Annotated in this window: 52 protein-coding genes; 24 read left to right on the plus strand and 28 right to left on the minus strand. The window is 42.3% G+C overall.

Annotated features, from left to right (window positions below):
• Positions 1-1,118: 1,118 nt before the first annotated feature.
• The 3 genes from MJ764_RS09535 to MJ764_RS09545 all read left to right on the plus strand — a co-directional run bounded on the left by MJ764_RS09535 (position 1,119) and on the right by MJ764_RS09545 (position 2,809).
• On the plus strand, positions 1,119-1,517 hold the full coding sequence (locus tag MJ764_RS09535) for a cupin domain-containing protein (protein ID WP_239326462.1): 399 nt from the start codon (positions 1,119-1,121) through the stop codon (positions 1,515-1,517).
• A gap of 30 nt (positions 1,518-1,547) precedes the next feature.
• Complete coding sequence (locus MJ764_RS09540) at positions 1,548-1,874, plus strand: carboxymuconolactone decarboxylase family protein (RefSeq protein ID WP_239326464.1); 327 nt, start codon at positions 1,548-1,550, stop codon at positions 1,872-1,874.
• A 191-nt stretch (positions 1,875-2,065) separates the two neighbouring features.
• Complete coding sequence (locus MJ764_RS09545) at positions 2,066-2,809, plus strand: SDR family oxidoreductase (RefSeq protein WP_239326466.1); 744 nt, start codon at positions 2,066-2,068, stop codon at positions 2,807-2,809.
• A gap of 437 nt (positions 2,810-3,246) precedes the next feature.
• On the opposite strand, the gene MJ764_RS09550 is transcribed toward MJ764_RS09545, so the two are convergent.
• From MJ764_RS09550 to MJ764_RS09620, 15 genes are all read right to left on the minus strand, one after another.
• Positions 3,247-3,669, minus strand: a complete 423-nt coding sequence (locus MJ764_RS09550; RefSeq protein WP_239326468.1) for a F0F1 ATP synthase subunit epsilon — start codon at positions 3,667-3,669, stop codon at positions 3,247-3,249.
• Positions 3,670-3,679: 10 nt separating this feature from the next.
• Positions 3,680-5,077, minus strand: a complete 1,398-nt coding sequence (gene atpD / locus MJ764_RS09555; protein WP_239326470.1) for a F0F1 ATP synthase subunit beta — start codon at positions 5,075-5,077, stop codon at positions 3,680-3,682.
• A 33-nt stretch (positions 5,078-5,110) separates the two neighbouring features.
• On the minus strand, positions 5,111-5,986 hold the full coding sequence (gene atpG, locus MJ764_RS09560) for a F0F1 ATP synthase subunit gamma (protein ID WP_239326472.1): 876 nt from the start codon (positions 5,984-5,986) through the stop codon (positions 5,111-5,113).
• A gap of 24 nt (positions 5,987-6,010) precedes the next feature.
• Complete coding sequence (gene atpA, locus MJ764_RS09565; RefSeq protein ID WP_239326474.1) at positions 6,011-7,558, minus strand: F0F1 ATP synthase subunit alpha; 1,548 nt, start codon at positions 7,556-7,558, stop codon at positions 6,011-6,013.
• 10 nt (positions 7,559-7,568) lie between these two features.
• Positions 7,569-8,105 carry a F0F1 ATP synthase subunit delta gene (locus MJ764_RS09570; protein WP_239326476.1) on the minus strand — a complete coding sequence of 179 codons (537 nt, stop codon included), beginning with the start codon at positions 8,103-8,105 and terminating at the stop codon, positions 7,569-7,571.
• 4 nt (positions 8,106-8,109) lie between these two features.
• Positions 8,110-8,580, minus strand: a complete 471-nt coding sequence (locus tag MJ764_RS09575; RefSeq protein WP_239326478.1) for a F0F1 ATP synthase subunit B — start codon at positions 8,578-8,580, stop codon at positions 8,110-8,112.
• A 64-nt stretch (positions 8,581-8,644) separates the two neighbouring features.
• Entirely contained in the window at positions 8,645-8,875 is a 231-nt protein-coding gene (gene atpE / locus MJ764_RS09580; RefSeq protein ID WP_025331627.1) for a F0F1 ATP synthase subunit C, read from the minus strand.
• A 52-nt stretch (positions 8,876-8,927) separates the two neighbouring features.
• Positions 8,928-9,788, minus strand: coding sequence for a F0F1 ATP synthase subunit A (atpB, locus tag MJ764_RS09585; protein WP_239326480.1), 861 nt, complete (start codon positions 9,786-9,788; stop codon positions 8,928-8,930).
• Positions 9,785-10,117 carry an ATP synthase subunit I gene (locus MJ764_RS09590; RefSeq protein WP_239326482.1) on the minus strand — a complete coding sequence of 111 codons (333 nt, stop codon included), beginning with the start codon at positions 10,115-10,117 and terminating at the stop codon, positions 9,785-9,787. Before MJ764_RS09590 ends, atpB begins: the two co-directional genes overlap by 4 nt.
• Positions 10,118-10,329: 212 nt before the next feature.
• Complete coding sequence (locus tag MJ764_RS09595) at positions 10,330-11,184, minus strand: ParB/RepB/Spo0J family partition protein (RefSeq protein ID WP_239326484.1); 855 nt, start codon at positions 11,182-11,184, stop codon at positions 10,330-10,332.
• 74 nt (positions 11,185-11,258) lie between these two features.
• On the minus strand, positions 11,259-12,038 hold the full coding sequence (locus MJ764_RS09600) for a ParA family protein (protein ID WP_239326486.1): 780 nt from the start codon (positions 12,036-12,038) through the stop codon (positions 11,259-11,261).
• Positions 12,035-12,670 (minus strand): 16S rRNA (guanine(527)-N(7))-methyltransferase RsmG, encoded by a 636-nt coding sequence (gene rsmG, locus MJ764_RS09605; protein ID WP_239326488.1) that lies wholly within the window; start codon positions 12,668-12,670, stop codon positions 12,035-12,037. The genes MJ764_RS09600 and rsmG overlap by 4 nt, the downstream gene beginning before the upstream one ends.
• Positions 12,667-14,556: a tRNA uridine-5-carboxymethylaminomethyl(34) synthesis enzyme MnmG gene (gene mnmG / locus MJ764_RS09610; protein WP_239326490.1), complete on the minus strand. Its 1,890-nt coding sequence runs from the start codon at positions 14,554-14,556 to the stop codon at positions 12,667-12,669. The genes rsmG and mnmG overlap by 4 nt, the downstream gene beginning before the upstream one ends.
• Before the next feature lie 151 nt (positions 14,557-14,707).
• Positions 14,708-15,031: a hypothetical protein gene (locus tag MJ764_RS09615; protein WP_239326492.1), complete on the minus strand. Its 324-nt coding sequence runs from the start codon at positions 15,029-15,031 to the stop codon at positions 14,708-14,710.
• A gap of 24 nt (positions 15,032-15,055) precedes the next feature.
• Complete coding sequence (locus tag MJ764_RS09620) at positions 15,056-15,496, minus strand: surface-adhesin E family protein (protein ID WP_239326494.1); 441 nt, start codon at positions 15,494-15,496, stop codon at positions 15,056-15,058.
• A gap of 93 nt (positions 15,497-15,589) precedes the next feature.
• Here MJ764_RS09620 and recQ point away from each other — a divergent pair, with 93 nt between their 5' ends.
• The 5 genes from recQ to MJ764_RS09645 all read left to right on the plus strand — a co-directional run bounded on the left by recQ (position 15,590) and on the right by MJ764_RS09645 (position 22,114).
• Complete coding sequence (gene recQ, locus MJ764_RS09625; RefSeq protein WP_338053848.1) at positions 15,590-17,380, plus strand: DNA helicase RecQ; 1,791 nt, start codon at positions 15,590-15,592, stop codon at positions 17,378-17,380.
• A 62-nt stretch (positions 17,381-17,442) separates the two neighbouring features.
• Positions 17,443-18,177 (plus strand): DUF4184 family protein, encoded by a 735-nt coding sequence (locus tag MJ764_RS09630; RefSeq protein WP_239326496.1) that lies wholly within the window; start codon positions 17,443-17,445, stop codon positions 18,175-18,177.
• A gap of 382 nt (positions 18,178-18,559) precedes the next feature.
• The gene (nrdD, locus tag MJ764_RS09635) at positions 18,560-20,701 is read left to right on the plus strand and encodes an anaerobic ribonucleoside-triphosphate reductase (RefSeq protein ID WP_239326498.1); all 2,142 of its coding nucleotides are present in this window, start codon (positions 18,560-18,562) and stop codon (positions 20,699-20,701) included.
• Positions 20,702-20,703: 2 nt separating this feature from the next.
• Positions 20,704-21,174: an anaerobic ribonucleoside-triphosphate reductase-activating protein gene (nrdG, locus tag MJ764_RS09640; protein WP_239326500.1), complete on the plus strand. Its 471-nt coding sequence runs from the start codon at positions 20,704-20,706 to the stop codon at positions 21,172-21,174.
• 376 nt (positions 21,175-21,550) lie between these two features.
• On the plus strand, positions 21,551-22,114 hold the full coding sequence (locus MJ764_RS09645; RefSeq protein ID WP_239326502.1) for a hypoxanthine-guanine phosphoribosyltransferase: 564 nt from the start codon (positions 21,551-21,553) through the stop codon (positions 22,112-22,114).
• A gap of 1,934 nt (positions 22,115-24,048) precedes the next feature.
• On the opposite strand, the gene MJ764_RS09650 is transcribed toward MJ764_RS09645, so the two are convergent.
• From MJ764_RS09650 to argE, 3 genes are all read right to left on the minus strand, one after another.
• The gene (locus MJ764_RS09650) at positions 24,049-24,204 is read right to left on the minus strand and encodes a hypothetical protein (protein ID WP_239326504.1); all 156 of its coding nucleotides are present in this window, start codon (positions 24,202-24,204) and stop codon (positions 24,049-24,051) included.
• A 499-nt stretch (positions 24,205-24,703) separates the two neighbouring features.
• Positions 24,704-25,102, minus strand: a complete 399-nt coding sequence (locus tag MJ764_RS09655; protein WP_239326506.1) for a cytochrome b562 — start codon at positions 25,100-25,102, stop codon at positions 24,704-24,706.
• Positions 25,103-25,281: 179 nt separating this feature from the next.
• Positions 25,282-26,439, minus strand: coding sequence for an acetylornithine deacetylase (argE, locus tag MJ764_RS09660; RefSeq protein ID WP_239326508.1), 1,158 nt, complete (start codon positions 26,437-26,439; stop codon positions 25,282-25,284).
• 129 nt (positions 26,440-26,568) lie between these two features.
• Here argE and MJ764_RS09665 point away from each other — a divergent pair, with 129 nt between their 5' ends.
• The 5 genes from MJ764_RS09665 (at position 26,569) to fghA (ending at position 30,519) form a co-directional block, all read left to right on the plus strand.
• On the plus strand, positions 26,569-26,793 hold the full coding sequence (locus MJ764_RS09665) for an RNA-binding S4 domain-containing protein (RefSeq protein WP_239326510.1): 225 nt from the start codon (positions 26,569-26,571) through the stop codon (positions 26,791-26,793).
• Positions 26,790-26,963 (plus strand): oxidoreductase-like domain-containing protein, encoded by a 174-nt coding sequence (locus MJ764_RS09670; RefSeq protein WP_239326512.1) that lies wholly within the window; start codon positions 26,790-26,792, stop codon positions 26,961-26,963. The genes MJ764_RS09665 and MJ764_RS09670 overlap by 4 nt, the downstream gene beginning before the upstream one ends.
• On the plus strand, positions 26,960-27,793 hold the full coding sequence (locus tag MJ764_RS09675) for a PHP domain-containing protein (protein ID WP_239326514.1): 834 nt from the start codon (positions 26,960-26,962) through the stop codon (positions 27,791-27,793). Before MJ764_RS09670 ends, MJ764_RS09675 begins: the two co-directional genes overlap by 4 nt.
• A gap of 720 nt (positions 27,794-28,513) precedes the next feature.
• Positions 28,514-29,623, plus strand: a complete 1,110-nt coding sequence (locus tag MJ764_RS09680; protein WP_239326516.1) for an S-(hydroxymethyl)glutathione dehydrogenase/class III alcohol dehydrogenase — start codon at positions 28,514-28,516, stop codon at positions 29,621-29,623.
• A 62-nt stretch (positions 29,624-29,685) separates the two neighbouring features.
• Entirely contained in the window at positions 29,686-30,519 is an 834-nt protein-coding gene (gene fghA, locus MJ764_RS09685) for an S-formylglutathione hydrolase (protein ID WP_239326554.1), read from the plus strand.
• A 24-nt stretch (positions 30,520-30,543) separates the two neighbouring features.
• Here fghA and pyrI read toward each other — a convergent pair whose 3' ends face one another.
• Positions 30,544-31,002: an aspartate carbamoyltransferase regulatory subunit gene (pyrI, locus tag MJ764_RS09690; RefSeq protein ID WP_239326556.1), complete on the minus strand. Its 459-nt coding sequence runs from the start codon at positions 31,000-31,002 to the stop codon at positions 30,544-30,546.
• A 7-nt stretch (positions 31,003-31,009) separates the two neighbouring features.
• Positions 31,010-31,951 (minus strand): aspartate carbamoyltransferase, encoded by a 942-nt coding sequence (gene pyrB / locus MJ764_RS09695; RefSeq protein WP_239326518.1) that lies wholly within the window; start codon positions 31,949-31,951, stop codon positions 31,010-31,012.
• Positions 31,952-32,196: 245 nt separating this feature from the next.
• On the opposite strand from pyrB, the gene MJ764_RS09700 reads away from it, so the two are divergent.
• The gene (locus tag MJ764_RS09700; protein ID WP_239326558.1) at positions 32,197-34,377 is read left to right on the plus strand and encodes a primosomal protein N'; all 2,181 of its coding nucleotides are present in this window, start codon (positions 32,197-32,199) and stop codon (positions 34,375-34,377) included.
• Between the two features lie 219 nt (positions 34,378-34,596).
• Here the strand turns inward: MJ764_RS09700 and MJ764_RS09705 are convergent, their stop codons facing one another.
• Together MJ764_RS09705 and sstT are read right to left on the minus strand one after the other, a co-directional pair.
• Positions 34,597-35,493, minus strand: a complete 897-nt coding sequence (locus MJ764_RS09705) for a glycosyltransferase family protein (RefSeq protein WP_239326520.1) — start codon at positions 35,491-35,493, stop codon at positions 34,597-34,599.
• A gap of 454 nt (positions 35,494-35,947) precedes the next feature.
• On the minus strand, positions 35,948-37,183 hold the full coding sequence (gene sstT, locus MJ764_RS09710; RefSeq protein ID WP_239326522.1) for a serine/threonine transporter SstT: 1,236 nt from the start codon (positions 37,181-37,183) through the stop codon (positions 35,948-35,950).
• 373 nt (positions 37,184-37,556) lie between these two features.
• Between sstT and MJ764_RS09715 the strand changes: the two genes are divergently transcribed.
• Positions 37,557-38,270 carry a hypothetical protein gene (locus MJ764_RS09715; protein WP_239326524.1) on the plus strand — a complete coding sequence of 238 codons (714 nt, stop codon included), beginning with the start codon at positions 37,557-37,559 and terminating at the stop codon, positions 38,268-38,270.
• A gap of 13 nt (positions 38,271-38,283) precedes the next feature.
• Complete coding sequence (locus MJ764_RS09720; RefSeq protein WP_239326526.1) at positions 38,284-38,856, plus strand: hypothetical protein; 573 nt, start codon at positions 38,284-38,286, stop codon at positions 38,854-38,856.
• A 23-nt stretch (positions 38,857-38,879) separates the two neighbouring features.
• Here the strand turns inward: MJ764_RS09720 and MJ764_RS09725 are convergent, their stop codons facing one another.
• Genes MJ764_RS09725 through MJ764_RS09740 form a run of 4 tightly spaced genes read right to left on the minus strand, consistent with a single transcriptional unit; the run spans position 38,880 to position 42,409 of the window.
• On the minus strand, positions 38,880-39,902 hold the full coding sequence (locus tag MJ764_RS09725) for a glycosyltransferase (RefSeq protein ID WP_239326528.1): 1,023 nt from the start codon (positions 39,900-39,902) through the stop codon (positions 38,880-38,882).
• Positions 39,903-39,906: 4 nt separating this feature from the next.
• Positions 39,907-40,710 carry a glycosyltransferase family 25 protein gene (locus MJ764_RS09730; RefSeq protein WP_239326530.1) on the minus strand — a complete coding sequence of 268 codons (804 nt, stop codon included), beginning with the start codon at positions 40,708-40,710 and terminating at the stop codon, positions 39,907-39,909.
• Between the two features lie 21 nt (positions 40,711-40,731).
• Positions 40,732-41,526: a putative nucleotide-diphospho-sugar transferase gene (locus MJ764_RS09735; protein ID WP_239326532.1), complete on the minus strand. Its 795-nt coding sequence runs from the start codon at positions 41,524-41,526 to the stop codon at positions 40,732-40,734.
• Positions 41,527-41,557: 31 nt separating this feature from the next.
• The gene (locus tag MJ764_RS09740; RefSeq protein WP_239326534.1) at positions 41,558-42,409 is read right to left on the minus strand and encodes a glycosyltransferase family 25 protein; all 852 of its coding nucleotides are present in this window, start codon (positions 42,407-42,409) and stop codon (positions 41,558-41,560) included.
• Between the two features lie 201 nt (positions 42,410-42,610).
• Between MJ764_RS09740 and MJ764_RS09745 the strand changes: the two genes are divergently transcribed.
• On the plus strand, positions 42,611-43,684 hold the full coding sequence (locus MJ764_RS09745) for a WaaS/CpsH family glycosyltransferase (protein ID WP_239326536.1): 1,074 nt from the start codon (positions 42,611-42,613) through the stop codon (positions 43,682-43,684).
• Between the two features lie 452 nt (positions 43,685-44,136).
• On the opposite strand, the gene msbA is transcribed toward MJ764_RS09745, so the two are convergent.
• Positions 44,137-45,924, minus strand: coding sequence for a lipid A export permease/ATP-binding protein MsbA (msbA, locus tag MJ764_RS09750; protein ID WP_239326538.1), 1,788 nt, complete (start codon positions 45,922-45,924; stop codon positions 44,137-44,139).
• A gap of 544 nt (positions 45,925-46,468) precedes the next feature.
• Here msbA and MJ764_RS09755 point away from each other — a divergent pair.
• The 3 genes from MJ764_RS09755 (at position 46,469) to MJ764_RS09765 (ending at position 50,981) form a co-directional block, all read left to right on the plus strand.
• Positions 46,469-47,476 (plus strand): WaaS/CpsH family glycosyltransferase, encoded by a 1,008-nt coding sequence (locus MJ764_RS09755; RefSeq protein ID WP_239326540.1) that lies wholly within the window; start codon positions 46,469-46,471, stop codon positions 47,474-47,476.
• A gap of 351 nt (positions 47,477-47,827) precedes the next feature.
• Complete coding sequence (locus MJ764_RS09760; RefSeq protein WP_239326542.1) at positions 47,828-49,957, plus strand: hypothetical protein; 2,130 nt, start codon at positions 47,828-47,830, stop codon at positions 49,955-49,957.
• Position 49,958: 1 nt separating this feature from the next.
• Positions 49,959-50,981, plus strand: coding sequence for a glycosyltransferase family 2 protein (locus MJ764_RS09765; protein ID WP_239326544.1), 1,023 nt, complete (start codon positions 49,959-49,961; stop codon positions 50,979-50,981).
• Positions 50,982-50,984: 3 nt separating this feature from the next.
• On the opposite strand, the gene MJ764_RS11720 is transcribed toward MJ764_RS09765, so the two are convergent.
• A complete protein-coding gene (locus MJ764_RS11720; protein ID WP_239326546.1) occupies positions 50,985-52,031 on the minus strand; it encodes a WaaS/CpsH family glycosyltransferase in 1,047 nt (348 codons plus the stop codon).
• Positions 52,032-52,300: 269 nt separating this feature from the next.
• Between MJ764_RS11720 and rfbB the strand changes: the two genes are divergently transcribed.
• From rfbB to MJ764_RS09790, 4 genes are all read left to right on the plus strand, one after another.
• Entirely contained in the window at positions 52,301-53,389 is a 1,089-nt protein-coding gene (rfbB, locus tag MJ764_RS09775) for a dTDP-glucose 4,6-dehydratase (RefSeq protein WP_420853949.1), read from the plus strand.
• Positions 53,390-53,465: 76 nt separating this feature from the next.
• A complete protein-coding gene (rfbA, locus tag MJ764_RS09780) occupies positions 53,466-54,356 on the plus strand; it encodes a glucose-1-phosphate thymidylyltransferase RfbA (RefSeq protein ID WP_239326550.1) in 891 nt (296 codons plus the stop codon).
• A gap of 2 nt (positions 54,357-54,358) precedes the next feature.
• On the plus strand, positions 54,359-54,937 hold the full coding sequence (gene rfbC, locus MJ764_RS09785; RefSeq protein ID WP_239326552.1) for a dTDP-4-dehydrorhamnose 3,5-epimerase: 579 nt from the start codon (positions 54,359-54,361) through the stop codon (positions 54,935-54,937).
• Between the two features lie 170 nt (positions 54,938-55,107).
• On the plus strand, positions 55,108-55,249 hold a 142-nt coding region (locus MJ764_RS09790), incomplete at its 3' end, for a transposase (RefSeq protein ID WP_239326560.1).

The following is a 55,249-nucleotide window of genomic DNA, read 5'->3' on the forward strand; positions in this document are numbered from 1 at the left end:
ATTTCATCATATGACTGTTTTTTAAGATTTTATTTTTGACACGCTTTGACTCGCTTTGCTTTACCCCCTCGCGCTTTTTCTTTTGACTACTCTCTCTTCGCCTGCTTTTGGTTCTATTCTGTATTGGTTTTGGGCTTTTTTGTATCGGCTATTCTCTAAACAATGCCTTGTACTTGGTATTGTTGTTTCTGTAATCTGTTTAGTTGTCACTTTAGTATAGTTATGATTTATCCAAAGCTATTTCAGTTGATATTAGGTGTTTATATTTTAGCGATGCTATATTCTTAGTGTCTTATAGGGTTTCTCTGTGTTATAAATTTTAGCCATTTCTCAGTTATTTCCCTTGATTGTTTTAGTTGGCACTAGAATTTTTTATGTTCTCTTTCTGAAACTGTGATTTTAAACTTAACTCGGCAAGCATCGGGTTTATTTTATTAGTTTCAGCTTTCTTCGTTTGATATTAGACATTTCCATACTACTTTCTTCATCTTGGCATTTATAAAAAATTGAGTTACCCAAAAGTTATATTTGCTGCAAAGGTTTTTACATATTGCCTAGATATCACTACAGTAAAAAATATCATCTATAGATACAATCAATTGATATTATTAATCTCTATTGATAACAATTCAGTATCAGCCGGATATTTATTAGTAGAGCACAATTATATTTATCAGCCTTTCAGCATAAGATGGCCAATACTGTTCAGATATCAAGCAAAGTTTATCAGTGCTTAAACTGCATTTCCTGCTGATGCTGCACCATACGCATACCAGTATTTTTCAGATACAACACAAAACGCATTCAGTCACATCCTTTGTGTCAAATGGTGGCTCTAGCTAGATGTTTGTTGCAGCGCAATTAGCCTCAGAATTTCACAATAGCGCACTATAGCTGGTGTTAACCCAAATATATTGGTAAACGCACAAATACTGTTTTGTTTGAAATTGTTAGTAGCCGTATTCATGTTTAAAACAAAGCTTCAATAGCAAAAATCAATATTTTAAAGAGAATGCAATAAATAATGTAACGGTCAGCAAAACTGCCCAAGATAATGCTTGAGTTAAAGTTAACTTTAGGTTTTATAATCAAATTCAGATTACAACAGGAGCAAGCACATGTCATCAGTATTCAAACAGATTTTTCCGCAAGGTATGGTTAACAGTAATTATGCACAATATTTTATTGGCCAGAGCTATTTATGCAATCTGGCCGCTATAGATGACAATGTCGATGTTGACGTTAGTAATGTTACGTTTGAGCCCGGCTGCTATAACCACTGGCACAAACACTTGCATGGATATCAGATTCTGCTGGCCACTGCCGGACAAGGCTGGTATCAGGAAGCTGGTAAGCCAGCACGTTTGCTTAACCCGGGTGATGTAGTGGTCATCCATGCTGGTGTAAAACATTGGCACGGTGCTACCAAAGAGAGCTGGTTTAGTCATGTAGCCATTACAAAAGGACAAAGTGAATGGCTCGAACCTGTAGCCAGCAGTGATTACAGCATGCTGTAATCACTCTATTTACAGGACAGGAGAAAAACAATGAAAAAGCAGACAGCAGGTCATGATCTATTAGGTGAATTTGCGCCTCAGTTTGCTCATTTGAATGATGAGATATTGTTTGGTGAAGTATGGTCACGCGAACAACAATTACCGGCACATCAGCGCAGCATGATTACCATTGCGGCTTTAATCAGTGCTGATAATTTCGAGCAGCTAAGTGCGCATTTAAATCTTGGTAAACAAAACGGTATTAGCAAAGCTGAAATCGTTGAAATTATTACCCATTTACCTTTTTATGTCGGCTGGCCAAAAGCTTGGTCTGCATTTAATCTGGCGAAAGAAATTTATTGCAGCAACGAAAAATAATTTGCGCTAGACTACGGATGGTATTCAGAAAAATTTATCTGTGTGCATTTTATTCATAGGTAGAAATCCATCTTGACAGTGATGTCTAAATTTCTTCAGCCAACATTTCAGTAAATCAGTGTAGGCATATCTGGCAAGAAAGCAAACGAATCCTTGCTCAAACAATCAGAATTCAACCAAAGGAGTAAATTATGGGCGTTCAGAATAAAGTAGTCATTATTACGGGTGCGTCGTCTGGTATTGGTGCAGCAACAGCCCGTTTGCTGACTAAAAATGGGGCCAAGGTCGTTCTGGCAGCACGCCGTGAACAGCAATTACAACAACTGCAACAGGAAATTACCCAGTCTGGCGGGCAGGCCATATATCAGGTTACTGATGTACGCCAGCCTGAACAACTACAAATGCTGGTTGAACTGGCACAACAACATTTTCAGGGTGTTGATGTGATATTCAACAATGCCGGAATCATGCCTAACTCCTACATTAGTGCGCTGCATACACAACAGTGGAATGATATGATTGATATTAATCTGAAAGGGGTACTTAATGGTATAGCGGCGGTAATGCCGATTTTTATCAAGCAGAAAGCTGGTCATATCATTACTACATCCTCTATTGCCGGTATCAAAAGCTTTATGGGCTGTGGGGTTTATGGTGCCACTAAATTTGCGGTACGCAATCTGATGGAGGTTATTCGGCAGGAAAGCGCTACCGAACAAACTAACATCCGCACCACCACTTTGTATCCGGCAGCGATTAATACTGAACTGTTGCAGAGCATCACTGATACTACAGTCTTACAAAGTATGACCGAACTCTATAAACAGGTAGGTATTAGCCCTGATGCTATTGCTCGTGTTGTAAACTTTGCGATAGAACAGCCAGAAGATACCAATATCTCTGAGCTGACTATCTACCCAACCAAACAGGCGTAAGCAGGCAAGGGATAAGTAAATGGTAGTCGCATATCCAACCTGGATGAACGGATATAGTTCTTGCTTTGTGAAAATGTGAAATTTAAAAGTCTGTTGGGCTATTAATTCCAGAAATGTACTTAATAGTCCATTAAATTTTAATTAACCCGTATATTGAAATATATTCAGATGATTGAATTCTGCAATATATTTAATCTCATATCAGCTGAAATTTCTGATAGATTGGTCAGCACTGAATTTTGGTTTTAATCGCTGTAGTGCAACATCACTCACGGAAATTGAAGCTTGATTCTTGGATTGGTCATCGTTGATATCAAACATTCATTTGTGCTGTGCCATATATTTTTCTACAAGTAGAAAAGCCCGGACAATCTGCCGGGCTTTTAAACATTTCCTTATAGTAACCAAGCCAGTTTGGTGGCTACTATTATGGCTGTTTATTTTCGATGTGTGCGCAGGTAATCCAGCGTTTTCAGTTGGGCAATTGCCGCAGCTAAAGCCACATGTGCTTTGGCCAGAGAAACATCATCTTTGGCCTCATGGATACCGGATTCGGCTGCTTTTTTAGCTTCTTCGGCACGTTGCTGATCCATTTCTTCACTGCGAACGGCCACATCTGCCAAAAGTGTTAGCTTATTCGGTTGCACTTCCAGAACACCGCCTGATACTGCCACCAGAATTTCTTCTTTCTGGCCAGGAACTGTCAAACGCAGGGCACCGGGACGCACCAAGCTCATAATGGGTTCATGGCGAGGATAAATACCCAGCTCACCTTCCAGAGTTGGCACAACTATAAAGCAGGCCTCTCCAGAATAGATGTTCTCTTCATTACTCACCACTTCCACTTGCATGGTACTCATCAAGCGCTCCTTAGTTTAGGGTTTTCGCTTTTTCAGCAGCTTCTTCAATATTGCCTACCATGTAGAAAGCCTGTTCCGGCAGGTGGTCGTATTCACCATTCAGAATTGCTTTAAAGCCAGCAATGGTATCACGCAGGGATACGTATTTACCCGGGGCACCGGTAAACACTTCGGCCACGTGGAAAGGCTGTGATAAAAAGCGCTGAATTTTACGTGCGCGGTTTACGGTTAGCTTGTCTTCATCAGACAATTCGTCCATACCCAGAATTGCAATAATATCGTTCAGCTCTTTGTATTTTTGCAGGGTAGTCTGCACTCCGCGTGCAACGTCGTAGTGTTCCTGACCAATTACTGCTGGGTCAAGCTGACGTGAAGTGGAATCCAATGGGTCTACCGCCGGATAAATACCTAAAGAAGCAATATCACGGCTCAATACCACGGTCGCATCCAAGTGAGCAAACGTTGTTGCTGGAGACGGGTCAGTCAAGTCATCCGCAGGTACGTACACGGCCTGAATAGAAGTAATGGAACCTGTTTTGGTAGAAGCAATACGCTCCTGTAAACGACCCATTTCTTCGGCCAATGTTGGCTGATAACCCACAGCAGACGGCATGCGGCCTAACAGTGCTGATACTTCGGTACCGGCCAGTGTATAACGGTAAATATTGTCGATGAACAACAATACATCGCGGCCTCTACCATTTTCGTCTTTTTCATCACGGAAGTATTCCGCCATGGTCAGACCAGTCAATGCCACGCGTAAACGGTTACCCGGTGGTTCGTTCATCTGACCATACACCATTGCCACTTTGTCCAGTACGTTGGAGTCTTTCATCTCGTGATAGAAGTCGTTACCTTCACGAGTACGCTCACCTACACCGGCAAACACAGACAAACCGCTGTGCGCTTTGGCAATGTTGTTAATCAGTTCCATCATGTTCACGGTTTTACCTACACCGGCACCGCCAAACAGACCGACTTTACCACCTTTGGCAAACGGGCACAGCAGGTCAATTACCTTGATACCGGTTTCCAGCAATTCGGTAGAGCTGGAAAGCTCATCAAATTTTGGTGCCTGCTGGTGAATGGAACGGGTGGTGCTGGTTTTGATTTCACCAGCTTCATCAACTGGATGACCCAAAACGTCCATAATCCGACCCAGAGTAGCCGTACCTACTGGTACAGTAATCGGGGCGCCAGTATTGACTACGGCCATACCGCGTTTCAGACCATCGGAAGTACCCATGGGAATGGTACGCACGATACCATCACCCAGTAACTGTTCAACTTCGAGAGTTAAATCAGTATCAACCAGTTTAAGAGCGTCATACACATTGGGAATGGAATCATGTGGGAATTCAACGTCCACTACCGCACCAATGATTTGTACGATTTTGCCTTGGCTCATTATCGCATCCTAAGTTTATTTGACCTGCACTGCTTAAACAGCAGCAGCACCGGCCACAATTTCTGACAACTCTGTGGTAATCGCTGCCTGACGCGATTTGTTATACACCAGACGCAATTCTTTAATGGCGTTGCTCGCATTATCGGTAGCGGCTTTCATTGCTACCATACGCGCAGCCTGTTCGGCAGCCATGTTTTCAGATAAGGCCTGATAAACCACAGACTCTAAATAACGGCGGACTAAAAATTCCAGCACCTGCTGTGGTGAAGGTTCGTATACGTATTCCCAGCCGTATTCCTTGCTTTCAGGTACCTGATCCAGAACATTCTGCCCGATTGGCAGCAGTGTTTCCAGACGTGCTTCCTGACGCATGGTATTGATAAAGCCGGCATAAACCAGATAAATTGCATCCAGTTTACCTTCGGCATAACGCTGAAAAATTTCCGTTAACGGACCTAATAATGTAGCTACTCTGGGTGTATCACCCAAGCCCACAGCACTGGCAATGACATTCAAACCCACGCGGTTGCATGCCGCCAGCCCTTTGCTGCCCAGACACACAACTTCGGCATCCAGCCCCTGATGATTGCATTCTTGCACTTTACTGAAGAATGCTTTCAAAATATTGGCATTTAAACCGCCACACAAGCCCTTGTCGGTAGTAATAACGATGAAGCCAACACGCTTGCTATCATTAGTACTACGCAATAAAGGTATGTTATGACTGGAATGGGTTTGTGCCAGATGGCTCATTACCAGACGAATTTTATCGGCATACGGACGCGCCTGACGCATCCGTTCCTGAGTCTTCCGCATTTTAGAGGTTGACACCATTTGCATCGCTTTAGTGATCTTTTGGGTATTCTGAACACTGCGAATTCTGGTGAGAATCTCTTTTCCTACTGCCATTTCAGACTCCTTTCAATGACACGCTTACGCCTGAAAGCTGTAAGACGATTTGAAGGTCTTCATGGCGTTGTCCAATGCTTTGGCATTATCATCGCTCAAGGCACCGGTTGCATCAATGTCCTGCAATACGTTCGGACACTGGGTACGCACATAGCCTAAAAACTCTGCTTCAAAGCCCAATGCTTTTGACACTGGTACATCATCATAAGAACCGTTGTTTATCGCCCACAAGGTCAGCGCCATTTCTCCGGTACTCAGAGTGCTGAACTGTTTCTGTTTCATCAGTTCTGTCACAACTTCACCATGACGTAGCTGTTTGCGGGTTGCTTCATCCAAATCAGAAGCAAACTGTGAGAATGCAGCCAGTTCGCGGTACTGTGCCAGAGCCAGACGAATACCACCACCCAGTTTTTTGATGACTTTGGTCTGGGCTGCACCACCTACACGGGATACAGAGATACCGGCATTGATGGCAGGACGGATACCAGAGTTGAACAGGTCCGTTTCCAAAAATATCTGGCCGTCTGTAATGGAAATAACGTTGGTTGGTACGAATGCAGATACGTCACCAGCCTGAGTTTCAATAATCGGCAGGGCAGTTAATGAACCGGTTTTGCCTTTTACTGCACCCTTGGTCAGCTCTTCTACTTCATGTGCATTGATGCGGGAAGCGCGTTCCAGCAGACGTGAATGCAAATAAAATACGTCGCCCGGATAAGCTTCTCGGCCAGGTGGACGGCGCAACAACAGGGAAATCTGACGGTATGCTACTGCCTGTTTAGACAGATCATCATAAACAATCAGCGCATCTTCACCGTTATCTCGGAAAAATTCACCCATGCTGCAACCAGCATATGGGGCAATATATTGTAGAGCAGCTGCTTCAGAAGCAGTAGCAGCAACAATAATGGTGTGATCCATCGCACCATGCTCTTCCAATTTGCGCACTACGCTGGCAATGGAAGAAGCTTTCTGGCCGATAGCTACATAAATACAGATTACGCCGGTGTCTTTCTGGTTAACAATGGCATCCAGAGCCACGGCGGTTTTACCGGTCTGACGGTCACCAATAATCAATTCGCGCTGGCCACGACCAATAGGAACCATTGAGTCAATGGCTTTCAGACCAGTTTGCATGGGCTGATCCACAGACTGACGTGCAATCACACCCGGGGCAATTTTTTCTACTGGAGCAGTGTGCGTGGCGTTAATTGGACCCTTGCCATCAATCGGACGACCCAGTGCATCAACTACACGGCCTACCAGCTCACGGCCTACCGGTACTTCCAGAATACGACCGGTACAGGTAACTTCGTCACCTTCTTTAATATGTTCTGATTCACCCAGAATCACGGCACCTACAGAATCGCGCTCTAGGTTCATGGCGAGACCAAATGTATTACCGGGAAACTCGAGCATTTCACCTTGCATCACGTCTGACAAGCCGTGAACGCGCACAATCCCGTCAGTTACAGACATTACGGTACCACGGGTACGTAATTCTGTATCTACGTTCAGGTTTGCGATTTTAGCTTTAATCAAATCGCTAATTTCAGCAGGATTAAGCTGCATGAAAACTCTCCTAATTCATCAATGCCGCATGCAGGCTGTTTAATCTGCCTTGCACCGACAAATCCAATACTCGGTCACCAACTTCTACTTTTACGCCACCAATTAATTCCGGGGCAACCACCTGATGCGCTTTCAACCGGCTGTTGAAATGGGCTTCCAGATCCACAACGACTTGTGCAAACTGCACTTTATCAATGGGATAGGCCGTATATACGGTGGCTTCTTTTATATCGTTAAGGGACAAAGCATAGTCTTGGAATAACGTATAAATTTCTGGCAAAACTGTTAAGCGTTTGTTCTGCGCCAACACGAAGATGAAATTTTTCAGTTCATCAGCAGGCGTAAAATCGACTAATGACAGGATTTCTTTTGCCTTCTGTGCATATTCGCATTCCGGCTCGTCAATCAGTAACTGCACTTTTGGTTGCAGGATAACTTCAGCCAGTGTTTTCAGTTCGTCCAACCAAGACTCAATCTGATTCTGTTCTTGTGCCAAACTGAACAATGCCTTGGCATATGGTCTGGCTATGGTTGCGAACTCAGCCATGGGATTACAGCTCCTGTTTCAGGTTCGCCAGTAAATCAGCGTGATGTGAAGGGTTAACTTCGCTGCGCAGGATGGATTCGGCACCTTTAACAACCAAATCTGCTACCTGCTGACGCAGTGCTTCACGGGCCCGATTGGCTTCTTGCTCAACATCAGCTTTTGCCTGAGCCATGATACGGGCAGCTTCTTCCGATGCCTGTGTTTTGGCATCTTCAACAATCTGCGCGGCACGCTTTTCCGCATTGGCCACCATTTCGGAGACCTGACTGCGACCCTCGGCCAAGATATCAGCAACACGTTTTTCCGCCTGAGCAAAATCGTTTTTTCCACGTTCAGCAGCAGCTAAACCTTCGGCAATTTTGTCGGCACGGGCATCAAGTACTTTGACGATGGGTGGCCATACGAATTTCATCGTAAATAGCACAAACATAACAAAAACGAGTACTTGTGCAATTAGGGTTGCGTTGATATTCACGATTAAACCTTTAGAATTTGTGTTTATTAATTAAAACAGTTAACAACCAGCAAATCCAAGTTTATCAGCCGCCGATTTTGGCGAAGTACAAGAATGATACGCCCAGGGAGATAATGAACGCAGCATCAATCATACCCATGATAATGAAGAATTTACCCAGCAATGAGTTCATTAATTCAGGCTGACGGGCAGAAGATTCCATGTATTTTGCACCCAGCATACCAATACCGATAGAGGCACCCATGGCAGAAATACCGATCATCAAACCACAAGCGATAGCGATTAAACCACCCATTTACTTCACTCCTTAAATAAAAGAAAAGAATACTACAACAAATAAATTACCCTTAATGGGAATCGTGAGCCTGACCCAGATAAACAAAGGTCAGTACCATAAAGAGATACGCCTGCAAAGCAATCACCAAGATATGGAATATAGCCCAAGCCAGACCAGCAATGATTTGCAGGACGAAGAGAACCACATCGCTAACACCAGCAGCACCAGACATACCCCAGGCACCGCCCATCAAGGCAATAACCATAAACAGAATTTCACCCGCATACATGTTACCGAACAGTCGCATACCATGCGATAGGGTTTTGGAAAAGAATTCAATGATATTCATCAAAAAATTGGGAATAAACAGCCAAACCTTGTTACCAAATGGCGCACTGAACAATTCGTGAATCCAACCACCCAAACCTTTGATTTTGATATTGTAAACAATACACAAAAATAAAACGGAAATGGCCATGGCCATGGTGGTATTCAGGTCTGCAGTAGGCACAACGCGCAGATAAGCATGATGATCACCTGTGCTATGCTGCCAAGCCCATGGCAATAGATCAACTGGCAACAGATCCATGATATTCATGAACAGAATCCACATAAATACGGTCAACCCCAGCGGAGCAATGGTCTTACGGGATTTCTCATTGTGAACCATATCCTTGCAGATACCGCCTACAAATTCAATCAGCAATTCTATGGCCGCCTGAAAACGAGTGGGTACACCTACTTTCATGCGTCGCGCTGCCACAAACATGATGGCAGAAGCGATAACACCAGTTAGGATGGAAAAAAACAGGGTATCCAAATTGAGAAACGAGAAATCAACCATATTTGTCTGATAATCTGGTGATTTCTGGGTGTAATTGATTAAGTGATGGCTAATATATTCGCCCGGAGTCATCTCTGTGCCGCTCATAGTAACAATCTTTTTCTAAATGTGAACAATCCAGCCTGACTGACTAGTATCAGTCCTGTCAGGTAAGCAAACCAGTTAACAGCAGAATAGCATACATACACCAGCAACATCATCAGGCATATCATGAGGATTTTGCTGATTTCTGCCATTAACAGTGTTGCAGGTAATAGCGCCGGTAATTTTTTTGCAGCGATAATGGTTAATATCGCCAGTAATGTTGGTATCAGGTAACTCAGGCCACCCAATACTGCTGACCAGATAGCAGAATAATTCCACAACCATGCAGACACGCAAATTGCGGCAAACAACATGACTGTTTGCCAAAACATGATTGACTTCATTCTGTTACTCTGGAAAACACTACGGTAAGCTGCGCTAATATAATCAACTAATACAATATCGTCAAGTGATTTTGTGAAATTTCGTTAACCAATCTTTCGCTAATTGATTAATTTTTCTATATATTTCTATAACATTAACATTGTCAGAATTATTAACTAAACTGAAAAGTATTTGCGCAGTTAATCTCTGTTTCACAGGCTTATTCCAGCCCCAACCTTTGTAATATATGGCTTAATGTTTCAGGATTATCAAACTGCAAAATAATCCGGCCACTGCGCTGATTCCGGCTTTGTACCTGCACAGGTACGGAAAAACGCTGCTCTAGTGCGGCTTCAATTTGTTGTATTTCGCTGCTTTTTTCCGCCGGATGACGTGTGTCAGCCTCTGGTTTGGCCTGTGCCTGTTGGCAACGGCGTTCTACTTCCCGTACTGACCAGCCATTTTGTGCTGCTTTTTGTGCCAGATCAATTTGTTGGATAACCGACAGGGTTAATAAAGCACGTGCATGCCCCATTTCCAGTTGTCGACTGTACATCAGATCCTGAACTGGCTGGGGCAGATTAAGTAAGCGCAGGCTGTTGGAAATGCTGCTGCGGCTGCGTCCAACTGCTTTGGCAACTGTATCATGAGTGAGGCCGAATTCATCTACCAGACGTTTTAAACCTTGCGCCTCTTCAATGGGATTGAGGTTCTGGCGCTGGATATTTTCAATCAGCCCCATGGCTAGGGCAGCTTCATCGGAAATGCTTTTAACGACTACGGGAATTTCCTGCAACTGTGCCAATTGTGCAGCACGCCAACGGCGCTCACCGGCAATCAGCTCGTATTGCTGCAAACCCATTTCGCGCACGATTACCGGTTGAATAATGCCCTGAGCACGTATTGACTCGGCCAATTCCTGTAAGGATTCATCATCAATCTGAGTGCGCGGCTGGTAACGCCCGGGAATAATATCGGTAATCGCTACTCTGGTTAAACGATCTCCACCGGTGATGTCACTGCCGGAACCGAGTAAGGCATCCAAACCTGCGCCCAAACCTTTTGCTTTTACCATGTATCACTCTTTAAATTTGTTGGTTGACTCTATTATCTGCTACGTCGATGCTGTTGTTAGGTTGATAAGTGATTTTATGCCTGTTTCACTGCTGTACGCACCAAAATCTCATCGGCAAGTGCCAGATAGGCTTTGGTGCCGGTAGCTCGTGGGTCATATTGCAGTGCCGGCATGCCATGACTAGGTGCTTCGGCCAAACGGACATTACGCGGAATAGGCGTGCTGAACAGTTTATCCGGGAAATGGGCACTTAGCTGTTCATCTACCTGTTTGGCCAGCAGGCTGCGCGGGTCATACATTGTGCGGACAATGCCCAGAATGTCCAGTTGCGGATTGATTGCCTGACGGATTTTACGCACAGTGGCAATCAGGTCGGAAATACCTTCCAGAGCATAATATTCACACAACATGGGTACAATGATGTGTCGTGCCGCTACTAAGCCATTGATGGTTAGTAAGGTTAATGTTGGCGGGCAGTCGATAATAATATAGTCGTACTGGCTGACTACCTGTGCTAGGGCATTTTTTAGGCGCATTTCGCGAGCCAGTTCCTGCACCAACTCGACTTCGGCACCTGCCAGAGCCCGATTGGCCGGCAGGACATCAAAGCCACCATTTTGGGCAGGGATAATGGCGGTGTGAATTTCTTCATTGCCCAGCAATACGGCATAAACTCCGCTGGTTACGTTGCCTTTGTTAATACCGCTGCCGGTAGTGGCATTGCCCTGAGGGTCGAGGTCAACAATCAGAACTTTGGATTTTTTTTCTACCAGTGAAGCAGCCAGATTAACGACGGTGGTGGTTTTACCCACACCACCCTTCTGATTGGCTACGGCAATAATATGTGCGCTCATGGATGATCTTTCTTGCGTACCAACACCATATGGCGTTCTGCATCCAGATGGGGAACGCTGAGTTTGTCTACCCGAACCAATTCTACATTTTCTGGCAGGCGCTCAATTTCTTCATACGGATACACGCCTTTCATGGCCGCCCAGTAACCACCTTTTGCCATTAGCTGCTTGGTGATGGTGACAAAGTCGCTTAATTCGGCAAAAGCTCGGCTGGTAATGACATCAAACTGTTCACCCACCATAGCTTCTACCCGTGCGGTAATCACCTGTACGTTGCTTAAGCCCAGCTCGATAACTGCCTGTTGCAGAAATGAGGTTTTTTTGCTGTTGGCGTCTAGGAGGGCTACGGGTAAATCCGCACGGGCAATGGCCACGGGGATTCCGGGCATGCCGCCACCACTACCGACGTCAATCAGACCACGGGCGTGCTCTACATAGGGTAACAAGGTTAGGCTATCGAGAATATGATGGCTGATAACATCCTGATCGTTACGCAGTGCAGTCAGGTTGTAGGTGCTGTTCCATTTTTTTAACAGTTCTACAAATGCCAGCAACTGTAATTGCTGTGGTACTGTCAGGTTGATATTCATCTGCTGCAAACCTTGTTGCAGCATGGCTTTCATGTCACTCATGCTGTTTTTGCTCCTTCAAAACCCCGTCTCAGATGGACCATCAATAATGCTACCGCTGCTGGCGTGATGCCGGATATACGTGATGCCTGCCCTACAGTTTCGGGGCGGAACTGATTCAGTTTTTGTTGTACTTCAGCGGAAAGGCCTTTCACCAGTGTGTAATCGATACTGACTGGCAATTTTAGTTTTTCCAGATTCTGGCGGTGACTGATTTCATCGTTTTGCCGTTCGATATAGCCCTGATATTTTGCCTGAATTTCTACCTGTTCTGCGGCATCTGTACTGAGTATTTCCTGCTGCGCATTTGGCAAAGTCATTAAGGCGGCGTAGCTGACATTTGGCCGGCGTAACATGTCCAGCAGGCTTGATTCCTTACTTAATGGCTGCCCCAGTACGCGCTGCTGTTCACTCATGGGCAGATTCAGTGGGGTATACCAGGTATGGCTTAGGCGTTGCAGTTCACGCTCTACCGCTTCCTGTTTCTGCTGGAACATTTGCCACTGTTCATCACTCACCAGCCCTACTGCCCGCCCCAGCTCGGTTAGCCGCATATCGGCATTATCTTCGCGCAGTTGCAGGCGGTATTCGGCACGGCTGGTAAACATGCGATAGGGTTCGGTTACACCCTTGGTAATCAAATCGTCAACTAGTACGCCTAAATAAGCCTGATCACGCTGCAACACCAGTGCTTCGGCTTCACGGGTATAAAGCACTGCATTGGCTCCAGCCAGTAATCCTTGTGCGGCAGCCTCTTCATAACCGGTGGTACCATTAATTTGTCCGGCAAAAAACAGGCCGGCTACACTTTTGGTTTCCAGACTGGCCTTGAGGTTGCGCGGGTCGAAGTAATCATATTCGATGGCATATCCGGGGCGCAGGATATGTGCATTTTGTAATCCGGGCATGGAATGTACCAGCTGCAGCTGGATATCAAACGGCAGGCTGGTGGAAATACCGTTAGGGTAATACTCGTGAGTGGTTAGTCCTTCCGGTTCCAGAAAAATCTGATGACTGTCTTTATCGGCAAAACGGTTGATTTTGTCTTCGATAGAAGGACAGTAGCGTGGCCCAACCCCTTCAATCTTGCCGGTAAACATCGGGCTGCGGTCGAAGCCACTGCGAATAATGTCGTGGGTATGACTATTGGTATGGGTAATCCAGCAGGAAATCTGCTGCGGGTGCATGGCACGGCTGCCACGCACGGAAAATACCGGCGCCGGATTATCACCCGGCTGCTCTTTGAGCTGACTAAAATCAATGCTGCGGCCATCAATCCGTGGCGGGGTGCCGGTTTTCAGGCGCCCCTGCGGTAAATTCAGCTCTTTCAGGCAACCAGACAGACGCTGGGCGGCCGGGTCACCGGCACGGCCACCGGCATAGTTTTCTAGACCAATATGAATTTTACCGGCCAGAAAAGTACCAGCGGTCAGCACCACTGCTCGGCCTCGGAATGAAACACCCATTGATGTCATCACGCCAACGGCACGGCCATGTTCTACAATAATATCTTCGACCTGTTGCTGGAATAATTGCAGATTCGGCTGATTTTCCAACACGGAGCGGATAGCCGCTTTATATAAAATACGGTCAGCCTGCGCGCGCGTGGCGCGTACTGCTGGCCCTTTTGAGGCATTCAGACGCCGAAATTGAATACCACTGTGATCGGCTGCCAATGCCATTGCGCCACCCAGCGCATCCAGTTCGCGCACTAGATGGCCTTTGCCGATGCCGCCAATAGACGGATTGCATGACATTTGTCCCAGCGTTTCGATATTGTGGGTAAGCAATAATGTATTTGCGCCCATGCGTGCAGCGGCCAGAGCTGCCTCTGTACCGGCATGGCCACCACCTACCACAATTACATCGTATTCAATCGGATAATTCATTTTGACAACAGTTGATTCCATAACGTTGTTTTTTCACGAAACAACGTTTAAGCAAAAGGTAGCTATTTTACGCGAGCTGCTGCTGTTTGTCAGGCCGGTAAAAATACAAAGAGATTTTTAGTACAGATAGTTGCTGTTGTCATATGCTGTTTTAATGGCTGTGTACGGCCTGCCATGCGGCATCCAGTCTGGCTCCAGCAGCCTGCAATGCAGCTTCTGCCTGCTGACGCTGGACATCAGCCTGATTGAAATCACTTTGCAGACGAGTAACATTATCCTGTGCATTTTTTAGCTGCAACTGTGCCGATTGTAACTGAGTTTGCAGTTGCAAGGCTCTGCTCTGGCTGGCACTTTGCCCTGACAATGCTGCCTGATAGGCTTTCTGTGCACTAAGCAGCTCTACATCGGCAGGAGACTCAGCCCATGCCGTAACAGCCAAACCCCAAAATAACCACAAGCTATATTTTACTTTCATGCCTGATCACTTTCTCTATCAGATTTAATGACTACACACTTGCTGATATTGCTGCTCGGAGGCTGAACCACTGGTAATACTCATCGGGCGCAAATCAGTTTCGCCAAAATGATCCTGACGAATCAGTTCACCATGCGCATCTAGCAGCTCTACATCCAGTACTCGGAACAGTTTCCGGCCACAGTCAATCTGGATGGTGCTCAGTGCTGTTTTATAGGCCGGGGTATTGCTGTAATGCTGCTGTTTCGAGTCGATAACGGTTTTACGATCACGGAAAGTAACCAGATTACCCTGACGTCTGATGCTGTCGCTATCCAGTGCATGTTGAACATTACCGCTGGCAGATACGCCCAGCTCAATCCAGCTTCCATCTGCTTTTTTGGGCACACTGGTTGTTGTACATGCAGCCAGTATGGTACAAACAGTCAGACTGGTCATCAGGTGACGGAGATAAATGATTTTCATGCTAATTCCTTGCAACAACCGGTGAGTGGCTGTCGGAAATAAAGGTAAGTTGCAGTACAATGCCCGTTTCAGATTAAGTGTAACAGGTGTTATGTGACCCATGCTGAGCAAATTTTACACGATGTTTTCGGCTATCCGGAATTTCGCGGCCAACAATCCGAAATTATTAACACCGTGGCAAAGGGCAATAATGCATTGGTACTGATGCCCACCGGCGCGGGTAAGTCGTTATGTTATCAAATTCCGGCGTTAATGCGCGATGGTGTCGCCATCGTTGTATCCCCGCTGATTGCACTGATGCAGGATCAGGTTACGGCTTTAAATATCAATGGTATTGCCGCAGCTTGTGTACATGGTGGTACCAGTAGCGAGGAAGTACAGCGCATCGGCGATGAAATCGCTGCCGAACATTTGCAGCTATTGTACGTGGCTCCGGAACGGCTGGTGATGCCGCGTTTTTTACAGTTTTTACATAATACCCGCATCAGTCTGTTTGCGATTGATGAGGCTCATTGCGTTAGTCAATGGGGACATGACTTTCGTCCCGAGTATCAACAGTTATCTGTACTGGCGGATGAGTTTCCTAGCATACCGCGAATTGCACTAACTGCTACAGCCGATAATGCCACTCGTGCCGATATTCAACACTATCTGGATTTAACAGATGCACCGGTATTTATTTCCAGCTTTAACCGCCCGAATATTGATTATCAGGTTGTTGAAAAAAATAACGGTAAAAAACAGCTGCTGCAATTTATCCGCAGCCAGATGCATGGTGAGAACGGTATTGTCTACTGCCTGTCGCGCAAACGTGTGGAAGATATTGCTGCTTTTCTGGGGGAAAACGGGCTGACTGCCCTGCCCTACCATGCCGGACTAGACTGGGACACCCGCAGCCAGAACCAACGCCGTTTTACACAGGAAGACGGTATTATCGTAGTGGCCACGGTGGCGTTTGGCATGGGTATAGATAAGCCGGATGTGCGTTTTGTAGCCCATCTGGACATGCCGGCCAGTATTGAACATTTTTATCAGGAGTCGGGACGTGCCGGCCGTGATGGCCTACCGGCCACCAGCTGGCTATGTTATGGCCTGAATGACTGGGTATTGCTGCGCGAACGGATTCAGCTAGCCGAGCGGGATGAAACACAAAAACGCATAGATTTGCAAAAATTAGATGCCATGCTGGCATTTTGCGAAACTGCCGATTGCCGCCGCCAACTGCTGCTGCGCTATTTTGGAGAGGACAGCCAGCCCTGCGGGCATTGTGATAACTGCATTGACCCACCCAGCCGGTTTGACGGTACTGTACTGGCGCAAAAACTACTTTCCTGCGTGTATCGGGTGGGGCAGCGTTTTGCTACTGGCCATGTGATTGATGTTTTACGTGGCCGTGAATCGGAGTGGGTACTACGTTATGGTCATCAGCAATTATCCACCTTTGGCATCGGCCGTGAATTGAGTGTCAAGGAATGGCGCACAGTGGTACGACAATGTGTTGCTGCTGGCTACCTGAATGTTGATATGGCCAATCAGGCTTTACAACTGACTGAACAGGCGCGCGCAGTATTAAAAAACCAGCAGCAGGTTTGGTTGCGCCCACTGAAACATGACAAAACCCGCAGTAGCCGCAGTAATGATATCTGGCTGCGCACCGAACGCGAAGAACGCCTGTGGCAAACCTTGCGCCGCTGGCGTAAAGAGCGCGCCAGCGAGAATAATGTACCCGCCTATACCATTTTTGCCGACCGCACCTTGCAGGATTTGGTACAGCATCCACCTGCCACACTGGCTGATTTAAATCATATTTATGGACTGGGCGAAAGTAAAATCAGAAATTTTGGTGCAGATATTCTGGCTCTGTGCCGCGAATGGGCGCAATAGCAACCAGCCCACGCCATTCATACCGCTAACAGATTAACTTATTTTCTCAGAGTGCTTTCCTCATGCCTTTTACCCTTTCTCATCCGGCCATCATTCTGCCTTTGTATCGTTACAGCAAATGGTTTTCCATGACTGGGCTGATTATTGGCAGCATGTCACCAGATTTTGAATATTATATCCGCATGAGAATGTTTGGCGTATATGGACATGCCTGTACCGGTATCTGCCTACTCAATATCCTTACCGGCCTGACTGTGGCTTTTATTTTTCACCTCATCATCCGCAATCCATTAATTCGACACCTGCCGTCCAGTTTACAGCGGCGCTTTAATGTTTATCTGACATTCAACTGGACGCAATATTTCTGCCGGCACTACCTGATTGTTATCTTTTCACTGTTTCTCGGTAGTCTGTCGCATGTATTCTGGGATGCTTTCACTCATCCGTCTGGCTGGTTTGTCAGCCACAGCCTGTGGCTACAGCAGGAAATAACACTGCCATTTTTGCAACCACTGCCTGTCTACAAACTATTACAGCATGGCAGCTCAATCGGTGGTCTGCTGTGCATTGCTGCTTTTATTTTGTACATGCCCCAATCGAACCTGCCTGTTGTGCAGATTAACTATCGTTACTGGCTGCTGATTGCTGTGAATGCTTTGCTGATTGCAAGTATTCGCATCAGCTTCAACCCAGATTGCCTACGCAGTGGACATCTAATCGTGACGATTATTATGTCGTTGTTTATTAGCACGACCATCACTTCGCTCTACACACAGTACGCTAAGCGCCATATTTAAAGCATATTCATAGTTAACCGTACACGTTCTATTTAAATTGAGGCATCAGGCAACCTTTGCTACGGAAACCGGCATCTACGCCAGCCAGCAAGAAATGACTATTTTTTACACTTCCATTTCATTTATATAAATATATGATTTTTATAAATAAAATAACCATGTCAACCCTACTTGATGCGCTATGTCAAATAAAAGCGAAAAATGCCGCTTTATTCACCACACCAATCCCATATATAGTAAAAAAAAAGACCGCAACGGCACTTTGATACTAAATATAGTATCTACGACACATAAATACCCGGATCAGGCAAATTGTTATTAGTTAATAGCAAAGCAGTAACTGCTGCCTGTTATGGCAGGCAGTAGCAGAAGGATAATCAGCATGAAACCCATTGTAATTAAAAGAGACGGCTGTCACGTCCCCTTTGATGCAGCCCGAATTCAGGATGCCATACAGCGAGCCGCCAGCGCCGTACACATTGATGACAGTGCCTACTGTACACAGGTTGCTGCTCGCGTCACCAGCATCATTGCCAGCCGAGAGTATGTTGATATTCATGATATTCAGCAGGCTGTGGAAGACCAGTTAATGGCTGGCCAGTATAAAGAACTGGCACGTGCCTACATTGAGTACCGCCACTCCCGCGATGTAGCGCGCGAATCGCGCGGCCGTCTTAACCGTGAAATTCAGGGACTAGTAGAACAAACTAATTTCAACCTGCTCAATGAAAATGCCAATAAAGACAGCAAGGTTATTCCCACTCAGCGTGATTTACTTGCCGGTATCGTAGCCAAACACTATGCGCAGCAGCATCTGTTACCGCGCGATGTGGTACTGGCACATGAACGTGGCGAAATCCATTACCACGATTTGGACTACGCACCCTTTTTCCCGATGTTCAACTGCATGCTGATTGACCTGAATGGCATGCTTACTCACGGTTTCAAAATGGGCAATGCCGAAATCGAACCCCCGAAATCGATTGCCACCGCCACCGCCGTTACCGCACAGATTATTGCTCAGGTAGCCAGCCATATTTACGGTGGCAGCACCATCAACCGTATCGATGAAGTACTAGCACCCTTTGTCCGTGCCAGCTACAACAAACACCTTGCCGTCGCAGCAGAATGGCAGATTGCCGATATTGAGGCTTATGCCCGCAACCGTACCGAAAAAGAATGCTACGACGCATTCCAGTCACTGGAATATGAAGTTAATACTTTGCATACCGCTAATGGTCAGACCCCCTTTGTGACCTTCGGCTTTGGTCTGGGCACTAGCTGGGAAAGCCGGCTGATACAAACCGCTATTCTGCGCAATCGTCTGGCCGGCTTGGGTAAAAACGGCAAAACAGCAGTTTTTCCGAAGCTGGTATTTAGCATCAAAGACGGCATTAACCACAAGGCCGAAGACATTAACTACGATATCAAACAGCTAGCTTTGGAATGTGCTTCCAAACGCATGTATCCCGATATTCTCAACTATGATCAGGTAGTGGCGGTTACCGGTTCCTTCAAAACCCCAATGGGCTGCCGCAGCTTTTTGGGCGTCTACGAAGAAAATGGCGAACAAATTCATGAAGGGCGTAACAATCTGGGCGTTATCAGCCTCAACCTGCCGCGCATTGCCATCGAAGCCAAACATGATGAAGCACGTTTCTGGCAACTACTGGATGAGCGCCTGCAACTGTGTCGCACCGCACTGATGACGCGTATTGCCCGTTTTGAAAACGTCAAAGCACGAGTTGCACCGATTCTGTATATGGAAGGTGCCTGTGGCGTACGCCTGAATGCCGATGACTCAGTAGCGCAGATATTTAAAAATGGCCGCGCCTCTATTTCTCTGGGCTATATTGGCCTGCATGAAACCATCAACGCCCTATATGGTAGCGACACCCATGTCTTTGACAGCGAAACCTTACGCCAGAAAGCCATCGCCATCGTGCAGAAACTGCGCACCACTGCCGACCAGTGGAAAGCTGAAACCGGCTATGGTTTCAGCCTCTACAGCACCCCGAGTGAAAATCTGTGCAACCGCTTCTGCCGTCTTGACACCGCTAAATTCGGTGTGATTAGCGGCGTAACCGACAAAGGCTACTACACCAACAGCTTCCATCTGGACGTAGAGAAAAAAGTGAACCCGTACGACAAAATCGACTTCGAGACTCCCTATCCGAAAATGGCCAGTGGCGGCTTCATCTGCTACGGTGAATATCCCAACCTGCAACATAATCTCAAGGCGCTGGAAGACGTATGGGACTACAGCTATCGCCATGTACCTTATTACGGCACCAATACCCCCATCGATGAATGCTACGATTGCGGCTTCAGTGGTGAGTTTTCCTGTACCAGCAAAGGCTTTGTCTGCCCTAAATGTGGCAACCACGACCCGGCACGCGTATCTGTTACCCGTCGTGTCTGCGGCTATCTGGGCAGTCCGGATGCCAGACCATTTAACACAGGCAAACAGGAAGAAGTCAAACGGCGGGTCAAACACCTTAGCCAACAGTGTGGTGCACTGTAAGCATGAACTACCATCAGTATTATCCGGTTGACGTAGTCAACGGCCCCGGTACCCGTTGCACCCTGTTTGTAGCTGGCTGCGAACACAAATGCCGCGGCTGTTATAACGCTACCACATGGCGGGTAGATTCCGGCAAGCCGTTCGACCAGCAACTGGAAGACCGCATCATCAGCGACCTCAACGACAGCCGTATTATGCGTCAGGGTTTGTCACTAACCGGCGGGGATCCGTTACATCCACACAATCTGAGTACCATCCTGCATCTGGTTAAACGAGTACGGCATGAAACCGAGCATAAAGATATCTGGTTGTGGACCGGCTACACCCTATCAGAACTATCCGCAGCCCAAAGACGGGTCATTGATGAAATTAACACCCTGATTGACGGCAAATTTATACAGGAACTGAAAGACCCGTCACTACTCTGGCGCGGCAGCTGCAATCAGGAAATTCATTACCTGCGCCCCGCATAACCCAAAGCGTTCTGCACCATTGCGATTGACCGATTACTCCCGTCTAATCACAACGGTGCATTTTCTTATTTAGGCCAGAAAAATTACATTAACAAACCAGCCAGTTATCAACATGCTTCATCCGCAGATTGCCCGCAACCGCCAGAAATCGCATAAAATACGCGTCTTGCAAGTAAAATTTGGGAATAATTTATCTTTTATCTGCATAAAACCAATAAATCACATCAACCCTAGTGCAGCAACATCACCTCAACAGCACAAATTTACCCAATTAAACAGTAGCCAACGCCACCTGCTCCTATCCTGTGCATATTGCTGGCCAGCCGAAAGTGGCAAAAATGGTTTTACCTTACCCAGACAGACATGGAAAACGCCAATGAGCACAATTGATTTAACCGCCAAACGCGCCGAAACTCAGGCAATGCTGGATAAAGCAGACTTGCTGTTTGACCGTAGCACCTGCGAAGCCAGACTGGAACAGATGGCTGCGGACATCACCGCAGCACTGAGTGACAAATATCCGCTGGTATTACCGGTAATGGGTGGTGCGGTGGTCTTTACCGGCAAATTATTGCCATTGCTGCGTTTTCCGCTGGATTTCGATTACATCCATATTTCACGCTATGGTGACAAACTTCAGGGGGGTAGCTATCAGTGGCTGCGTGCCCCGCAAAACGCCGTAGCAGGACGCCATATTCTGGTACTGGATGATATTCTCGATGAAGGCCATACGCTGGCCGCAGTAAAAAAACAGATACTGGAAATGGGCGCAGCCAGTTGCTCCACTGCTGTTTTTGCCAACAAGCTGATTGGCAAAGACAAACCGATTATGGCCGACTTTGTCGGACTGGATGTCCCTAACCGCTATGTATTTGGCTATGGCATGGATGCCGAAGGCAAATGGCGCAATCTGGATGAAATTTACGCGCTGGCTGAATAATAATTACTGCGCCACGGTAATGTAGTAATGCCGTGGCTGCTTTAATCAGCTTATATATACTGTTAACCCAAAGCAATATGGGATGGCGCAATATGCGGCTTTGTTAATTTTTCTAATACCTATTCACTTAAACTGATTAATTAAAAAATCAGATAAAAGCTGTTTATTGCTTGAAATATATGAAAGTGACTATCAATTTCATATATTAATTTATTATTATTCATATGATGATTGGAATGGCAACACATATTCAAGAAACAAAGCTAAGGAGTGGCCATTTGTAAAATTCCATCGGAAGCAAATAGCTTAACGAGGAATGTAACCGTTTGGGATTGTATCAATAAGCATCAGCCACAAAGCCTTGTTGTAATTCTTGGGTTGTCATGAATTTTACTCCTTTAACAAACTAAGTTTTAATACTTTTCAATGTTGCTTTCGCTACTGTATTGTTATACGGAAACCCTTTTTTTAATCAGCTTGTAATTAGCGATCGTTGAATATTAAATATATTAAAACACTCATCTAGCAACTGATTGTTAAACTTTTTCTCTATCTGAATGAAATAGATTTAATAATGATTGCGGTAGCTTAAACTGACTTAATACACACATCACTACAACTGCTGTTTTATATTAACCAACACCATAGCCGGCAATCTGTCGATTAGATAAATTCAGTAACACACATAAATAAATCCCGTGATGGTGAACACGCTTATAGGTTAAGTCTGCCACTATAATCTATAGTTAGGCACCTGCATCCAACTGACGCTGTAAATGATTAGCCGTTGCTGCGTCATTGCTTGCTGTTTGATATCCTCAATAACGTGTACATTGATATTAATGTTAGCGACCTCATTACCTAGGCAATGTAACAAAGGAAAACACTGATGCCCACTTGTTATAAGGCAAAACGAGTGCGTCTGGTTTGATATGATTGATAACTGCGATCAAAAATAGCTAATATTTTGTCGGCGTAATTGGCCATCGATTTCTATTTGGTTGCTTTGCACTGATTATAGACATAATGTCTGGATATCCCTAAGCAGCGACATAGTACCGCTACAGCATAACAATGTTGGTTTACTTTCAGAGTTTTAATTTTCATCCCATGATCAGTATAGCCTACTTTGGAATAACGTTTTCCATCCGTAGCTGTTTAAGCTCTTTTCGTAACGCAATTAGTTCATTTTGTTCTGGAGCGGTTATCTTTAGTCTTAAATGAACCACTCTTGCTTGATTGGTTTATCCAGCTGTCTAAAGCGGATGGCGTCAATTCATATTCCTTGAGCACTTCACTGCGGGATTTTCCCTATTGATATAGTTTAACTATTTGCCCTTTGAAACCAGCACTAATAGTGCGTTGTGCAAGTTTTTATTGATATATCATTTTTTCCTTTTTAGTTTTAGAGTTAAGTTTGTCTTGCCCCTAAAAGTTGTATGACTTAGTGTAGCCATTCCACTAATTCAAACCACCGATGAGGAGATGAATGGCTGACAGAATATTTTTATCCTATTTGCTTAAAAAACTAATAAATAACCTAGTCTACTAATTCAAAGACAAATTTGAATTTTAAACATATAGCATATTTCAATTGCATTAATATCATAATATGGTACAATTTCTATACAACTATCAGTTAATCCGCAGATAAAACAACTTTTTACCTCAGACCTATGCATAGCTTACAATAAATTCAATATATGTCTTTAATATTACATTTATTATTGATTACAATATTAATTTAACGAATTATTGACAAACATAATTATTCACCAGTATGATAACCAAGCCGTATTAAATAGTACGGCCAGCTCTGGAAGGCTGTTTCATCAGGCAGATAAGCCATTGATATTTTCACATGATGGTGTCTTATATTCTGTTTACCAAGTCATTGGCATACCTCTCCCATGGTAGACAATGGCAGGGAGGCTTTATGCCTGCCGGTTCTGATTAACGGTCTTCCAGCCTTGCCATTCTTCTGCCGCCCCATGCGTCTGGAAGCGCATAGCGGTTTGATTAGGATAATCAGGAAAGGCAGTGTTTATGACTACTTTTGTGGCGAGAAACCGCCATTTGGAAGCGTACATGTTACGCCTGTTTCCTCCAGCGATGGTTTTAATCAACAGCACGCAGGTGTCAACGAAGTTTTGTCATATTAATTTGCGTGAAAACAACACTTTTAAACCTGATAGATACCCATTTATCAGATATAAACTGAAATACCTAAAAAACTGATTATTTACCCAGTGAAGCTTAACAGCGTGACTAATTAGGTATTATAATCAGCAACGGGATAATCAGTTTTTATAACTTATTATATTTATTGCATTTAGTATATTATTTTGTATTAATCGCTACAATTTTCAGAGTGTAGCAAAGGGTTGAAGAAATGTTTCAAAAAAGGAATTGTCTAAAGAATTTCGGATGATGTCAGTACAGAATCACAAGTTCTAGTCATTATCCACTACCGCATTGTTTGTCTATGTTTCCTGGTTCTTTAGCTTTTAAGGGGCGGAACCAGGCTTTTTACATTCTGTAGCAGCATTATTTTCATAAAATCTATCAACAGCTTAGTTTATAGTCATTTCAGTGTTTCATCGCGGCATGACCCTCATCACGCAATTGCAGTATTTTCTTACCCTCAGTTTTGGCTTGTGCCATTTTCCCAGCTTTAACTAGCTTGCTGGTTTTATCGATTTCAGCAATTAATTTATCCATTTCTGACTGATATACCCGCAGTTTAGGGTTATTTGCCGCAGCGTTTGTCAGCCCGTATGGTTTTTGTGCACGAGCTGCCACAGCAGCAGTACGCATACTGGCTAAAGCCTTGCTGGCATCAGCCACCGTTTGCGCCGCATTAAAGCGCGCATAGCTCATCGTAATCGCACTCATATACATATTTACTTCATTAGCCTGTACCGTCACAGCAGATAGCACCAGAGATAATAACAATATCCCGGTAGACAGAAAGCGTTTCATTTTCATCTAATTTTCCTGTTATTCAGTTAACCTTACCAGCCAATAATCAAACCACCAAGCATATTTAATCGTGCGTAGTTAACTCTTTTCAATCATGTTTACAGCCAGCATACTCTGATAAAAATATTTTAACAGCAGTATGCCGTTATGTAGCAAAAACTAAGAATTTCGCCTTGTTAGCAATATTACAGACTTTGTGCCTGAATCAGCCTGTGCAAAAAATGATCACAACGACTCAACTGTTCCAGCTCAATATACTCATTAGCCTTATGTGCCACCGTAATGCTGCCGGGACCACACACTACCGTGCTGATACCGCTATGCTGAAACTGGCCACCTTCAGTAGCATATGCTACTTTAGCACGCTGGTCAGTATCCACCAATTGGGCAATCAATGCATGCAACTGCTGATTATTCGCATCATTTAAGGCCGGTACCTGCACATTATGCGTTAATTTAATTGCTGCTTCTGGTGCAACTGCCTGCATGGCAGGTAAGAGTTGGGTGGTAATATAGTGCTGAACAGGTTCAATCAGCTCTTCCACTGTCATATGCGGCAGATTACGGTAATCAAACTCAAAAGCACAGTAATCAGGCACAATATTGATGGCCGTACCACCACGAATCAGGCCGGTAGATACCGTAGCAAACGGTACATCAAACGCATGATCCAAATCAGCACGGTGCTGTAACTGGTGCGCCAACTGGTTGATAAATACAATCAGGCGGGCAGCATACTCAATCGCATTCACGCCATTGGGTGTAAGCGAAGAATGGGCATTCTTACCGTGTACTTCACAACAGAACGTATGGATACCTTTGTGAGCCACCACCATCTGCATGGATGTAGGTTCCCCCACTATGCAGGATTGTGGCTGCAAACCTCGTTTTTCCAGCTCTGCCAGCATAACTGGTGCACCCAGACAGCCGATTTCTTCATCAAAAGACAAGGCGATATGTAACGGCATTTTCAGCTTGGCCGCCTGCATGGCCGGAACCGCAGCCAGCACACTGGCAATAAAACCTTTCATGTCACTACTGCCGCGACCATATACACAACCATCGCGCACATCGACCACAAAGGGGTCAGACAGCCAGTTTTGTCCATCCACCGGCACCACATCGGTATGACCGGAAAACACCAGCCCGCCAGAAGTACTGCCATCAGCCGCAGCAATGGTTACAAACAGGTTAGCTTTGTCACCGCTTACATTATGTGCCAGCCATGGCGACAGTTTTCGGCTTTCCAGATAACCGGCCACATGGTTAATCAGAGCCAGATTACTCTGGCGGCTGGTGGTATCAAAAGCAATGAGCTGACGTAACCAGTTAAGGGTATCCACAACAATTCTCCAGTAAATTCTGCTTTAACCATAACATATTTTATGCGCCTAGCGTAGTTACAGCAGCATACAATAACCTGTTGCACGCAGATAATCGCTACAATAGCTATTTATTTAAAGGCACAACAAATGAAACAGCAATTCGATTTAGCCGGACATCCTCATATTGCGTTATGTGATTTACTTAAACTAGCCGGACTGGCAGAGAGCGGAGGGCGTGCCAAACAACTGATTGCCGAAGGCAGGGTACTGCGCAATCACCAGCCGGAAACCCGCAAAACAGCAAAAATTATTGCTGGTGACTGTATCCAACTGGCAGACAATGAAATCTGCGTCATTAATAGTCAGGCATGAACACACCAGAATTATTAACTGCACCAGTACCACCAGAAGACTGGGAGTGCTGTAACAGCGATTGTGGCGAAGCCTGCGTCTGGCAGATTTATTACCGCGAAAAAGCTGCCTATAAAGCACAACAGGCGCAACTGGCCACATCATCTCATACAGATGGAAATAACCCATGAGTATTGACTTACATTGCCATTCTACTGTTTCTGATGGTGCCTTGACACCAGCAGAAGTTGTACTACGGGCACATGCCAATGGCTGTACCCTGCTGGCGCTGACAGACCACGATCACACCGGTGGCATGGCTGCGGCACGCTTGCAGGCTGCGCAATCAGGAATAACTTTAATTAATGGTGTGGAAATCTCAGTAAGCTGGCGCGGCCGCACCATCCATATAGTCGGCCTGAATATCGCTCTGGAAGACGAGGTATTACAAACCCTGCTCCAGCGCCTGCGCAGTGGCCGTCTGCTGCGCTTACAGGCCATTGCCGACAAGCTGGCCAAGAAAGGCATAAGCGGTGCCTATGAAGGTACACTGGCACTAGCTACCAATATAGATATGGTAACCCGGACGCATATTGCTGATTTTCTAGTCAACACCGGCCATGTGAGCAAAAAAGCGGATGCTTTTCGCAAATATCTGGGCGATGGTAAATCCTGTAGCATCAAACACCAGTGGGCTGAACTGACTGAAGTTGTTGCTGCTATCCGGCACGCTGGCGGTATTGCCGTTATCGCCCACCCAATGCGCTATGAACTCTCTGCCACGGCCCGCCGCAATCTGTTTAGTGATTTTAAGGCCTGTGGTGGTGCGGCTATAGAAGTACACAGCGGCCGTTCCAGTCTGAACGACCGTCTGAACTATGCCTTGCTGGCACAACAATTCGGATTTTTAGCCAGTTGCGGCAGTGATTTTCACCGCGATGGTGATTTTGGCGGTGGTCTGATTGGCTCCTGCCCACTATTGCCACCAATATGCCAGCCAGTGTGGTCTCATTTTACTTAATCATCACCGTGAATCTGAACAACCAGACTAACAATGAAGACATAATCATTGATTTTGCTTTATTTTAAGCAAAAATATGAGCATATTTATTACACTCTTGATAACAATACAAGCTATACAAGTCTAGATATTGCTTTAACGCCGCTTATTGCCACATTCAAGCATCTTCATGATTTAAAATAAAAATTACAGTTATTCGATTCTGATTAACTGTTACCAGATTACAATCACAACGAATTTTCTCCAGCCAATAATCAACCTTTTTTTGAATCTTCCAATTGACGTTATGCGCTTTCTCAATCTGGACATTCGTTCAAAATAACAAAAACTGCCTGATTCCTAATTTAAGCCATCCTTTTACACAACCACTAAAATGAATAGCTGTTATTGATATCAATAATAGCTATATTGATAAAATAACCATTCCGGTAACTTAAACCTGCAACACTTGCACACAAGTAGCCAACATGAGCAGCCTGACCATAGGTGCCAACGACAACATCTTACTGCAATACAGAATAATCAGCGGATTGCTGAATAGAATCTGAAAGCGCCTAACAACCTTGTCAAAAAAAGCATATCAGCCTCGTTTCAGAACACTATCTGATTAAAATCTATAGCCGAAGATAAATTATATCTGTGAGACTGTTACAGGATGTATGATAACTGTCTACCTGCTATCATTTCACTCAAGCCAATTATTTGCCAACAGGATAAACCATGAAATCTCGTGCCGCAGTTGCTTTCGCTCCGGGTGAAGCATTAAAAATTGTCGAAGTAGATGTCGCTCCGCCCAAGTCAGGTGAAGTACTGGTGAAAATCACCCACACCGGTGTATGCCATACTGATGCATTCACTCTATCGGGTGCTGACCCAGAAGGTGTATTTCCTGCCATCCTTGGCCATGAAGGCGCTGGTATTGTCGTGGAAGTTGGTGAGGGCGTAACTTCGGTCAAACCGGGTGATCATGTTATTCCCCTGTACACTGCCGAGTGTGGCGAATGCCTGTTCTGTCGTTCAGGCAAAACCAATCTGTGTACCGCAGTGCGAGCCACACAGGGTAAAGGGCTGATGCCGGACGGTACTACGCGCTTTTCTTATCAGGGACTGCCGATTTATCACTACATGGGCTGTTCTACTTTCAGCGAATATACTGTAGTGGCAGAAGTATCACTGGCCAAAATTAATCCCGAAGCCAGGCATGAGCAGGTGTGTCTGCTCGGCTGCGGGGTAACTACTGGCATCGGTGCAGTACACAATACAGCGAAGGTACAGGCCGGCGATACGGTTGCCGTATTCGGGCTGGGCGGTATCGGGCTGGCCGTAGTACAAGGTGCACGACAGGCCGGTGCCGGACGGATTATTGCGATTGATACCAATCCAGCCAAATTTGCGCTGGCCAAACATTTTGGTGCTACCGAATGCATCAACCCGCATGATTATCAGGAACCGATACAGCAGGTCATTATCCGCCTGACTGAATGGGGCGTAGACCACAGCTTTGAATGTATCGGCAATGTGGACATTATGCGCGCGGCACTGGAATGTGCACACCGTGGCTGGGGGCAAAGCATTATTATCGGCGTAGCTGGTGTCGGTCAGGAAATAGCCACACGGCCTTTTCAACTGGTTACCGGACGAGTATGGAAAGGGTCGGCGTTTGGTGGGGTTAAAGGCCGTTCACAATTGCCGGGCATGGTAGAAGAGGCTATGCAAGGCAAAATTGAGCTATCACCATTTATCACCCATACCTTACCACTATCGGATATCAATCAGGCATTTGAGCTGATGCATACTGGTGAATCCATTCGCACCGTTATTTACTACTAACACACAAGTGTGCACATAATCTATTTACATTAAAGCAACACGGATAAACTGATATGGCTGAAATCACTCTACTGGCTACCCACAAACTGTTTAACGGCGAACAACGACGTTATCGGCATTACAGTCACTTCAACCAGTGTGACATGACTTTTTCCGTGTACCTGCCATCACGTGCCTTACAGGGTTATCAGCTACCCGTAGTCTACTGTCTGGGCGGGCTTACCTGTACCGATGAAAATTTTGCCGTTAAAAGTGGCGCACAACGTTTTGCAGCTGAATGGGGCATAGTACTGGTTATGCCAGATACCAGCCCACGTGGCACTGATGTAGCCAATGTAGATATCTACAGTTTGGGGCAAGGTGCCGGATTTTATGTTAATGCCACTCAGCAGCCATGGGCACAGCATTATCAGATGTACGATTATGTGGTAACAGAATTACCCAAACTCATCGAAAAACATTTTCCAGTCAATGAACAGCGCAGTCTGTGCGGACACAGCATGGGTGGCCATGGTGCGTTGATGATTGCCCTGAAAAACCCGCAGCGTTATCTCGCGGTATCAGCATTTGCCCCCATTGCCCATCCGAGTGCCGGAGCATGGGGGCAAGAGGCATTCACCACCTATCTGGGAAACAATCAGGCAGACTGGGCTGCATACGATAGTACGGAGCTGCTTACCCAAAATCTGCCCTCATTACCCATTCTTATCGATCAGGGCAGTGTGGATGAATACTATCCGGCACAATTACATCCACAGGATTTCGTACAGGTTGCCAGAAGCAAAGGAGTCAATATCCGTTATCACCTGCGCGAAAACTACGATCACAGTTACTATTTCGTTAGCACCTTTATCGAAAGCCATATCAGCTTTCATGCCGAAGCATTCGGCTTATAAATAAACCATCGAGAAGATTAACAATTAGGCCTCAATCACCGATTCGCGCGCAAACGTTTTTTCGCAATAATGACAGCGCAAACGTGTTTCGCCATGGCTAACCCGCACCGAAAAACGGCTTTGTACCGGTTCACCATGGCTGGCACAATTGCTGTTCGGACAACGAAACACTTCAGTGATGTTTTCCGGCAAAGTGAGTGTGCGTTTGCGTACCACGCGAAAATTCTCAATATCATTAACCGTAGCCTGTGGTGCAAACAGGGCTAAGCGATTGGCAGCCGCATCATCCAGAAACTGGCCGGATATTTTAATAATATCCTTGCTGCCACTGGACTGGCTGCTCAGATTGAAACCCATAGTAACCGCATTACCAGAATGCAGTAGCCTGAACTGGCGCAAAATGGTCAGCCCCTGCCCTACCGGAATGTGATCAATCACTGTGCCGTCTTTTATTGCCTCAATACTCAGCTTGGTCTGATTCATCATTTGTTTATCCTTTTGCACTGACTGCATCAATATGTTGATTCAGAATCGCTGCCAGAATAGCCTGACGCGCAAACATACCATTATTGGCCTGCTGAAAGTAATAGGCATGAATACTATTATCGACATCCGCGTGAATCTCATCCACACGCGGTAAAGGATGCAGAATACGCATATTCGGCTTAGCCTGTTTCAGCATGGCGGCACACAGACTAAAGTGGCCATTGATTCTGGCAAATTCCTGCTCATCAAAACGTTCACGCTGAATACGCGTCATATACAGAATATCTGCCCATGCCAGGGCCTCTTCCAAACTGTCAGAGGTTCGATAGGATATACCATTTTCATCTAGCTGTTCACAGATATAGACGGGCATCGCCAGCGTTGGCGGAGAAACAAAAATAAACTCACAGCCCCAGCGGCTGAGCGCCTGCGCCAGTGAATGTACCGTGCGACCATATTTCAAGTCACCCACCAACGCAATTTTTAAATTCTGCAAACATCCCTGTGTTTCATATATCGTCACCAAATCAAGTAGCGTTTGCGACGGATGCTGATTAGTCCCATCACCAGCATTAATCACCGGTACATGAGCAAACTCACTCACCACTCGCGCCGCGCCATCTTTCGGATGACGCATCACAATTGCATCAGCATAATTACTGATAATCCGTGCCGTATCAGCCAGCGTTTCCCCTTTTTTAGCGCTGGTATTGGCACCATCGGCAAAACCGATTACCTTACCGCCCAACCGTTGAATAGCCGTTTCAAATGATAAGCGGGTACGGGTAGATGGCTCAAAAAAACACGAACCAACCAAACGCCCATTCAATAAATCAGCCTGTGGCTGCTGCTTTAACTGTAAAGCAAGTGCCAGCAAAAATTCCAGCTGCGCAGTAGATAAATCATTAATAGAAATGAAATGTTGGCGATACAGCGGATTAGCCATAATTTAACCTTCAGCATTTTCAATAGGCACAAAAAAACCCGTTCACAAACGGGTAAGCATACAGTAATTAACTACTTGCATGTAATATCTGCTCCAGACAAATTGTAAAGCCTGCTGCAAGCATCCACATCACACAGTAATCCCGTAATAAACTGGTGCAAATTATCGCATAAACAGCGCAATGATAAAAGCTAGCCACTTTGAGTTACAATAAACAGTTCATTGTATTTTTATTTCTGTTTACATTGATTTATCATCAACTGGCACTAAACGTGCCCCTGTATCCCTTGCTTACCTACGCGCACCCCACAGCCCTGCCGGCAGGTACACGTGTGGCCGTGCGTTTTCGCAAACGTCTGCTGGCAGCAATTGTGTGGGAAAGCAATGTGCAGCCAGAAATTGATATCAGTAAAATACTGCCAATTGAAACCATATTCCCCGACGGCTGGCAATTACCTGCAGACTGGCGTGCCTTACTCAGTTTTACTGCCCGCTATTATCACTATCCGCTTGGACAGGCAGTCATGGCAGCCCTGCCCAAAGGCCTGCGCCAGCCGGAAGCGGTATCATTACCGCGTCAGGAGATGATGTATACACTCAGCGCCAGTGGCCACCTCAGGCCTCCGCCACCAGCACGTTTTCACAAACAGCATGCTTTATGGCAATGTCTGCAATCAGCACCAGCCACACTGCAACAGCTCAAAGCCAAGCACACTCAGGCCACGCATTACCTCAACCAGTGGCAACAACAGGGCTGGATACAGACCAAGCCTGTTCCAGCCTGCGCTAGCATTCCGGCCAGTCAGCATCAGCTTAATCAGCAACAACAGTACGCCAGCACATCAATACAGACCAAAGTCGGCCAGTTTGCCCCATTTTTGCTATATGGCATTACCGGCAGTGGCAAAACCGAAGTCTATTTTGACATCATGGCCAAAGTATTACAGCAGGGCAAACAGGTTCTGTTTCTACTACCGGAAATTAACCTCACACCGCAATTAATGCAACGCGTGCGCCAACGCTTTCCGCATACCGTCACCGCCGTATTACACAGCCAGACTGCTGCCGGCCAGCGTACCAGCAATTATCTTCAGGCCGCACTGGGGCAGGCTGCGCTGGTAATTGGCACACGACTGGCCGTGTTTACACCCATGCACAATCTAGGATTAATTGTCGTCGACGAAGAGCATGATTACTCATTCAAACAGGAAAGTGAGCTGCGCTATCAGGCACGTGATCTGGCTGTATGGCGTGCCCGGCAGACAAATTGTCCGATTGTACTGGGCAGTGCCACCCCATCATTAGAAAGCTGGTACAAAACCCAGCAAGGAGACTACCAATTACTCCAACTGAGTGAACGCGCCCATGCCAGTGCCCAGTTGCCACAGATTCATTTACTGGATATTCGCCGGCTGGCATTGGATAACGGCCTTAGCGACATCATCAAGCAAAAATTACAAGCCAATTTTGCTAACGGTGGCCTAAGCATGGTATACCTGAATCGGCGCGGCTTTGCTCCAGCCCTATTTTGTGCAGCCTGCGGACATACATTCGGTTGTCCAAACTGCTCGGCCAAAATGGTTTTACATCAGCATGCCGGACAATTACGCTGTCATCATTGTGATTATCATCAGCGTATCCCGCATTGTTGTCCAGAATGCGGTAATCAGGATTTGACTGCCGTTGGTCAAGGAACACAACGGATTGAAGAAAACCTGCAACATTTACTGCCCAATGCGCGCATTTTGCGCGTAGATCGCGATAGCACCGCACACCGGCAGGATTGGGCAGAAATCTATAGCAGAATCATGCAACGGCAGGTTGATGTACTGGTGGGCACCCAGATGCTGGCCAAAGGTCATGATTTTCCCCATCTGAATCTAGTAGTAGTTTTAAATGCTGATAACAGCCTCTACAGTGCCGATTTCCGAGCCCCAGAACGTTTATTTGCCGAACTAATGCAGGTGAGTGGCCGTGCCGGCCGTGCGGATTGTAGGGGTGATGTATGGGTACAAACACGACAACCTGAACACAAAGTTTATCAGGCTCTGGCCGCACAAAATTATGCCTCCTTTGCCACAACCGAACTGACGGAAAGACAGGAGTTGGGCATGCCACCATTCAGCCATATGGCAGCCATCCGCGCCGATGCAAAAACCATGCGCGCAGCACAGGAACTACTGCGTCAGGCATTACAGGGCATTGAGCAGCAACAGTCATTACCGGCCAATGTTAGTACTTTCGGGCCAGTACCGATGCTCATGGCACGACTGGCCGGTTACGAACGGGCACAAGTATTTCTGGAAAGTAAAAACCGGCGTGATCTGCACCACAGCATCTCCATATGGCAAAGCTGGCTACAACATCTGGAAAAAATCTATCCACATACACGCTGGCTGATTGATGTTGATCCACTGGAAATGTAATCTTATTCCTTTCTACATAATAAGCATCTTCGATGCATGACTTATACATCTATCCCATTGCAACATCGGTCTACCAAGCCAATGTCATTTGAGCAACAATTATTTCATTTCAGATAGAACAGAACTCAGCCACTCTATTTAGTCATATTGTCATTTCAAAAATAAAAAATCTGGTCGTCAGCCATATCAGCAGACGACCAGTCAGATTTAATTCAAAATTTACTTGCGACCACTCAGGCTATGCCAGACACGCGAAAGCAAAGATTTTGGTTTTTTTTGGCGCGTAACCTCATTACCCTCATAGCCAACCTGTGACTCCTTAGGGAAAGTACCGAAAGGTTTAACAGCATAATTTTCCAGCTTATAGCCAGCATCCAAGGCTTCCTGATAATACCGGTCAAATAGCTCAATCAAATCCTTGCGCGGATGTGGCAGAATATCACTGTCAAACCAGTGTTTCTGCCCAGCAGCAGTTAAACGTGGAATTGAGTATTTATGACTGAACTGCGTACCCATATCCGAATAGTGCAAAATTTTCATCTGCTCAATCGGCAGACCTTCACCATCAACACAATTCCAGGCTGCAGTATAAGCCTGCACCCATTCTGGATGTTGCTTAAATTTGGCCATCATTTTTTTGTGTGAATCAGGATCAGCACGCAAAGTAGCCTGTTCAGGCAGTTTGGCTTTTGCTTTGGCACAATCCCAGACACAGGTACATAAACGGGTAAAACGTTTGCCCTTGGCATGATCATGCACTTCCTTGGCAGCAACAATCGCTTCACCTTCAATAGGATGTTCCCACAACTCAGCTAAATCAGCCAGAACAATCATGTCCGCATCCATATAAATGGCACGTCCCTGGTAATTACAGGCAGCAGGAATACCCCAGCGGAAACCGGAAAACGGCGTTGCCCATTTCTCAGTATGCCAGCCAGCGCCAGATTGCGGGTCAGAATACCAAGGACTGTCCGGATCATGACTTAACTGCATCCAGACGATTTCTACCGGCCGCGATGTATGTTTATGGATACTGTAATCCACCACCATCATCTGCTCCAGATCACAGTTATTGGGGTCACAACCCACAAAAACCTTAATAACATCGTTGCTCATGCATAAACTCCCAATTTTGCTTACAAAATAAATATCATTGTAATATTAACGCAAAAAATACCAAGACAAATGATAACATTAATCAAATACCTCCTGATATAAAACAAGCAACGGCATCTAACCTTACCAAAATCAGCCAAACCAGATTGAGCGATTAGTCCATATAATTTTGCTGCTTAGTCTCTTAGCCAGCCATATCTGTCACATCCTTAAGAATATGATAACACTCAAAAGCACAGCTTTCCCATATCGTCAGATGATGCTCAGTAACGTACAAGGCTCAACTACCTATATCAAACACAGCATATCCTGTATAGCCATAAAAAATCTCATATTCAAATGCCCAACAGAATTAAATTAATCCATGCTACACCCAAGAGCAAATATATTCGGTTCAAATACAAAAACCGCTGTCAGAGTACACAGCGGTTTCAAAAATAGTCCTAATACAGGCTTATTCTGGCAACAACTCAATTTTACTCGGATCCCTGCCCTGCTGCTTCAGCGACACCACCGAAGTAAACAGCATATCACTGGAAGAATTCAAAACCGTCTCGGCAGAATCCTGAATTTCACTGATTACAAACCCGATTGCCACCACCTGTGCAGCTATAGTCGGATCAACACCAAACATACTGCACGCAACCGGAATCAGCAGCAACGAACCGCCCGGTACACCAGAAGCACCAAGAGCACATACCGTAGCCAGAATACTCAGCAATAAAGTCTGAATAAAACTAACATCCATACCCAAAGTATGCACAGTGGCCATCGTCATCGTGGTAATAGTAATCGCCGCACCATTCATACTCATCGTTACCCCAAGCGGGATAGACAGAGAATAAATTTCTTCCGGCAACTGCATACGCTGAGCCAAACGGATATTTACCGGAATATTCGCAGCCGAACTACGGGTAAAGAACGCCGTAATCCCGCTATAACGTAAGCAGGTAAATACCAGCGGATAAGGATTTTTACGAAAATTCAGGAATACAATCAGCGGATTAATCACCAGTGCCACAAACACCATTAACCCCAATAATACCCCGATCAGCTCCAAATAATTTTTTAACTTGGCCAGACCATCACTGGTAAAGTGCGAAGCAACCAGACCCAACACCCCGTAAGGCGCAATAGCCACCACCAGACGAACCACCCAAATAGTCGCATCTGACCAGTTTTTAATAACCGATTTCGTTGCTTCACTGCTCTGGCGTAAAGCAATACCCAGTGCTGTTGACCAGGCCAGAATACTCAGGAAATTACCATTTGCCAAAGCATCAACCGGATTATCCACAAACTTGAGGATAATATTCATGAGAATTTCTGCCACACCTTCTGGCGGTTTCTCTGATATCGGCGGAACATCCATCACCAGATGCAGCGGATATAAATAACTTACAGTTGAAGCCAATATTGCGGAAATCAGAACAGTTACTGCATATAACCAGGCCACCGATTTAATACTGGAAACATTATCAAACTTATTATTAACAATAGAAGATATCACCAACACAAAAACCAGCATAGGTGCAGCTGCACGCAAAGCCTGAATAAATACCCTACCCAAAAACTCCAATTTAACCCCATATTGCGGCAAAAAGGCCGCAATAAACGCGCCAATAATCATACATACCAGCATGCGTACAATCAGATTACTCTTAAACAATACCCATAAAAGTTTCTTCATTCACAATCCTTGGTTATAGCCGGAAACAAACAGATTTAAAAACAGATTTTAAAAATCACTCGGCCAAACACACAAACTCACCAGTAACAAATCATGCCCATAAAACCCGTTTCAACTCACCTTCACAGCGCCATTAAACCTTAACAGAAAACCATTTCAGCTTACCGGCAGAATAATAAGTTTAGCATTAAACTAGTCTAAAACAACGAATAATCAACAAAACAACTAGAAACAGTTAAAAAGTATCAGCTATTTATTAACATGCATCATACAGATTAAACAGCACATAATTCTAAAATGTTATACTGCACCACCCCAAATCACCCAGACAAAACAAACAATGGACACACCTTCACAAAACTACATTTTATGTATGAAATGGGGGCAAAAATATGGTGCCGAATACGTCAATCGCCTCTATAACATGGTAAAACGCCACCTCACGCTCCCATTTACCATGATCTGCCTGACCGATGACACCAAAGGCATTGATCCAGCCGTTCAGTGTTATCCACTGATATCTTTAGACTTGCCCAACGGCCTACCCGAACGTGGCTGGAATAAACTCACTACCTTCAGTGCCAACCTTTACGGATTACAGGGCACAGCACTATTTCTTGACATTGACATTGTTATCATCGATAACATCGACTGCTTCTTCACCCATCCGTCCAGTCAAGACGACGAAGTATGGATTATCCGTGATTGGAAAAAACCATGGCGAAAAGTCGGCAACAGCTCGGTATATCGATTCCAAATTGGTGCATTACCAGATTTAATGGATTATTTCCGTAAGCATTTTCAACACATCCAGCAACAATTTCGCCATGAGCAGGCATTTTTATCCTGGTATGTGCGTGAAAACCACCAACTCAGCTACTGGCCAGATAATTGGTGTCTGAGCTATAAATATAATGTATTAAAGAAAATGCCTTATGCTTTATGGAAGCCTCCAGAAAAACCGAATTACGGCAAAATCATCGTTTTTCATGGCGAAGTTAACCCGCCAGATGCTATCAGAGGCGGTGGCGGAAAATGGTACCGTAAAGTCTTACCAGCTCCATGGCTAAAAAATTATTGGCAATAAAAACACCACTACCATGAAAACAGTACAACCACACAGCAGATTCTTCATCATCGGCAATGCTAACGAACAGAACTCTATTGCACACCTGATTACAGAAGACGATATCGTAGTCCGCTTTAATAATCCCAATCCAACTTGCACACTCATGGCAGAATGGGTGTTTATAGCCAATGGCTATACTCAAATCCGGCATTTAACTATCGACCATCAGTTCTTCAAGCCAGATACACAAATATTTTTCCGCTATTCCAAAGAAGATATCTGTTCCAGCCGGTATCAGAATATTCCCTTACACAAACGGATAAAATACCTCTGGCGGTTTCCTAAATGGATAAAACATTCTCATCTGGATCAATATCAAATCAACACCATCCCCACAGACATCTATCGGCACTGTGCCGATGCGCTAGGCTGTCGCCAGCCTAGCACAGGTCTGTTAGCCATTGATTATATTTGCCAGTATTACCCCAGAAATAAAATCTATATTCATAACTTTACCAGTGAAGGCTGGACAGGACATAACTGGGATGACGAAAAGCAATTAATACATAAATGGATTATCGCAGGTAACATAACTGCGGTCTGAACAGAATCTGAACAGAAATTGTTTTATTTACCAGAAAGTCTGGCTAAACCTGACTTCAACATCAGTTTAGCCGCTTTCCCCCACATACCCGTGCGCATCAATAGCAAAATCGTAGCACAAGTTGACAAAGGTTTTTCCGCATACTGCTGTTTAGCCAAAAGCAAAATAGCTACTTTTTCCTTCTCAGGCAAGTTAATTTTTGCCAGTTTACGACACAGCCGAAAATAATACAGATGAGCCTTATATAATAAATAGGCACAGCATTTTTTATCGCCTACCACAGCATCGGCATAGTCTGCCTGTGTTAAATATGCCTTAATACCATAAGCCTGTTTCAGATTCATTTTCTGCACAATAGAATCCGGCCAGATACGATAATGCACCAAAGTTTGCGGATAATAAAAATATGTTTGACACTGATTCAGCACAGTCGGCGTATTCGCAATATCCTCATAGGCAGGAATGGTAAAATCACACACATCTGCCACCAACATTCGCCGAAAAACCTTATTCCAGAAATAATGCTTACCATCCATAATAGCAAAGCGGTACAACTCCCCACTTTTCTGATGCAACAAAGTATTGGCAGGAGCAATAGACAAATGCTCATGATATTTAACTTTTCCACTGCCATCAAAAAACACATCATAATCAAATAGCACAACGTCAGGATGATACTGATTCAGAATAGCCTGTATCTGCTTAACAGCCTGCCGTTCAACCCAGTCATCCGAATCAATAAACCAGACATATTCAGCATGGCTGGCCTGCAACAAACACTTGCGAACCTGAGTAATGCCCAGATTTTTCTGCCCACACAGCACACGAATATTCACATTTGGATAACTTTGCTGATATTGACGGATAACAGCAAGTGAATTATCCGGCGAATAATCATCATAAAATATAACTTCAGTCAGTGCAGGTAAATCTGGCAGCAAAGTATCCAGCAATCCGGAAAGATAGGATTCCACATTAAATACAGGAATCAGAATACTTAAATCCACCCTGCCTGCACCCGCGTAACTATCCTTTATCCCCTCCATAAACCTATTCCTCAAAGTCACTTTTTATTATAGGCACCATCATACGTTGCGCACAGCCGAATACCGACAGCTGTCGCCATCCCATACGAATTTGTGCAGCTAAACGGCGATATCTAAAGCAAACTCTACTATAAAAATTGTTTGCCTGTGGTTTCAGATTATTCTGTGGTGTTATCGTCGAAACAAAAGAAACCGGTGATTCCAAGCCATAATTAATACACTGATCCAGCTGAATCGCAGCGGCCGGATAGACCTGCCAAGCATTTAACTCATATGAACGACATAAAAATGCATCTGCCAATGCTGGTGCCGAATGTTTTGCTCTATTTAACAATTTCTGTGCACCTGAGGGAAATAGAATATATGCAGCCGCACCAGTTCGATCCTGATATAACTGACGTAATTCATAGCCAGCAACAAACACATCGGCTTTTTTACCCAACCACTTACGACGATGGCGTGTTTCCAGATTCACATAATCCACTTCACCAATTCGGGAAAATAACGCTGCCAAAACATCAGCAGTTTTATGCGAAAGCAAAGCATCATCTTCAAGAATCAACCACGGCTTACCAGTGTCTAGCACATACTGCCATGCAGTCTTGTGACTCAAAAAACAGGCCACCTCAGCTGGGCGCATTTTACGTTCCCAACCATTTGCCAGTTGTTCATATCTCTCAATCAGAATATCAGAACTGTTAACAGCAGCCAGACGCTGCATCGGTATCTGTAAATGAGCCAGCTGCTTGCGCTGAAATTCCAACCGCTCAGATGAATGGTTCAGATTAATTACCAAAGCAGAAATCATCTGTTTCCTTCACTACAGATATTACAGTGAACCACCAGAACTGTGCCGGAACAGAATATCCTCAATCTCACGTATCCGATCCATACGGCGCTGTACTTTGCTTTTACGAATTGAAAATAATTTCCCACTGGTTCTCAGATTTTCATGAACCACTCGTGCTGCCTGCAATTGCTCAATATAAACCTGCTGCTTCGGCGCACGTAAATTATCTTCACGATCAAATATCCAGCAAAAGCCAACTGGCAAGTGAAAAACCTTATAACGAGGCTGGGCTGAAGCCTGATCAGCAGCAATAACAGACTGCAATACTTCCTGATCCCATATTTCTGGATGGGCTATACACTGCCGATTCCATTCTGCCAGTAAATGTCTTACAGCCTCCGTATCCTGTAAAAACAGAGTTGCAGATACTAAATGTCCATCGCCCAGATCATAATAAACTGCTATATCACAATCTAAGCCAGCCAGATATTTCAGTGGAGAAACATGGAAAACCGCATCAACATCCACATAAAGCATAGGACCACTGACCAAATCACGTTCACGCAGCAAATAAGCCGATTTAAAAGATGTATTGGCCTCCCAGCCACCCTGACTTGGAATCGTTGTTGTTTTAACGCCAATCCCCAAACGCTCAGCTGAAGTACACATACGTTTAGCTTCATGAGTGTAAAACTCATCGTCAGTATGATAGGCCACAACCGTTACACCATCACCTGCTGACGCTTTCATGTCCTCAGTAACCACCTCAGCCAGTGGAACCACAACCCGACGATTCTTGGCACGCCATGCATATTCCCTACCCAGTTTAACCATTATTACTATTCTCTAACATTACAAATATTCATTATAACCGTGTCCAGCCATACATACGCACAACATCAAGCAAGCGCTGCCAATGTCGCCCCTTAACAAAAAATCTTTTAACTCTTTGTACTAAAGTCAGTTTAAAGCGCACACGGTGAGGAATATCCGAGTCCAGAGACTGGAAGGCCAGCGGTTCAACCAGAAATGCTTCTTTTAACTGGCCACCACTATAATGCCAAACCTTATCAATAGGATAAAAAAGGGTTTTACTTGCTAAAAGCATGTTTTTAGCCCCCTGTAAAGATACAATATAACAACAGGCCAATGATGGAGCAATATCACATTCACAAGCAGTCATACCATTACTCAAAGCATGCAAACGAAAAATCTTCCACCTGACAATCGCCTTACTTTCCATTGAGTGCCATGACCTGCGTTTAAAAAATTGCCAGAATCGTGGACGAATAAACTGCTGTTGAGTAATGCAAAAATTAACAGCTGTAACATCAATATCATAAAAAGGTCTTTTTAAAGTCAGGTTCAAAAAATCAAATGACTCATAATTTCTCTTATCAGCTAACAAAGAAACCAGCTCAGGTTTAAGCTGGACATCATCTTCCAGAATCAAAGCATAAGGTATATTTTCAGCCACTATTCGCTGCCATACGGCCTGATGAGACAAAGCACAGCCAATCTCCCCATTTACAGCCTTACGCTTACATTCCAGTGCAAATCTTTGCTGATTAAAAAAAACTTTCTGCTCATCAGTTAAACAATTACCATCAACAGCACTTACTCTTTCAAAAGCAATACCCAGATTTTCCAATTGTTGTTTAACAAACATTAATCTATCTGGACGACGATCCAGATTAATTAAAAAAGTTTTGAGCATTTATCCAACACCATACACACTTCAATCGCATATTATTCATAAATTATAACCAAAAACAGCTCCACCATTAACTGATAAATCCTGCATTCAGACACAATCAGTAACATAAACTGCTAAAATACCAGTCTGACACTACACTCCCTATTCTATTGCAACTTCACAATTATCAAAAACACCGAACCTTACTAAGTTAATTTAACAATGTCGCAACATACTATTATTCTGGCCATGTCTAGCTACAGCGACTTTGCCTGTGCTATTAAAACCCATTTAGAATATCATAATTTCCAAGTGACCTTTATTGACAGCACTTCAGAAAAACTGAAAAAGCAGATAGATACCAATTTTCGCTACCCCAGCCTGAAAGCACACCTAATTCACACAGCTCGAAAAATTTTTCTGTCAGACTGTTCCTATAAAACCCATCTAAAAAAACAGATATACAACCAAAAATTACAGGAAAATATACATAGTATTCTGGGTAATAATCTTTATGACTATACTCTGGTTATTCGCCCTGATCTATTTTCCCTACCAGCTTTACAGTTACTGAAAAAACATACAAAAACAAATTTTGTGGGTTATCAATGGAATGGAATCAAACGATTTCCCAAAACCATTCCCACAATAGCTTTATTTGACCGTTTTTTCGTATTCGACTCTGCGGATTTGAATAATCCAGAATACAACCAGTACCACCTCAATGGAATCAGTAATTTTTATTTTGACATGTACCAGCCACAACCAGTCCCTCATAGCGGTTCCACTGCCTATTTCGTTGGATTACATGTAGACACCCGCATTGCAGCCATAGAGGCCTGCGCTAATGCCCTAATGCAAAATGGCGTGAGCTTAAATTTCAATATCAAATTTCGCCCATCCGAAGCCTACAAAGCTGCCCAGTATTCATGCAGACAGATTCATGTTATTCCAGAAAATATTACTTTTGAAGATAACTTACAGCATGTTAACATGGCAGATATACTCATCGATATCGTCAATCCCGTGCATAACGGTTTATCGTTCCGTGTATTTGAATCCCTATATTATCAAAAAAAATTAATCACTAATAACCCACAAATAAAAAGTTATGATTTCTACCATCCAGATAACATCTTTATCTGGAGGAGAGCAGAAGACTTACAGCAAATTGCAGACTTTCTGGCAAAACCACTGATTAGCATCAATCCAGATATTGTACAAAAATATAGTTTTGCAAACTGGATCAAAAATATTCTGAATAAACCGCCCTTTCAGCCCATATCAGTTATATAGTCGAAAATAATTGCTAAAGAAACTATAGCCGAAGCTTTACTGGTACCAAATCCAGCTAAGTACGTTCAATTGCATCATCAGCTAAAAAGAATCAGCTAAAAGCTATTCTTCAAAAACGTATATCCCAAATTACTCAACAACAATTTCACACCATATTGACAAACCTAAAGCTCTTTTCTACCTGGATATCAATGTCAGTCGAACAAACCTGTGTCTATAACTCAACAGAAACACCAGCTTCAATGTATTCTTCATAACTACACATATCAAAACTAGCCAGATACTATAATTTTCCAAAATCACAGCATCTGGATATAAATACTTACCAATATTCTATGTATGAAAAAAAGCAAATTAGCACTTCCAACTTACATTAAAATGTACAGCATGCATAAATCAAAATTTACTATGCAAAACCGAATAATTCATATAGAAAAACTTTCTTTTATCAATTACTTTAATAAAGTGCGTTCAGCTGGATTACGGTTTTCGCCAAACTGCATACGGTGTAAAAACGCATAACGACCATTTTTCGCCAGCAAAGCCTCGTGTTTACCCTGCTCCACAATTTTGCCCTGATGCATCACCACAATATTATCAGCATTTTCAATAGTCGAAAGCCGATGAGCAATGACAATTGTTGTCCGGTTTTTCATTAAAGTTTCCAATGCCGATTGTACTAATCGCTCAGATTCAGTATCCAGCGCACTAGTGGCCTCATCCAAAATCAAAATTGGTGCATCTTTTAACAATGCCCGTGCAATAGCCAAACGCTGTCGTTGTCCACCAGAAAGCTTCATTCCCTGATCACCTACTTCAGTCTGCAAACCTTCTGGCATATTACTAATAAACGCCCACGCATTAGCGGCTTTGGCTGCCTGAATAATATCTGCTTCTGTTGCATGCGGGGAACCATAAGCAATATTATTGGCGATCGTATCATTAAACAAAACAACATCCTGACTAACCAGCGCCATCTGGGAACGAAGATTTCTCAACTCAAAATCCTCTACATCAATTCCGCCAATACTCAACCGTCCACTAGTAACATCATAAAACCGTGGAATCAGATTTACCGTAGAAGTTTTGCCACAACCCGACTCCCCTACCAACGCAACGACACTACCTTGTTTAATCGTCAGATTCAAAAGATCAACTGCATTTTTATCTGCATGCTGATAACGCAAAGTCACATCCTGAAAAACAATGTCACCTATAGGAGAAGCCAGCTGTTTTACACCTTGGTTTTTTTCTTCAGGTACATCCAGAAAACGGAATACACTGTCAGCAGCCATCAATCCGGTCTGTAACACACTAGACATATTGGTAATCCGTTTTAACGGATCAAACATCATCAACATGGCCGATAGAAAAGACATAAAATCACCAGCAGTAAAACCTGCATGACTGGCTCTTTTAGCGGCGACATACAAAATAATCGATAACGACGTGGCAATTAACAACTGGGTTACCGCGCTGCCGATTGAAGTATAGGATTGACGTCGTACAGCCAAACTACGTAATGCCCGATTAGTCTTTTCCAAACGACTCTGTTCATAGTGTTGCCCACCATAAATACGTACAACCCGCGTACCATCAATAGACTCAGACAAAATCTGCATGACCTGACCAAGATCATTCTGGCTTCTCGTTACCAACTGTCGGATACGCTTATTAATGATTCGTACACACCAAGCAATCAACGGAATCGTAACGAAAGTAATCAATGTCAATTGCCAGTCAAGATAAAACAACCAAATGAGAAGACCCAGAACAGTAACACCATCTTTAGCAAACACGGTAATCACATCAAAGCCAGCGGCCGTTATCCCTTTAGCATCATTGGTAATGCGCGACATCATGCGGCCACGGCTATTGTCCTGATAATAACCAATGGGTAGCATCATCATCTTTGCAAACAAATCACGCTGAATTACTTGAACCATCTGGTTAGAAATATAAGCACTGGTATATTCATTAATATAATTGGCGATGCCACGGAAAATAAACAAGCCTACAATTTCAAATGGTACCCATTTCATGGCTTCAATATTTTTTTCAACGAAACCATTATCAATAATCGGTTTCAGTAAATAAGCAAAAAGAGGCCCAGTTACGCCTACAACAACCATTGCTAACACGGAAATAAAAAAATACTTTACCAATCCGCGCATATATGGGAACAGTCTTTTATACAGATTCTGTGGTGAATAAGAATTGGTTTCTTTACTTTTTTTCATTCGCTAGCCAGAACAATCAAATACATAAAAAATTTCATATAAATTAAAATACGAAACACGATAAAAGAGCGTGCTCACCAAATTACTTGGTTATTCGCACACATAAACACAGCACAAATCTATTGCATTGAGTAAATATCCAGACTAAAACTATATCTAGAGTATAAAACTCCCAAGACTATACATTAGCAGTATTCTACCAAATCAAAAACAACCTGCATGAAATACTTAACATATAATTATATCTGTGATTGATATAAAATCATAACTCCGCGTAGCTACAACCCATATAAAGATAGCAAGTTTGTGTGTCGCTTGAATTTAGTTAAATATCGATTAAACACGTTCCCATACCATATATTCCAAATACAAAAGTGCTACAGACTAATTTCAGTCTGAAAAATTAATGCAAATAAGCCGAATATATAGCGATGTACAAAATAAATTAAAATATCAAATAATCATCCAATATTGATTAAAGCATGCATAAACGTTTAAAATAAGTTGCCTAAATCCGTTGTTAATCTCTTATCTGTTGTATTCCATGACCCGTAAAACCATAATATTAGCCATGCCGCCGAGCAATGGTATAGTAGAATTAATTGAAAAAAATCTTCAATTTCATGGATACGAGGTATTACGTATAGATAGTATTTTAAAATTCAAATACAACAATCTTTGGGAACGCACATACCAGTTTTTTCACAAACACATTACCAAGAGCAACACATATAAAAAGAAACTGAAAGTAAAACAAAGTTTTTATAAAGCACAACAACTGCTTGCAAATAATCATTATGACTATACCTTAGTCATTCGTCCGGATATTTACCCACAGAATGTTCTAACTTTATTAAAACAACACACCAAGAACAAATTTATTGGCTATCAATGGGATGGACTAAAACGATTTCCAGTAAAAAATATTATTCATCTATTTGACCAGTTTTATATTTTCGATCATACCGATTTAACTAACCCAGACTACCAAAACTATCAACTTCATAACATTACTAATTTTTATTTTGATATGGTACAGCCACACCGCGTCAAAAATAACAAACTATTGGCTTATTATATCGGTGATCACCAAGCCTGCCGTGTCGCAGCAATAGAACACTGTGCCGAGAAATTAGCTAAAAATGGAGTAGATATCAAATTTATTATACCTACGAGCAAGACTAAAGATATTAAATGCTATAAATCAAAGCACATTACTTTTGGCAAACAAAACCGACTCTCCTATTATGAGAATTTAAAGCATGTCGATTCATCAGATATTCTGGTTGATTTTGTTATTGCCGGGCACAATGGACTGTCATTTCGTCATTTTGAGGCACTCTATTATCAGAAAAAACTGATTACTACTAACACACATGTTCAATATTATGACTTCTATCACCCAAATAACATATTTATATGGGATGAAAAAAATCTAGATGAAATACAGGAATTTCTGGCAAAACCATTTATTCAAATAGATACTCATATTGTAGAAAAATATAGCTTCAAAAACTGGATAAAAAACATTTTAGATAAAAGCTTCTATTAAAAAATTCACCAATTAGAAATAAATTAGCCTGAAAATGCTCAAGTCAGTACAGTTTGAGCAATACAGTCTGAAGCTAAATATATATAATAATATAACTATACACATAAGCTAAAAATGAATGCCAGATACCAAATCCATACAAAAGAACATTCTAAATAGTTTTATTTAAATCAATTATTTGGATGGAATTTAATTTACATTATTTCCATAAATATTAACTAATTTTTTAATTAAAAACTTAAATTAACATTTTAACGAATAATAATAATAATTTTATTTTATCTGCAGCAGAATTACATATGTGTACAAAACTAACTCTTTAACACAAAAGAATAAAGAATAGCCATTATTATGAATACTTCAAGCCTCAACTCTTTATTAGATTCGGTAAACCTTTACTATTCACAAAATAAAGCAGAAATAGATACAAAATACATCAATAAAATGTTAAAAGAGCTGGAAAACTATCCGATTATATCTTTTGATGTTTTCGATACCGTATTAACACGTTTGTTTGAATGTCCCATTGATTTATTTGCCTGTGTAGAAGGCATACTAATTGAACAGAAAATCTTTTTGCCAAATTTTGCACAAAAACGTCTAATAGCAGAGGAAATCAGCAGAAATTATTATGCCAAGAAAGAATTTCAGGAAGAAATAACTCTAGAGAATATCTATACCCAATTATTATCATTTTATCCTGGACAAGAAAAAGAATTGAATCAGGCTCAAAATATAGAACTTGCTACTGAAAAATCAAGTATGGTTGCCGTTATCGACAACCTCTGTCTGATTGAGAAACTTAAAAAACAGGGTAAAAAGATTTACTTTGTATCTGATACCTACTTTTCAAAACAATTTGTTCAGGAATTACTTCAGCATGCAGGACTTGCAGATTACGATAAATTATTTATTTCTTCAGACCTAATGAAAACCAAGCATAGTGGCAGAATCTGGGAAGAAGTACAAAAAAATAATATCAATAATAAAATTTTCCATATTGGCGACAATCTATATTCAGATGTTATAAAACCAAATCAAAATGATATTAAAACCTATCACTATTCGCGCTTTCTAGGAGAAAGACGATTAGGCGCTCAACTATCACCAGCATTAGTTCCTTTCTCACTGCTACAGAAAATGAGTAGTTTATCCCAGAAAATCAACTCAGATGAAAATAATGAAGAATCAGAATTCTGGACAAATTTAGGTAACACATTTGGTGCAGTTATACTCCAAAGTTTTGTTTTATGGCTGGAACAACAAATAACGAAGTATAAGATTGAACACATATTTTTTTGTGCACGCGATGCGCAAATTATCCAGAAAGTATGGAATTTACTTGAAATGGATAAAAAACACCAAACAACATCCAGCTATCTTTATTTATCACGTCAGGTACTACGTTTTCCAGTTTTTTATATAGACATAATCACAACAGGAAAATTATCAAATTTCTCATTAGATTTAATGATTAACGAATCCGTAAGAAAAGGAGAGTCCTATAAAACATTTTTCAATAGAATAGGCATTAACAATAGCATATTAACAAAAACAAAATTTAAATCAAAATTTGGAAATTTAAACCAAAATTTTGATTTCGAAAAAATTTCTGAAATTAAAAATTACATTCAATACGAACTAACACCTTATTTAGTCTCAATTTACCAAGATTACTATACTAGTGCTATGGCTTATTATGAACAAGAAGGTCTATTTAATCATAATAAACGCATTGCTATTGTAGATTTAGGATGGAAAGGAACGCTACAAACCGCATTAACAGAACTCCGTGAGCATAAAGGTATTAAACACAAAATATATGGTTTTTACTATGGTTTATTTAATCACAGTGCACCCGGACGTTTATACAAAAATGGCATAATGAAATCTGCGTTTTTCAACATGTTCCAACGACCAAATGAAGAATTGCTTTTAGAAAATTCTATAAATATTCTAGAAAATCTCCATTCGGCCAATCATCAGACAACCATAAATTTTACTAATCATTCTGACACAAGTCTGTATCTGCCAGTATTAAAGCCAGATACAGACTATACGTATATTAATCAGTTTAATCAAACAATTAATCTGTTTCAGCAAAGTACAATTCAAACAATTACAAAATGGGCACGAAACGAACACATTTTTGGTATTGGTTCTGAATGGATTAATGTTTCTGTTGCAACAGCAGCTATTTTACAAATTTGCATCACACCAAATCGTTACGAACAAAAATATCTGGGAAAAATCAGCCACTGTACGTTAAATGATCACCAAACATCATATCATTTAATACCACAGAAATTACCTGTAGAGAAAAAAGAAGTTATACAATTACTGACTTTAGGAGGCTGGCCTTGTGGAGTTATAGGGCATTGGAAAGCAAACAAAAATAAAATCAAACCAGACATATACAAAATGGCAATTCATTTTTTTAAACGATATCCCGAACTAATTAAAAATTATCTGGCGAATTAACATGAATATTAATGAAAATCTCTATCCCATCAAAAGCTGGTCAAATATACAATCCGATAACATTAAACATGATAATTCAGTTGCCGTTATCATGCGCACTAAAAACCGCCCAGTACTTCTAGCACGTGCATTAGAAAGTGTTATACAGCAAACCTATACAAATTGGCATTTGTATCTAATTAATGATGGAGGCGATGCTCAACCTGTAAATCAACTAATCGAACTTAATTTTATCGATTTAAATCATAAAATCACTATTATACATAATACACATTCCTTAGGTATGGAAGCAGCATCAAACTGTGGCTTTAATATAGCCAATCAAGAATATTTAGTTGTACACGATGATGATGATGCATGGCATCCTGATTTTCTGAAAGAAACTGTTACCTTTCTAAATACAGAACAACAGGCTGTAGCAGTATTAACTAATTGCACCATAATTAATGAAGAAATTCAGGAAGATCAATCAACACAACTCAGTACAATACAATGGCCTATTTGGCATGATCAGATTGATATTACAACTCTAATTAGAAATAATGTATCTCCACCTATATGTTTGCTTATTAGAATGGATGTAGCTAAACAAGTGGGTGAATTTAATAAAAATTTACCTGTTTTAGGTGACTGGGATTATATTTTGCGTCTTTTTAGAGCTGGTGAAATAAAAACATTAAATAAGAACTTGGCCTATTATTACCACAGACCAAATAACAATAATACATATGGTAATTCTGTAATAGCGGCAATAGATAAACACCAAAAATATCATGTTGAATTTAGAAACTCATTAGTTCGACAATCAATTTTAGAAAATCAGGGTAATTATGGTATTTTACATATTCTGTTAAATGACAGTAAAGAAAAATACGACCTCTTATCCCATAAAATAAATCAATTAGATCATAAAATTGGCGATATTCAGGGTCATGTTTATTACTTAAGAAGAAAATCCTTTCCATTAAAAAGATTTGCTGCGAGTATAAGGCAGCTAATACGAAAGTGGAGGCATAAAACGTAACAATCAAAGAGGTAAATTTATCTTTTCATATGGTGATAAATCTAGAATATTCTTTATCCAGTTACCAAATCCGTATTTTTTTACAATTTCACTGTCTACTGGTTTATAGGGTTTAGCTAAAAAATTCTGAATTTTTTGAGAAAGATCTTCTTTATGCCAAATAAGGATATTATCAGGATGATAAAAATCATACTTGCAAATAGTTTTATTATTAGTAATTAATTTTTTCTGATAATACAAGGACTCAAAAACCCTGAAAGATAAACCATGGTGAAGAGGATTAACAAAATCTACAATAATATCTATTTCATTCAATATTTGCATATTTTCAGAAAAATCAATTGCATTTTCTTCACCAAAAGTAATAAGATGAGGATACTGATATTGATTAATTTTGTTTTGATTGCTAGTTGGAATAATAAATCTTAACTGAATATTATTTTTCACTAACTCAGAAATACAATATTCAATATCAGCAACACGCTCAGAAACATGTGTGCCAACAAAATAAGCTATCCTACTAGCGTGTCTTACTGGTTCTGGTTGATACATATCAAAATAGAAATTGGTTATGCCTGTCAGCTCATAATCCTGAAAGTCCTTATCAACTAAATCATGAGCATCAAAAACATAAAATTCATCAAATAAATTTATTATCTGCTTACTACATGGCATACGCCTTAAACCATCCCACTGATAAGCAATAAATTTTTTTCTGGTAAATTCTTTCATTAGCTGTAGTAATTTTACCGGATACAGATCAGGTCTAATGACAATAGCATAATCATATTTTGTTTCTGCAAGCAATGCTTTTGAATTGGATAACAGCAATTCCTCTTTTAATTTTACTTTATATAAAAAATTTTTGAATAACAGCTTTTGCATCGTACTACACAAGCGCTCTTTCAAACTTTGATATTTAAAATACTTGATATATTCTGGAAAATTATCAATATACAATACTTCAAAGTCATAAAACTCCAGATTTTTTTTAATTTGCTGGTAGATATTACGACTTTTAGGCATACCCAAAATGATTGTTTTTTTCATCAAATATACCTTGTTTACCTTAATAAATTCATAAAGCGATTATATAATATAAATTTAAACCCAATCTACGTTATATCATCATTACATCTATAAGAAAATATAACCAATCAAAAAATTTAAATATTTATCTTTTAATATAACTCAAAATAAAAAAACATATTCAATTTAACATTATATTACTTATAAAAATAGGCTATACGATCGTGCATTTTATTTGAAATTTTTTATAAAAAAATGAATTTTATATTATAAAATACTACGTTTTACTAATTTTTGAATGTAATTTTATGAATATTCTTATTACTGGTGGAGCTGGATTCATTGGCTCTGCCCTTATCAGGTATCTAATCAATGAAACCGACCATAACATTCTCAATGTTGACAAATTAACCTATGCTGGTAATCTTGAATCATTAGTAACCGTTGCAAATAATTCTCGCTACCACTTTTTTCAAGCTGACATTTGTGACAAAAATCATATAATACAACTATTTAATAAGTTCCAACCAGATGCAGTAATGCATCTGGCTGCAGAATCACATGTTGACCGTTCAATTTCCAGTTCTACCGAGTTTATCCAGACCAATATTGTGGGAACTTTTCAACTACTGGAAGCAAGCCGTCATTACTGGAATGGCTTATCTAAAGAAAAACAGGATTTATTCCGTTTTCATCATATTTCAACTGATGAAGTGTATGGTGATTTAAGTGATTCAACTACAGAATTATTCACTGAAATTACATCATATGCACCAAGTTCGCCCTACTCCGCCAGCAAAGCCAGTTCTGATCATCTGGTTCGAGCTTGGTATCGTACTTATGGGCTCCCTATTATCATCACTAATTGTTCAAATAATTATGGACCTTACCATTTTCCAGAAAAATTAATTCCATTAACCATTCTTAATGCATTGCAGGGAAAAAAATTACCAGTATATGGAAATGGTGAGCAAATTCGTGACTGGTTATACGTTGAAGATCATGCACGGGCTTTATATCAAGTTGTGACAAAAGCAAATGCAGGGGAAACCTATAATATCGGCGGACACAATGAACAGAAAAATATTGATGTAGTAAAAGATATCTGTAATCTTCTAGATGAGTTAGTACCTAATAAAACACTAGGAATAACATCCTATAGCGACTTAATCACATTTGTTCCAGACCGCCCCGGACATGATGTTCGTTATGCTATCGATGCCAGAAAAATTAAACAGGATCTAGGCTGGGTACCTCAAGAAAGTTTCCAGTCAGGTTTGCGTAAAACTGTTCTATGGTATCTAAACAACCAGGAATGGGTAAATCGCATTTTGACTGGGGAATACCAAAAATGGATTCAAAAACAATATCAGCCATGATTAAAAAAGGTCATATCAAACAGCAGAACAATTTAAAAGCTAATCTGAATAATATTTATTATAAGGAACAAATAAAATGATTAAACGAAAAGGCATTATTCTGGCCGGAGGCTCTGGAACCAGACTTTATCCTATTACCATGGGGGTATCAAAACAGCTTTTACCTATCTATGATAAACCAATGATTTACTATCCTCTTTCTGTGCTCATGCTAGCAGGAATACGGGAAATCATGATTATTTCAACCCCAGAAGATTTACCTAATTTCAAAAAACTATTAGGTGATGGTCATGATTTCGGCGTTGAATTGGTGTACAAAATACAACCATCTCCAGATGGGCTGGCACAAGCGTTTATTTTAGGGGAAGAATTTATCGGTCAGGATAATGTAACGCTTATTCTGGGAGATAATATTTTTTATGGGCAAAGTTTCGGTGCACAATTACAGCATGCTGCAAACCAGAAAAAAGGTGCTACAGTATTCGGATATTATGTTAATGATCCTGAACGCTTTGGTGTTGTTGAATTTGATACAACAGGAAAAGCATTATGCATAGAAGAAAAACCTATTAAACCAAAATCCAATTATGCCGTAACAGGGCTTTATTTTTATGATAATGATGTAATTGAAATAGCAAAAAATATTCGCCCATCCGCCAGAGGGGAACTGGAAATCACTGATGTTAATAATGCCTACCTGAATGAAAAGTTGCTAGATGTTGAAGTACTTGGACGCGGCTTTGCGTGGCTGGACACAGGTACTCATGACTCGCTGCTTGAGGCCAGCTCTTTTGTCCAGACAATTGAAAAAAGACAAGGACTAAAAATAGCTTCACTTGAAGAAATTGCTTTTAATAATAACTGGATAAACTTAGACCAGTTGTTTACACGTGGCAAATTTTTTCAAAAAACAAATTATGGACAATACTTATTAAAAATATACAACGAATTTTCAAAGAAAGCATAAATATGAATGTTATTGAGACTAAGATAAAAGACTTACTTATTTTAGAGCCAAAAATTTTTGCAGATAATCGTGGCTGGTTTATGGAAAGTTTTAACCAAAAAACGTTTAACTCTATTCTTACTGCACATAATCAACCTGTTGTAAATTTTGTACAAGATAATCATTCAATATCACATCGTGGTGTAATTCGAGGATTACATTATCAGGTCAATCCATATTCACAAGGTAAACTGGTACGAGTAGTTAGCGGTAAAGCGTGGGATGTTGCTGTAGATATACGAGTAACTTCACCAACATTCGGTCAGTGGGTAGGAATCGAGTTATCAGAAAAAAATCACCGACAGTTTTGGATTCCTGCGGGATTCGCACATGGGTTCATTGCTTTGGAAGATGATACCCAGTTTCTATATAAAACAACAAACTACTATTTTAAAGAATGTGAACGCAGTTTATTATGGAATGACTCCGATATAGCCATTAATTGGCCAATCGAAGATAATATGCTAATCAAGCAAACAGATAAAGATAATACTGCTCCTGGCTTTAAAGACCTAATAGACAACAATATTGATTTGTTTTAAGAAAATAAAATGTACTAGCTTAAACTTAATCTGACAGACACTTCCTACTCATCGGCATTCGTTCTAACACAATGACTGTCTGATGAGTAAAATAAATTTGTAACTACCCCCTAAAATAGTACAGCTCCGAAGTAGAAAATTCTCTTCATTAACCCACAGAGGATTTAAACATGAAAAAAATGACTGAACATCAGATCGTAGCTATTTTAAAAGAAGCTGAAGCCGGTATTCCTGTTAAAGAACTTTGCCGTAAATATGGCATCGGCAATTCGACTTTTTATAAATGGCGGGAAAAATACGGTGGTATGGAAA

Source organism: Snodgrassella gandavensis (genome assembly GCF_914768025.1).
In the GTDB taxonomy this organism is placed as follows: Bacteria; Pseudomonadota; Gammaproteobacteria; order Burkholderiales; family Neisseriaceae; genus Snodgrassella; species Snodgrassella gandavensis.

Coding starts and splice junctions, on each gene's coding strand:
- MJ764_RS09535 (WP_239326462.1), top strand. CDS start 1,119: ATGTCATCAGTATTCAAACAGATTTTTCCGCAAGGTATGGTTAACAGT.
- MJ764_RS09540 (WP_239326464.1), top strand. CDS start 1,548: ATGAAAAAGCAGACAGCAGGTCATGATCTATTAGGTGAATTTGCGCCT.
- MJ764_RS09545 (WP_239326466.1), top strand. CDS start 2,066: ATGGGCGTTCAGAATAAAGTAGTCATTATTACGGGTGCGTCGTCTGGT.
- MJ764_RS09550 (WP_239326468.1), bottom strand. CDS start 3,669: ATGAGTACCATGCAAGTGGAAGTGGTGAGTAATGAAGAGAACATCTAT.
- atpD (WP_239326470.1), bottom strand. CDS start 5,077: ATGAGCCAAGGCAAAATCGTACAAATCATTGGTGCGGTAGTGGACGTT.
- atpG (WP_239326472.1), bottom strand. CDS start 5,986: ATGGCAGTAGGAAAAGAGATTCTCACCAGAATTCGCAGTGTTCAGAAT.
- atpA (WP_239326474.1), bottom strand. CDS start 7,558: ATGCAGCTTAATCCTGCTGAAATTAGCGATTTGATTAAAGCTAAAATC.
- MJ764_RS09570 (WP_239326476.1), bottom strand. CDS start 8,105: ATGGCTGAGTTCGCAACCATAGCCAGACCATATGCCAAGGCATTGTTC.
- atpE (WP_025331627.1), bottom strand. CDS start 8,875: ATGGGTGGTTTAATCGCTATCGCTTGTGGTTTGATGATCGGTATTTCT.
- atpB (WP_239326480.1), bottom strand. CDS start 9,788: ATGAGCGGCACAGAGATGACTCCGGGCGAATATATTAGCCATCACTTA.
- MJ764_RS09590 (WP_239326482.1), bottom strand. CDS start 10,117: ATGTTTTGGCAAACAGTCATGTTGTTTGCCGCAATTTGCGTGTCTGCA.
- MJ764_RS09595 (WP_239326484.1), bottom strand. CDS start 11,184: ATGGTAAAAGCAAAAGGTTTGGGCGCAGGTTTGGATGCCTTACTCGGT.
- MJ764_RS09600 (WP_239326486.1), bottom strand. CDS start 12,038: ATGAGCGCACATATTATTGCCGTAGCCAATCAGAAGGGTGGTGTGGGT.
- rsmG (WP_239326488.1), bottom strand. CDS start 12,670: ATGAGTGACATGAAAGCCATGCTGCAACAAGGTTTGCAGCAGATGAAT.
- mnmG (WP_239326490.1), bottom strand. CDS start 14,556: ATGAATTATCCGATTGAATACGATGTAATTGTGGTAGGTGGTGGCCAT.
- MJ764_RS09615 (WP_239326492.1), bottom strand. CDS start 15,031: ATGAAAGTAAAATATAGCTTGTGGTTATTTTGGGGTTTGGCTGTTACG.
- MJ764_RS09620 (WP_239326494.1), bottom strand. CDS start 15,496: ATGAAAATCATTTATCTCCGTCACCTGATGACCAGTCTGACTGTTTGT.
- MJ764_RS09630 (WP_239326496.1), top strand. CDS start 17,443: ATGCCTTTTACCCTTTCTCATCCGGCCATCATTCTGCCTTTGTATCGT.
- nrdD (WP_239326498.1), top strand. CDS start 18,560: ATGAAACCCATTGTAATTAAAAGAGACGGCTGTCACGTCCCCTTTGAT.
- nrdG (WP_239326500.1), top strand. CDS start 20,704: ATGAACTACCATCAGTATTATCCGGTTGACGTAGTCAACGGCCCCGGT.
- MJ764_RS09645 (WP_239326502.1), top strand. CDS start 21,551: ATGAGCACAATTGATTTAACCGCCAAACGCGCCGAAACTCAGGCAATG.
- MJ764_RS09650 (WP_239326504.1), bottom strand. CDS start 24,204: ATGTACGCTTCCAAATGGCGGTTTCTCGCCACAAAAGTAGTCATAAAC.
- MJ764_RS09655 (WP_239326506.1), bottom strand. CDS start 25,102: ATGAAAATGAAACGCTTTCTGTCTACCGGGATATTGTTATTATCTCTG.
- MJ764_RS09665 (WP_239326510.1), top strand. CDS start 26,569: ATGAAACAGCAATTCGATTTAGCCGGACATCCTCATATTGCGTTATGT.
- MJ764_RS09670 (WP_239326512.1), top strand. CDS start 26,790: ATGAACACACCAGAATTATTAACTGCACCAGTACCACCAGAAGACTGG.
- MJ764_RS09675 (WP_239326514.1), top strand. CDS start 26,960: ATGAGTATTGACTTACATTGCCATTCTACTGTTTCTGATGGTGCCTTG.
- MJ764_RS09680 (WP_239326516.1), top strand. CDS start 28,514: ATGAAATCTCGTGCCGCAGTTGCTTTCGCTCCGGGTGAAGCATTAAAA.
- pyrI (WP_239326556.1), bottom strand. CDS start 31,002: ATGAATCAGACCAAGCTGAGTATTGAGGCAATAAAAGACGGCACAGTG.
- pyrB (WP_239326518.1), bottom strand. CDS start 31,951: ATGGCTAATCCGCTGTATCGCCAACATTTCATTTCTATTAATGATTTA.
- MJ764_RS09705 (WP_239326520.1), bottom strand. CDS start 35,493: ATGAGCAACGATGTTATTAAGGTTTTTGTGGGTTGTGACCCCAATAAC.
- sstT (WP_239326522.1), bottom strand. CDS start 37,183: ATGAAGAAACTTTTATGGGTATTGTTTAAGAGTAATCTGATTGTACGC.
- MJ764_RS09715 (WP_239326524.1), top strand. CDS start 37,557: ATGAAATGGGGGCAAAAATATGGTGCCGAATACGTCAATCGCCTCTAT.
- MJ764_RS09720 (WP_239326526.1), top strand. CDS start 38,284: ATGAAAACAGTACAACCACACAGCAGATTCTTCATCATCGGCAATGCT.
- MJ764_RS09725 (WP_239326528.1), bottom strand. CDS start 39,902: ATGGAGGGGATAAAGGATAGTTACGCGGGTGCAGGCAGGGTGGATTTA.
- MJ764_RS09730 (WP_239326530.1), bottom strand. CDS start 40,710: ATGATTTCTGCTTTGGTAATTAATCTGAACCATTCATCTGAGCGGTTG.
- MJ764_RS09735 (WP_239326532.1), bottom strand. CDS start 41,526: ATGGTTAAACTGGGTAGGGAATATGCATGGCGTGCCAAGAATCGTCGG.
- MJ764_RS09740 (WP_239326534.1), bottom strand. CDS start 42,409: ATGCTCAAAACTTTTTTAATTAATCTGGATCGTCGTCCAGATAGATTA.
- MJ764_RS09745 (WP_239326536.1), top strand. CDS start 42,611: ATGTCGCAACATACTATTATTCTGGCCATGTCTAGCTACAGCGACTTT.
- msbA (WP_239326538.1), bottom strand. CDS start 45,924: ATGAAAAAAAGTAAAGAAACCAATTCTTATTCACCACAGAATCTGTAT.
- MJ764_RS09755 (WP_239326540.1), top strand. CDS start 46,469: ATGACCCGTAAAACCATAATATTAGCCATGCCGCCGAGCAATGGTATA.
- MJ764_RS09760 (WP_239326542.1), top strand. CDS start 47,828: ATGAATACTTCAAGCCTCAACTCTTTATTAGATTCGGTAAACCTTTAC.
- MJ764_RS09765 (WP_239326544.1), top strand. CDS start 49,959: ATGAATATTAATGAAAATCTCTATCCCATCAAAAGCTGGTCAAATATA.
- MJ764_RS11720 (WP_239326546.1), bottom strand. CDS start 52,031: ATGAAAAAAACAATCATTTTGGGTATGCCTAAAAGTCGTAATATCTAC.
- rfbA (WP_239326550.1), top strand. CDS start 53,466: ATGATTAAACGAAAAGGCATTATTCTGGCCGGAGGCTCTGGAACCAGA.
- rfbC (WP_239326552.1), top strand. CDS start 54,359: ATGAATGTTATTGAGACTAAGATAAAAGACTTACTTATTTTAGAGCCA.